The sequence below is a fragment of the Schaalia odontolytica genome (assembly GCF_002847525.1).
Lineage (GTDB): Bacteria > Actinomycetota > Actinomycetes > Actinomycetales > Actinomycetaceae > Pauljensenia > Pauljensenia odontolytica_B.
In genome coordinates this window covers 57,672-115,342 of sequence record NZ_PKKM01000001.1, presented here as the reverse complement: position 1 = coordinate 115,342, position 57,671 = coordinate 57,672, and the positions used below count along the sequence as shown (strand labels likewise).

At 64.7% G+C, this 57,671-nt stretch carries 50 protein-coding genes and 1 tRNA gene (2 of these 51 cut by a window edge); 5 read left to right on the top strand and 46 right to left on the bottom strand.

The features are described 5' to 3' along the window. A protein-coding gene (gene coaE, locus CYJ22_RS00510; protein WP_370865995.1) for a dephospho-CoA kinase crosses the window boundary here: on the bottom strand, positions 1-137 show its 5' portion. It extends 556 nt beyond the left edge of the window; only the first 137 of its 693 coding nucleotides appear in the window; its start codon is at positions 135-137; its stop codon lies off the left edge, out of view. 91 nt (positions 138-228) lie between these two features. Here coaE and brnQ point away from each other — a divergent pair, with 91 nt between their 5' ends. Continuing rightward, on the top strand, positions 229-1,581 hold the full coding sequence (brnQ, locus tag CYJ22_RS00505) for a branched-chain amino acid transport system II carrier protein (RefSeq protein WP_101600274.1): 1,353 nt from the start codon (positions 229-231) through the stop codon (positions 1,579-1,581). Between the two features lie 396 nt (positions 1,582-1,977). On the opposite strand, the gene rpsA is transcribed toward brnQ, so the two are convergent. Together rpsA and polA are read right to left on the bottom strand one after the other, a co-directional pair. After that, positions 1,978-3,414, bottom strand: a complete 1,437-nt coding sequence (rpsA, locus tag CYJ22_RS00500) for a 30S ribosomal protein S1 (protein ID WP_003792472.1) — start codon at positions 3,412-3,414, stop codon at positions 1,978-1,980. Between the two features lie 171 nt (positions 3,415-3,585). Further along, a complete protein-coding gene (gene polA, locus CYJ22_RS00495; protein ID WP_207760483.1) occupies positions 3,586-6,312 on the bottom strand; it encodes a DNA polymerase I in 2,727 nt (908 codons plus the stop codon). Between polA and CYJ22_RS00490 the strand changes: the two genes are divergently transcribed. Then, positions 6,311-6,787 carry a PaaI family thioesterase gene (locus CYJ22_RS00490; protein WP_101600270.1) on the top strand — a complete coding sequence of 159 codons (477 nt, stop codon included), beginning with the start codon at positions 6,311-6,313 and terminating at the stop codon, positions 6,785-6,787. The genes polA and CYJ22_RS00490 overlap by 2 nt on opposite strands. 59 nt (positions 6,788-6,846) lie before the next feature. Here the strand turns inward: CYJ22_RS00490 and CYJ22_RS00485 are convergent, their stop codons facing one another. After that, the gene (locus CYJ22_RS00485) at positions 6,847-7,437 is read right to left on the bottom strand and encodes an ANTAR domain-containing response regulator (protein WP_007588074.1); all 591 of its coding nucleotides are present in this window, start codon (positions 7,435-7,437) and stop codon (positions 6,847-6,849) included. Between the two features lie 63 nt (positions 7,438-7,500). Here CYJ22_RS00485 and CYJ22_RS00480 point away from each other — a divergent pair. Beyond that, a tRNA-Leu gene (locus tag CYJ22_RS00480) sits at positions 7,501-7,574 on the top strand. A gap of 136 nt (positions 7,575-7,710) precedes the next feature. Here CYJ22_RS00480 and CYJ22_RS00475 read toward each other — a convergent pair. From CYJ22_RS00475 to aspS, 23 genes are all read right to left on the bottom strand, one after another. Then, complete coding sequence (locus CYJ22_RS00475) at positions 7,711-7,926, bottom strand: hypothetical protein (RefSeq protein ID WP_007588076.1); 216 nt, start codon at positions 7,924-7,926, stop codon at positions 7,711-7,713. A 234-nt stretch (positions 7,927-8,160) separates the two neighbouring features. Continuing rightward, positions 8,161-9,606, bottom strand: a complete 1,446-nt coding sequence (gene pyk / locus CYJ22_RS00470) for a pyruvate kinase (protein ID WP_101600268.1) — start codon at positions 9,604-9,606, stop codon at positions 8,161-8,163. Between the two features lie 125 nt (positions 9,607-9,731). After that, positions 9,732-10,691 carry a prolipoprotein diacylglyceryl transferase gene (gene lgt / locus CYJ22_RS00465; protein WP_101600266.1) on the bottom strand — a complete coding sequence of 320 codons (960 nt, stop codon included), beginning with the start codon at positions 10,689-10,691 and terminating at the stop codon, positions 9,732-9,734. Further along, a complete protein-coding gene (gene trpA, locus CYJ22_RS00460; protein ID WP_101600264.1) occupies positions 10,688-11,497 on the bottom strand; it encodes a tryptophan synthase subunit alpha in 810 nt (269 codons plus the stop codon). Before trpA ends, lgt begins: the two co-directional genes overlap by 4 nt. Before the next feature lies 1 nt (position 11,498). Next, positions 11,499-12,794 carry a tryptophan synthase subunit beta gene (trpB, locus tag CYJ22_RS00455; protein WP_101600262.1) on the bottom strand — a complete coding sequence of 432 codons (1,296 nt, stop codon included), beginning with the start codon at positions 12,792-12,794 and terminating at the stop codon, positions 11,499-11,501. Next, positions 12,794-13,642 carry an indole-3-glycerol phosphate synthase TrpC gene (trpC, locus tag CYJ22_RS00450; RefSeq protein WP_101600260.1) on the bottom strand — a complete coding sequence of 283 codons (849 nt, stop codon included), beginning with the start codon at positions 13,640-13,642 and terminating at the stop codon, positions 12,794-12,796. The genes trpB and trpC overlap by 1 nt, the downstream gene beginning before the upstream one ends. An 88-nt stretch (positions 13,643-13,730) precedes the next feature. Next, positions 13,731-15,260 (bottom strand): chorismate-binding protein, encoded by a 1,530-nt coding sequence (locus CYJ22_RS00445; protein ID WP_101600258.1) that lies wholly within the window; start codon positions 15,258-15,260, stop codon positions 13,731-13,733. Positions 15,261-15,362: 102 nt separating this feature from the next. Beyond that, a complete protein-coding gene (locus CYJ22_RS00440; protein ID WP_101600255.1) occupies positions 15,363-16,055 on the bottom strand; it encodes a prepilin peptidase in 693 nt (230 codons plus the stop codon). Then, positions 16,052-16,912, bottom strand: coding sequence for a shikimate dehydrogenase (locus CYJ22_RS00435; protein ID WP_101600253.1), 861 nt, complete (start codon positions 16,910-16,912; stop codon positions 16,052-16,054). The genes CYJ22_RS00440 and CYJ22_RS00435 overlap by 4 nt, the downstream gene beginning before the upstream one ends. Continuing rightward, positions 16,909-18,357: an endolytic transglycosylase MltG gene (mltG, locus tag CYJ22_RS00430; protein WP_207760482.1), complete on the bottom strand. Its 1,449-nt coding sequence runs from the start codon at positions 18,355-18,357 to the stop codon at positions 16,909-16,911. The genes CYJ22_RS00435 and mltG overlap by 4 nt, the downstream gene beginning before the upstream one ends. Then, positions 18,354-18,842 (bottom strand): Holliday junction resolvase RuvX, encoded by a 489-nt coding sequence (gene ruvX, locus CYJ22_RS00425; protein WP_082144971.1) that lies wholly within the window; start codon positions 18,840-18,842, stop codon positions 18,354-18,356. Before ruvX ends, mltG begins: the two co-directional genes overlap by 4 nt. Next, positions 18,839-21,547, bottom strand: coding sequence for an alanine--tRNA ligase (alaS, locus tag CYJ22_RS00420; protein WP_101600251.1), 2,709 nt, complete (start codon positions 21,545-21,547; stop codon positions 18,839-18,841). Before alaS ends, ruvX begins: the two co-directional genes overlap by 4 nt. A 120-nt stretch (positions 21,548-21,667) precedes the next feature. Next, positions 21,668-22,291 (bottom strand): 30S ribosomal protein S4, encoded by a 624-nt coding sequence (gene rpsD / locus CYJ22_RS00415; protein ID WP_007590432.1) that lies wholly within the window; start codon positions 22,289-22,291, stop codon positions 21,668-21,670. 119 nt (positions 22,292-22,410) lie between these two features. Then, positions 22,411-23,754, bottom strand: coding sequence for a replication-associated recombination protein A (locus tag CYJ22_RS00410; protein ID WP_101600249.1), 1,344 nt, complete (start codon positions 23,752-23,754; stop codon positions 22,411-22,413). Between the two features lie 10 nt (positions 23,755-23,764). Beyond that, complete coding sequence (locus tag CYJ22_RS00405; RefSeq protein ID WP_101600444.1) at positions 23,765-25,057, bottom strand: type IV secretion protein Rhs; 1,293 nt, start codon at positions 25,055-25,057, stop codon at positions 23,765-23,767. 205 nt (positions 25,058-25,262) lie between these two features. After that, positions 25,263-26,318: a hypothetical protein gene (locus tag CYJ22_RS00400; protein ID WP_243390417.1), complete on the bottom strand. Its 1,056-nt coding sequence runs from the start codon at positions 26,316-26,318 to the stop codon at positions 25,263-25,265. Between the two features lie 327 nt (positions 26,319-26,645). Then, positions 26,646-27,440, bottom strand: coding sequence for an ABC transporter ATP-binding protein (locus tag CYJ22_RS00395; protein ID WP_007590446.1), 795 nt, complete (start codon positions 27,438-27,440; stop codon positions 26,646-26,648). Further along, positions 27,437-28,486, bottom strand: coding sequence for a FecCD family ABC transporter permease (locus tag CYJ22_RS00390; protein ID WP_101600244.1), 1,050 nt, complete (start codon positions 28,484-28,486; stop codon positions 27,437-27,439). Before CYJ22_RS00390 ends, CYJ22_RS00395 begins: the two co-directional genes overlap by 4 nt. Then, a complete protein-coding gene (locus CYJ22_RS00385; protein ID WP_101600242.1) occupies positions 28,483-29,478 on the bottom strand; it encodes a FecCD family ABC transporter permease in 996 nt (331 codons plus the stop codon). Before CYJ22_RS00385 ends, CYJ22_RS00390 begins: the two co-directional genes overlap by 4 nt. Positions 29,479-29,514: 36 nt before the next feature. After that, entirely contained in the window at positions 29,515-30,552 is a 1,038-nt protein-coding gene (locus tag CYJ22_RS00380) for an ABC transporter substrate-binding protein (protein ID WP_101600240.1), read from the bottom strand. 87 nt (positions 30,553-30,639) lie between these two features. Further along, positions 30,640-31,683, bottom strand: a complete 1,044-nt coding sequence (locus CYJ22_RS00375) for an alpha/beta hydrolase-fold protein (protein ID WP_243390416.1) — start codon at positions 31,681-31,683, stop codon at positions 30,640-30,642. Between the two features lie 145 nt (positions 31,684-31,828). Next, entirely contained in the window at positions 31,829-32,446 is a 618-nt protein-coding gene (locus CYJ22_RS00370) for an L-threonylcarbamoyladenylate synthase (RefSeq protein WP_101600235.1), read from the bottom strand. 74 nt (positions 32,447-32,520) lie between these two features. Then, on the bottom strand, positions 32,521-34,326 hold the full coding sequence (gene aspS / locus CYJ22_RS00365) for an aspartate--tRNA ligase (protein ID WP_007590527.1): 1,806 nt from the start codon (positions 34,324-34,326) through the stop codon (positions 32,521-32,523). A gap of 102 nt (positions 34,327-34,428) precedes the next feature. Between aspS and CYJ22_RS00360 the strand changes: the two genes are divergently transcribed. Then, the gene (locus CYJ22_RS00360) at positions 34,429-35,841 is read left to right on the top strand and encodes an MFS transporter (RefSeq protein WP_196792976.1); all 1,413 of its coding nucleotides are present in this window, start codon (positions 34,429-34,431) and stop codon (positions 35,839-35,841) included. On the opposite strand, the gene CYJ22_RS00355 is transcribed toward CYJ22_RS00360, so the two are convergent. From CYJ22_RS00355 to CYJ22_RS00270, 18 genes are all read right to left on the bottom strand, one after another. Next, positions 35,829-37,988, bottom strand: a complete 2,160-nt coding sequence (locus CYJ22_RS00355) for a DEAD/DEAH box helicase (RefSeq protein ID WP_007590514.1) — start codon at positions 37,986-37,988, stop codon at positions 35,829-35,831. The genes CYJ22_RS00360 and CYJ22_RS00355 overlap by 13 nt on opposite strands. A 228-nt stretch (positions 37,989-38,216) precedes the next feature. After that, entirely contained in the window at positions 38,217-39,806 is a 1,590-nt protein-coding gene (locus tag CYJ22_RS00350) for a GTPase (RefSeq protein WP_101600232.1), read from the bottom strand. Beyond that, positions 39,803-41,458: a dynamin family protein gene (locus CYJ22_RS00345; protein ID WP_101600230.1), complete on the bottom strand. Its 1,656-nt coding sequence runs from the start codon at positions 41,456-41,458 to the stop codon at positions 39,803-39,805. Before CYJ22_RS00345 ends, CYJ22_RS00350 begins: the two co-directional genes overlap by 4 nt. Beyond that, positions 41,459-42,811 (bottom strand): histidine--tRNA ligase, encoded by a 1,353-nt coding sequence (gene hisS / locus CYJ22_RS00340; RefSeq protein ID WP_101600228.1) that lies wholly within the window; start codon positions 42,809-42,811, stop codon positions 41,459-41,461. A gap of 31 nt (positions 42,812-42,842) precedes the next feature. Further along, the gene (locus CYJ22_RS00335; RefSeq protein ID WP_007590489.1) at positions 42,843-43,562 is read right to left on the bottom strand and encodes an MBL fold metallo-hydrolase; all 720 of its coding nucleotides are present in this window, start codon (positions 43,560-43,562) and stop codon (positions 42,843-42,845) included. Between the two features lies 1 nt (position 43,563). Continuing rightward, a complete protein-coding gene (locus CYJ22_RS00330) occupies positions 43,564-44,898 on the bottom strand; it encodes a DUF349 domain-containing protein (protein WP_101600226.1) in 1,335 nt (444 codons plus the stop codon). A gap of 165 nt (positions 44,899-45,063) precedes the next feature. After that, positions 45,064-47,364 carry a RelA/SpoT family protein gene (locus CYJ22_RS00325; protein ID WP_207760481.1) on the bottom strand — a complete coding sequence of 767 codons (2,301 nt, stop codon included), beginning with the start codon at positions 47,362-47,364 and terminating at the stop codon, positions 45,064-45,066. A 78-nt stretch (positions 47,365-47,442) separates the two neighbouring features. After that, complete coding sequence (locus CYJ22_RS00320) at positions 47,443-47,982, bottom strand: adenine phosphoribosyltransferase (protein WP_007590389.1); 540 nt, start codon at positions 47,980-47,982, stop codon at positions 47,443-47,445. After that, positions 47,979-49,067 (bottom strand): protein translocase subunit SecF, encoded by a 1,089-nt coding sequence (secF, locus tag CYJ22_RS00315; protein ID WP_007590406.1) that lies wholly within the window; start codon positions 49,065-49,067, stop codon positions 47,979-47,981. Before secF ends, CYJ22_RS00320 begins: the two co-directional genes overlap by 4 nt. Before the next feature lies 1 nt (position 49,068). Next, entirely contained in the window at positions 49,069-51,000 is a 1,932-nt protein-coding gene (gene secD, locus CYJ22_RS00310; protein WP_101600224.1) for a protein translocase subunit SecD, read from the bottom strand. Between the two features lie 26 nt (positions 51,001-51,026). Beyond that, on the bottom strand, positions 51,027-51,440 hold the full coding sequence (locus tag CYJ22_RS00305) for a preprotein translocase subunit YajC (RefSeq protein ID WP_034497297.1): 414 nt from the start codon (positions 51,438-51,440) through the stop codon (positions 51,027-51,029). A gap of 180 nt (positions 51,441-51,620) precedes the next feature. Further along, a complete protein-coding gene (ruvB, locus tag CYJ22_RS00300) occupies positions 51,621-52,661 on the bottom strand; it encodes a Holliday junction branch migration DNA helicase RuvB (RefSeq protein ID WP_207760489.1) in 1,041 nt (346 codons plus the stop codon). Positions 52,662-52,665: 4 nt separating this feature from the next. Then, positions 52,666-53,271 (bottom strand): Holliday junction branch migration protein RuvA, encoded by a 606-nt coding sequence (gene ruvA / locus CYJ22_RS00295; RefSeq protein ID WP_007590501.1) that lies wholly within the window; start codon positions 53,269-53,271, stop codon positions 52,666-52,668. 55 nt (positions 53,272-53,326) lie between these two features. After that, the gene (gene ruvC, locus CYJ22_RS00290) at positions 53,327-53,956 is read right to left on the bottom strand and encodes a crossover junction endodeoxyribonuclease RuvC (protein ID WP_007590391.1); all 630 of its coding nucleotides are present in this window, start codon (positions 53,954-53,956) and stop codon (positions 53,327-53,329) included. Then, positions 53,956-54,549 carry a pyridoxal 5'-phosphate synthase glutaminase subunit PdxT gene (gene pdxT / locus CYJ22_RS00285; RefSeq protein WP_007590471.1) on the bottom strand — a complete coding sequence of 198 codons (594 nt, stop codon included), beginning with the start codon at positions 54,547-54,549 and terminating at the stop codon, positions 53,956-53,958. Before pdxT ends, ruvC begins: the two co-directional genes overlap by 1 nt. After that, the gene (gene pdxS, locus CYJ22_RS00280) at positions 54,543-55,445 is read right to left on the bottom strand and encodes a pyridoxal 5'-phosphate synthase lyase subunit PdxS (protein ID WP_101600220.1); all 903 of its coding nucleotides are present in this window, start codon (positions 55,443-55,445) and stop codon (positions 54,543-54,545) included. Before pdxS ends, pdxT begins: the two co-directional genes overlap by 7 nt. Before the next feature lie 2 nt (positions 55,446-55,447). Then, entirely contained in the window at positions 55,448-56,209 is a 762-nt protein-coding gene (locus tag CYJ22_RS00275) for a YebC/PmpR family DNA-binding transcriptional regulator (RefSeq protein ID WP_101600219.1), read from the bottom strand. 148 nt (positions 56,210-56,357) lie between these two features. After that, positions 56,358-56,840, bottom strand: coding sequence for a SixA phosphatase family protein (locus CYJ22_RS00270; protein ID WP_101600217.1), 483 nt, complete (start codon positions 56,838-56,840; stop codon positions 56,358-56,360). A 32-nt stretch (positions 56,841-56,872) separates the two neighbouring features. On the opposite strand from CYJ22_RS00270, the gene CYJ22_RS00265 reads away from it, so the two are divergent. Then, positions 56,873-57,118 carry a hypothetical protein gene (locus tag CYJ22_RS00265; protein ID WP_101600215.1) on the top strand — a complete coding sequence of 82 codons (246 nt, stop codon included), beginning with the start codon at positions 56,873-56,875 and terminating at the stop codon, positions 57,116-57,118. Here CYJ22_RS00265 and CYJ22_RS00260 read toward each other — a convergent pair. Further along, positions 57,106-57,671 carry the 3' portion of a histidine phosphatase family protein gene (locus CYJ22_RS00260; protein WP_101600213.1) on the bottom strand. It continues 106 nt past the right edge of the window, so 566 of the gene's 672 nt are visible here — the last part of the coding sequence; its start codon lies off the right edge, out of view; it ends in the stop codon at positions 57,106-57,108. The two genes, CYJ22_RS00265 and CYJ22_RS00260, sit on opposite strands and share 13 nt — an antisense overlap.

Below are 57,671 nucleotides of genomic sequence, written 5' to 3'. Positions count from 1 at the left end.
ACGCGCGTCACCGAGGACTTACCGGAGCCGATACCTCCGCTGACCGCAACGATGCGGCGCGGCCCCTGCGAATGAGGCGCGTCAATCGGACGAATGAGGGTGGCCGTGCAAGCCCCGCAGCTCAGAGTCGTGTTCACACCCACAGGGTAGCCCGCCAATTGTTGCCTTACGTGGTCGTCGTGCAAGAATTGGGGCTGTTATAGAACCCACACCATCAAGTGAGTAGCAGTGACGCAGACAGTCAATGACGATTCCACTGGACGCTCGAGCAGCACCGCCGTCCTCATCGCAACCTCCCTGACGCTTTTCTCTATGTTTTTTGGCGCAGGTAACCTGATTTTCCCACCGATCATGGGCGCGTCCGCGGGTACCAACTTCGCTCCCGCGATGATCGGTTTCCTGATCGGCGGCGTGGCACTGCCCGTCATCTCCATCATTACGATCGCCCTGTCGGGCACCGACCTGCGCGACCTCGTGAGCCGCGCCGGCAAGTCTTTCGGCATCGTCTTTTCCGTCATGGTCTACCTGTCGATCGGCGCCTTCTACGCCCTCCCGCGTACGGGAGCTGTGTCTTTCTCGACTGCCGTCGCACCTCTCATCGGCACGAAGTCCTTGACCGCGTCGATCATCTTCAGCTTTGTTTTCTTCGGCATCGCGTTCTATCTGTGCTGGAATCCCGGTAAAATCATCGACAACCTCGGCAAGATCCTCACCCCGATCCTGCTCGGGCTTCTCGTCCTCCTCGTCTTCCTGTGCCTGGCGTCACTGCCGGCTTCGCATGACGCTCCGACCGGCGAGTACGCAGCCACGCCCCTGGCTGCGGGCCTCCTCGAGGGTTACATGACGATGGACTCGATCGCGGCTCTGGCATTCGGCATCATCGTCGTCACGTCGCTCGGACACACCGGGGGCGGCATCGGGGCAAAGGTCGTGCGCCGAACCTCGACGGCGGCCGTTATCGCGGGTTCGCTGCTTGCCGTCGTCTACGTGGGCCTGGGACTCATCGGTCACGTGATCCCTAATGCTCAGAGCTACAGCGACGGTGCGACCCTGCTGGCGGATGCCGCCCAGATGACGATGGGCTGGCCCGGACAAATCGTCTTTGGCCTGATCGTGCTCACGGCCTGCATGACGACGGCGGTCGGCTTGATCGCAGCGACCTCTGAGTTCTTCCACCGCCTACTCCCAGCCATTTCGTACCGCGCATGGATGATTGTCTTCACGATCATCTCCTTCGTGCTGGCTTCGGCGGGATTGAGCTCGGTGCTCGCCATCGCGGTACCGATTATCACGTTCCTCTACCCCATCGCGATCACCATCGTCTTCCTGACAATCGCGACCCACCCGCTGCGCCTAGCCACCCCGGCGCTGTGGACGTTCCGCCTGGGCTCGTGGATGGCGGCGGCGTGGTCGGCAGCGACGACGCTGGCTCATGTCGGCGTTTACCCCGAGCACATCAATTCTGTGCTCATGTGGAGCCCGCTCCAGGCGAACCAGCTTGGCTGGATCCTCCCCACGGTGATCGCGGCGTTGATCGGCACGTGCATCGACCTCGCAGTCGTAAAGCATTCGGCTACATAAGCACAACGTGTGCAGGGCCCACGGGCCGCTAGAGCCTGGCTGCGGTGCCCGTGGGCGGTGGCGGGGCCTGGGCCCACAGGTGTGGAGGGCGCCGGAGGGACCGGAGGGCACGGGCGGGCTTCGAGGCGCGGCTCCGAACGAAGTGAGGACGCCTAGCCTCGCGGGCGGCCGGGGCCTCCGGCGCCCGGAACACCCGTGGGGCCACAAGCAGCCCCGCACCCAGCGGGAGAGCCTCGCGGCGGCCGGAGAGCTGGCGACAGCCGGAGAGCTGGCGGCAACGCAATCAGACAAATGCAATCAGACAAAAAGTGGTGGCCCCCAGGAAAACCTGGGGACCACCACTCATGCGTTCACTGACGTGAACTGACGAGTCGAAGCTCAGTCAGAAAGACTGGTTCAGTTGTTCGTCAGCTTCTCACGCAGCGCGGCCAGGGCCTCGTCGGAAGCAAGGGTGCCCTCGTTGTCGACCGGGGTCGAGTAGGAGGCCTGCTCCTCGATGGAGGGAGCCGCTTCGGCGTCCTCTTCGAGGGCCTTGCGGACCTGAGCCTTGTGGGCCTCCCAGCGGGCCTGAGCCTCTGCGTACTGGGCTTCCCAAGCCTCGCGCTGAGCGTCGAAGCCTTCCATCCACTCCTGGGTCTCCGGATCGAAGCCCTCCGGGTACTTGTAGTTGCCGTTCTCGTCGTACTCGGCGGCCATGCCGTAGAGCGAGGGATCGAACTCTTCGGAGGTCGGATCCACGCCCTCGTTGGCCTGCTTGAGGGACAGGGAGATGCGGCGACGCTCGAGGTCGATGTCGATGACCTTGACGAAGACCTCTTCGCCGACCTTGACGACCTGGTCCGGCAGCTCGACGTGACGCTGAGCCAGCTCGGAGATGTGGACGAGGCCCTCGATGCCGTCCTCGACGCGGACGAACGCGCCGAAGGGGACCAGCTTGGTGACCTTGCCGGGCACAACCTGGCCGATGGCGTGGGTGCGGGCGAATGCCTGCCACGGATCTTCCTGGGTGGCCTTGAGCGACAGGGAGACGCGCTCGCGATCCATGTCGACGTCGAGAACCTCGACGGTGACTTCCTGGCCAACCTCGACGACCTCGGACGGGTGGTCGATGTGCTTCCAGGACAGCTCGGAGACGTGAACCAGGCCGTCGACACCACCGAGATCGACGAACGCGCCGAAGTTGACGATGGAGGAAACGACGCCGGAGCGCACCTGGCCCTTCTGCAGGGTGTGCAGGAAGTTCGTGCGGACCTCGGACTGGGTCTGCTCGAGCCATGCGCGGCGGGACAGGACCACGTTGTTGCGGTTCTTGTCGAGCTCGATGATCTTCGCTTCGATCTCGCGACCGATGTAGGGGGCGAGGTCGCGGACGCGACGCATCTCGACGAGGGAGGCGGGCAGGAAGCCACGCAGGCCGATGTCGAGGATCAGGCCGCCCTTGACGACCTCGATGACGGTACCGGTAACGACGCCGTCCTCTTCCTTGACCTTCTCGATCTGGCCCCACGCGCGCTCGTACTGCGCACGCTTCTTCGACAGGAGGAGGCGGCCTTCCTTGTCTTCCTTCTGGAGGACGAGCGCCTCAATCTGGTCGCCCACGGCGACAACGTCGTCGGGGTTGACGTCGTGCTTGATGGAGAGCTCGCGAGAGAGGATGACACCCTCGGTCTTGTAGCCGATGTCAAGGAGGACCTCGTCGTGGTCGACCTTGACGACAGTGCCCTCGACGATGTCGCCATCGTTGAAGTACTTGATGGTCTCGTCGATGGCTGCGATCAGGTCTGCTTCCGAACCAATGTCGTTGATAGCGACCTGCGGCGTGTTGGTGGTCATGTAGTAGTTTCTCCGAAACGGACTGGATAGTAGATGGACAGTTCCGGCGTCTTGAGGCTGATGCAGATGCACCTGTCCCCAGACACCGTGAACCAGTCTATCAGTCTTTGCCCTGCAAATGTGACGAATTTGGCGGCACTTTCCGTGGCGTGCGTCGCGTCGTCACGCCCGTTAGTGGGCCGCGAGCTGCCACGAAGCACCGATTCCGACGGCGACATCGAGCGGGACGGAGAGCTCCACGGGGGTCGCCATCTTGTCTCGGACGATCGCTTCGAGCGCCGTGGCCTCTCCCGGGGCAACCTCGAGGAGCAGTTCGTCGTGGATCTGCACGAGGAGGCGTGACTTCAGGCCGGCCTCGGAGAGGGCATCGACGACGTTCATCATGGCGATCTTGACGATGTCTGCGGCGCTGCCCTGGATGGGCGCGTTGAGAGCGGCGCGCTCGGCCATCTCGCGGCGCTGGCGGTTCGAGGAGCGCAGGTCGGGCAGGTAGCGGCGGCGCCCGAACATCGTCTGGGTGTAGCCGTCGGCACGCGCCTGAGCGACGAGGCCCTCGAGGTAGTCGCGGACCTTCCCGAAGCGTTCGAAGTAGCGGTCGCGCAGGGCAGCTGCCTCAGGCACAGGAATGCCGAGCTGAGCAGCGAGGCCATACGACGACAGGCCGTACGCGAGGCCGTAGGAGGTTGCCTTGATTCGCGACCGTTCCTCACCGCTCACCTCGGCGACCGGGGTTCCGAAGACCATGGACGCCATCGTGCGGTGCAGATCCTCGCCCGAGTTGAACGCTTCGATGAGCGCCTCGTCACCGGACAGGTGCGCCATGAGGCGCATCTCGATCTGTGAATAATCGGCGCTCATGAGCGACTCGAATCCCTCACCGGCGACGAAGGCGCCGCGGATGCGCATACCGTCGGCGCTGCGCGCGGGGATGTTCTGCAGGTTCGGATCGGAAGACGCGAGGCGACCCGTGGCCGCGGCGACCTGGGAGAAGGTCGTGTGGATGCGTCCGTCGGAGGCGACGGTCGCGGACAGGGAGTCGACCATCTGCTTGAGCTTGATGCGGTCGCGGTGGGTGAGCAGGAACCCGAGGAAGTCGTGCCCCGCTCCCCCTTCGTCCGCGGTCTTCGCGTGCAGGTCCGCCAGGGCCTCGGCATTCGTCGTGTACCCGGTCTTCGTCTTCTTCGTCTTAGGCAAGCCGAAGTGATCGAAGAGCAGCTCCTGGAGCTGCTTGGGGCTCGACAGGTTAACCTCGCGTCCCGCCGCAGCCCATGCTCCCTCACGCGCAGCATCGACGGCCTTGCCGAGTTCATCAGAGAGTCCATCGAGCACGGCCGTGTCTGCGGCGATGCCGATGTCTTCCATCTGACCGAGCAGGACCGACAAAGGCATCTCCATGTCGGTGAGCAGCGCGGCCTCGGAGCTTTCTTCGAGGCGCGACCTCAGCGTGTACGCGAGCGGGTGCAGGTGGGCGGCCAACTTCCCGGCGCGCACCTGGGCCGCGCTCGGGCCCGCTCCCATGTCGCCGAGATCGAAGAGAGCCTCAGAGTCACCCTCCTCTTCCTCGATCACGACGCCAAGCACACGCGAGAGCACATCCTCCAGCTTGTGGGAGCGCTGATCGGGATGCGCGAGGTACGCCGCCAGCATCGTGTCGCACTCGACGGTGCCGAGGGTCCAGCCGCGCGACGCAAGCGCATGGCGCGCCCCCTTCGCGTCGTGCACGATAAGGGACGAGGCCGTGGCGAGGACCTCGCCGAGTGCTTCCTCCTGCTTGGGGCTCAGTTCGACGGGGTCGATCACGAGCGCCTCGTTGTCAGAGGCGAGGACAAGGCGGGTAACGTTGCCACGAGTCGGCCGCATGTCGCCCTCAACGAGCACAGCGAGCGTCGAGTGGGCACGAGCCCACTGGGCGATGTCGCAGGAAGCATCCGCGAGGGACACCGAAATCTTGACCTCGGCCACGGGCTCTGGGGCCTCTTCAACGTGCCCCTCCCCCATGCCGATGCCGGCAACCTCGCGCACCTTCTGACGCAGGCGCCCGAACTCAAGAGAGTCAAAGAGACGATCAATGGCGGCGACATCCGTGGGGCGGCGCGCCAGATCGCTCGGCGTCACCTCGAGGTCCATGTCGGTGAGCAGACGATTGAGACGGCGGTTGCGCACGACGTCGTCCCTGTGTTCACGCAGGGCAGCTCCGCGCTTTCCACCGATCTCGTCGGCCCGCGCCAGCAGGTTGTCCAGGCCGTCGTACTTATTGATCCACTGGGCGGCGGTCTTCGGGCCAACGCCGGGAACGCCGGGCAGGTTATCCGAGGTCTCACCCACGATTGCGGCAATCTCGGGATAGCGATGCGGCGGCACGCCGTACTTGTCCTCCACCGCCTGCGGAGTCATACGGCGCAGATCGCCGGGACCCGTGCCCGGGTACAGCACGGTCACATTGTCAGTCACCGTCTGGAAGGAGTCACGGTCACCGGACACGACGAGGACGGTCGCGCCATCATTACCGGCTCGGTACGCGAGCGTCGCGAGAATGTCGTCCGCCTCGAAGCCCTCGCGCGAGAGCGACACGATCCCCATCGCATCGAGCACCTCACGAATCAGCTCCACCTGGCCCTTGAACTCCTCGGGCGTGGCGTCGCGCGTCCCCTTGTACTCCGGGTACTCCTCGGTGCGGAATGAGTGCCTGGACACATCGAAAGCAACGGCGATATGCGTCGGCTTCTCTGTCTCCAGCAAACGCGTCAACATTGAGACAAAGCCGTAAACGGCGTTCGTGTGCTGGCCCGTGGCCGTCACGAAGTTATCCGGCGGAAGCGCGTAGAACGCACGAAACGCCATCGAATGGCCATCAATAATCAGCACAGTATCACTCACACATGCCACCCTAGATGCCATGACACACGATCACCAGACGAAACACACGCATTCTTCCTCACCCGATCCGCTCGCACGCGGCGGCTGGGTCGGCGCCCACTGGCCCGGCACTCTGATGGAGGCCACCGGCATGGAAGTGCTGGAGCACAGCGCGTCACGAACCGTGATCTCCATGCCCATCGACGGAAACCGCCAGAGCGCCGGAATCCTCCACGGTGGCGCATCCGCTGCCCTCGCGGAAACCGCGGCTTCTTTCGCCGCCCAGATCCACGCGCGTGAAGCTAACCCGGGCAAGCAGGCCTACGCCGTCGGGACTGAACTCAACGCCTCCCATATCAGTGCAGGACGCGAGGGCATTATCACCGCGACCGCGACCGCCGTTCACCTCGGCCGCAGCTCGACCGTCCACACCGTGGAGATTCGCGACGAGGCCGACCGACTGATCTCCATCGCACGCGTGACGAACCGCATCCTGGTGCGTTCAAGCCACGACTGAGTACGAGTGCACAGCAATGGGGAGGGTCAAATGACCCTCCCCATTCGCGCATCTATGACTCAGTCGTCAACCTGGTTGATCACCGCGTCGGCAACCTCGCGCATGGACAGACGACGATCCATCGACGTCTTCTGAATCCAGCGGAATGCCTCGGGTTCGCTCATGCCCATGTTCTTCATGAGCAGGCCCTTCGCACGGTCCACGCGCTTGCGGGTCTCGAAGCGATCCGACAGATCGGCGATCTGGTCCTCGAGCGACTCGATCTCTGCGTGACGCGACAGAGCGATCTCAACGGCAGGGATCAGGTCAGCAGGGCTGAAAGGCTTCACGACGTATGCCATCGCGCCGGCGTCGCGTGCACGCTCAACGAGCTCCGTCTGCGAGAAAGCCGTGAGCATGACGACAGCGCAGGACAGCTCCTGCAGGATCTTCTCCGCAGCGGTGATGCCGTCCATCTTCGGCATCTTGACATCCATCACGCACAGATCGGGTTCGAGCTCGAGTGCCAGCTCGACAGCTTCCTCACCGTCGGCAGCCTCGCCAACGACCTCGAACCCCGCCTGGGTGAGCGTCTCAACGATATCGAGACGAATCAACCCCTCGTCTTCTGCGACGAGGACGCGACGCGGTTCAGCCTGCTCTTCACTCATTGTCATATTCCTCAGTTTGATCGGTTTGCTCAGCTGCTCTATTGTGGGACACGCACACGCGAAGCCCCGATAGCCCAACTGGCAGAGGCGGTCGGCTCAAACCCGGCTTGTTGTGGGTTCGAATCCCACTCGGGGTACCGCCAGTGGAGTACGTGCTCCTAATGGTACCGGCAATTCAGCACGTGTGCGACGTGCGTAGCACAAATTGATATAGCAAAATCGCAGACGAACAAGGGGCCGACAAGCAATGCTTGTCGGCCCCTTTGTCACGGCTCAGGCCACGACGCTCAGTTCGAGACCGAGGTACTCGGCAGCCGCGCCCCGGCGGGCCGGCTCGTCAAGGTCGGCAATCGCCTGCTTGACCCTCGAGTCGTGGAAGTCGGCGAACCACGGCTCAACGGCACGTGAGAGCTGGCCGACCTCCAGGTTGTTGGCCACGCGGCCAAACAGAGTGTCGTGGACCGACACGGTCCGGATCTTCGTATTCATTTCTCTTTCTCCTCTTCAATTCGGGCGCGCCAGAAAACGTGCTTTGTTCGCACAGGCATTCCTGATCGCGCCGAGCAGCGATCTGCTGCACTGCCGCGCCGTCGTTGGTGCGGCGTCCACGTGTCTCAACGTGTATCCGAGTACTTTATTCCACGGATTTTATTTTGTCCACGTGAACAAACAAAAAGTGCGGGGGCGCCGGCTTGATGCCGGCGCCCCCGCTACTCACGTATCTCACGCGTGGCGGGTTCCGCCAATCGCGTAGTCGGCCTCATCTCCGACCTCATGGATACGCAGCATGTTCGAGGATCCGGCGATGCCCGGGGGCATACCAGCAACGATGATCAGCTGATCACCGATGTCCGCCAGGTGCGCAGACTGAACCACCTGATCGAGCTGCCACACCATGTCGTCGGTGTGCTGCACCTCGGGAACGCGGTACGTCTGGATACCCCACGAGAGGGCCAGGCGGCGACGCGTCGACTCGAGCGGCGTGAAGGCCAGCATCGGGATCGGGCGGCGCATGCGCGACAGCAGACGAGCGGAGGTGCCGGACTGACTGAAGGTCACCAGGTAGCGAGCGTCCATGTGCTCGGCGATACGCGCCGCAGCCTCACAGATGACGCCGGCACGGTCAGCGTAGAAGCCGGGGATCGACGCGATGCGCTCGCCGCCGTTCTCTTCCGTCGACTCGATGATCGCGGCCATCGTACGCACCGTCTCGATCGGGAACGCGCCGACCGAAGTCTCTCCCGAGAGCATGACCGCATCGGCACCGTCGAGGATCGCGTTGGCGCAGTCGGAGGCCTCGGCGCGCGTCGGGCGCGGGTTCTTGATCATGGAATCCATGACCTGCGTCGCGACGATGACGGGCTTGGCGGCAATGCGGGCGAGTTCAATCGCGCGCTTCTGGACCAGCGGAACGGCCTCGAGGGGCATCTCGACACCGAGGTCACCGCGGGCAACCATGATGCCGTCGAAAGCCTCGATAATGTCTTCCAGCGCCTCGACAGCCTGGGGCTTCTCGATCTTGGCGATGACCGGGATGCGCTTGCCCATCTCGTCCATGATCTCGTGGACATCCTTGATGTCCTCGGCAGAACGCACGAAGGACAGGGCGATGAAGTCGGCATCCTGCTCGATACCCCAGCGCAGATCCTCCTTGTCCTTCTCGGACAGGGCGGGGACGGAGACGGCGACGCCAGGTAGGTTAAGGCCCTTGTGGTCCGACACCATGCCGGGAACCTCGACGCGTGTAACAACGTCAGTGTCGGTGACCTCGACGACACGGACCGCGACGTTACCGTCGTCGATCAGCAGGCGGTCGCCGGGGGCGCAGTCACCGGGCAGGCCCTTGAAAGTCGTACCGACGAGTTCCTTGGTGCCGGGAACGTCGCGAGTCGTGATGGTGAAGGTGTCACCGATCTTCAGCTCCTGGGGGCCGTCCTGGAACGTCTCCAGGCGGATCTTGGGGCCCTGGAGGTCGACGAGTACCGCGATCGCGCGGCCGGACGTCGCAGACGCCTTTCGCACGCGCGCAATGACGGCCTCGTGTTCCTCAGCCTTTCCATGCGACCGGTTGATACGCGCGACATCCATGCCGGCGTCCACCAGTGCCTGGAGCTGCTCAGGGGATTCAGTGGCAGGTCCAATAGTGCAGACAATCTTAGCTCGACGCATAAGTAAAAGTTTACCTTCCAACCCCTGTTCTGACGAGGAAGATCAGCAGCGGCGCGACGTGATCATTCCCATGAATCCACCTGTGGTGGGACCTCTGGCACACGGATTGCGCGCACGGAGCGAGTCTAAAACTGCTCGAGAGTGCTCTCTTCAGCAGTTTCATCCTCACTCACGCTGGTCCCCACAACATCGTCAGCATCGGATTCACTGGCGCAAGTGTGCAGGTCTTGGCCTTCTCCGTCCGCGTTATCCGCAGTCGTCTCAGCGACAACCCGTGTCGGGCGCCCGAGCCGGCCGGCGATGACGAACACGAGTACTCCCAGTGCGAACACGAGCACGGACGTCCATACATTGAGGCGCAGGCCCAAGACTCTGTGCGCATCGTCGATGCGCAGCATCTCAATCCAGCACCGGCCGGCGGTGTAAGCCATCAGGTACAGACCGAACACCTGTCCCCCGGCGAAGCGGTGACGCCGGTCGAGCCACACGATGAGCGCGGCAGCAGCGAGGTTCCACAGGCACTCGTAGAGGAACGTCGGATGGAACAGCGTCCCCGCAGGGTATCCGGCCGGCATGTGCGCAGCGTCGATCTGGAGACCCCACGGCATGGTCGTCGGAGCGCCGAAAAGCTCCTGGTTGAACCAGTTTCCCCAACGGCCGATCGCTTGGGCAATCAGCAGAGCCGGAGCCAGGGAGTCGGCGATTGGACCGAGGCGAACACCCGCACGTTTGACGGCGATATACACGCCAAGCGCTCCGAAGGCGACACCGCCCCAAATACCCAGGCCTCCACGCCAAATCTGGAAAGCGAGCATCGGGTCACCGCCCGGACCGAAGTAAGCATCCGGGGACGTGATGACGTGGTAGATCCGCGCGCCGACGACGCCGAGCGGAATCGCCCACAGCGCGGCGTCATACAGCGTGTCCGGGTTTCCACCGCGGTCACGATAGCGGCGTGCCGTCCACCAGACGCCAATGATCATGCCTGCGGCGATGATAATTCCGTAGGCCCGCAGCGGAATCGGCCCAAGGTACCAGACGCCCTGCGAGGGCGACGGGATACCGGCCGCGACGAGGGCCCTCATGCGCGTGCCCCGCTCACGCCGAACTTCAGCTCGGTGGCGAGCTCAGCCAGGGCCTTCAGGCCACGGTCGATGTTCTCATCGAACAGAGTTTTCACAAGGGCGGATCCGACAATGACGCCGTCCGCGTAGGCGCCGATTTCACGGGCCTGAGCACCGTTTGAGACACCGAGGCCCACGCACACGCGCTGAGCACCGGCGGCGCGGGTGCGCTCCACGACGTCGGCGACGTGAGCGCCGACGGCAGCACGCGCGCCCGTCACGCCCATCGACGAGGCCGCATACACCCAGCCACGCGAGTGCTCCGCGATGAGCTTGAGGCGATGCTCGGGGGACGAGGGAGCACTCAGATAGATGCGTTCGAGGTCGTACTTGTCCGACGCCACCTCCCACTGCGCGCCCTCCTCGGGCGGCAGGTCCGGCGTGATGAGGCCGGAGCCGCCCACGGCGGCGAAGTCCTTGGCGAAGCGCTCGACGCCCCACCACTCGACGGGGTTCCAGTAGGTCATCGAGCAGGTCGAAATGCCGTACGAGGTCAGCTCGTCCACCGCGTGGAAGAGATCCTCGAGGTGCGTGCCTCGTTCGAGAGCGGCGACGGTCGCACGCTGGATGGTCGGGCCGTCCATGCCCGGATCCGAGTACGGGAAGCCGAGCTCGATGACGTCGACGCCGCAGTCCGCCAGGACCTTACCCGCGCGGATCGAATCCTCGACCGACGGGAATCCAACGGGCAGGTATGCGATGAGCGCAGCATCGCCGCGCTGGAGGGCGGCGTCAATCGCGACGGCTGAATGGGGTGCACGCGTCATGTCACTTCTCCTCGTTCTCGTCCAGGACAGCAACGCCCGACGGGCCGGCGCTGGGGTCGATGACCTGCAGCTTCGCGTGTCCGTAGCCAAACCACCGCGACGCCGTATCCACGTCCTTGTCGCCGCGACCCGACACGGTCACGATCACGATGGGCTCCTCACCCGGCGCAAACAGGCCCTCGGCCTCGGCCTTCGCGCGGGCCCAGGCGCGTACTCCGGCGAGGGCGTGCGAGGACTCGATGGCGGGAATAATGCCCTCCGTGCGCGACAGATGGAGGAATGCCTCCATGGCCTCGGCATCCGAAATCGGTATGTACGAAGCCCGACCCGAACGAGCCAGCCACGCGTGCTGCGGGCCGACGCCCGGATAGTCCAGACCGGCGGAAATCGAGTGGGAGGCCTTCGTCTGGCCGTCGCGTTCCTGCAGCACGAACGTGCGTGCACCGTGGAGCACGCCCACCTCGTCGGCGGTAATAGAGGCTGCGTGTCGCCCGGTGTCGAAGCCATCGCCAGCTGCCTCGCACCCGAGCAGCTCGACGCTGGGATCATCGATGAACGCCGTGAAGGAACCAATCGCATTGGAGCCGCCGCCGACGCAGGCGACGACGACGTCAGGCAGACGTCCCTCGGCGGCGAGCAGCTGCGCGCGCGCCTCGTCGCCGATGACACGCTGAAGGTCGCGCACCAGCTCCGGGAACGGGTGCGGGCCGGCGGCCGTACCGAAGATGTAGTTGGTCGTCTCCACGTTGGTCACCCAGTCGCGGAAGGCCTCGTTGATCGCGTCCTTGAGGGTCGCCGATCCAGCCGTCACGGCGATAACCTCGGCGCCGAGCATCTGCATGCGCGCGACGTTCAGCGCCTGGCGCTCGGTGTCCTCACGTCCCATGTAGATCGTGCAGTCGAGTCCAAGGAGAGCAGCTGCGGTCGCGGTGGCCACGCCGTGCTGACCCGCACCGGTCTCAGCAATAACACGCGTCTTGCCCAGTTCCTTGGTGAGCAGCGCCTGCCCAAGCACGTTGTTGATCTTGTGTGAACCCGTGTGGTTGAGGTCCTCACGCTTGAGAAACACGCGCACGCCGCCAAGGTCCGCAGCGAAGCGAGGCGCCTCCGTCAACAGAGACGGACGTCCCGCGTAGTTCAGGAAAAGATCGCGCAGGCGGTGCTGGAACGACTTATCGCGCCACAGGCGCTTCCACGCTGCCTCAACCTCTTCGAGGGGGCCCATGAGGGACTCGGCGACGAAGCGTCCACCAAAATCACCGAAGTACGGTCCTTGAGCAAAGTTCTCAGCGTCCATCACTGTCCTTCCTGACGCGCCGCTGCGACGCGAGCCTTGCGATCCGTGCGCAGCGCGGGATGCTGGCCCGCGCTCACCATGTCCTGAATGCTCGCACGGGGATCACCCGAGGTGACGAGCGCTTCGCCGACGAGCACGGCATCCGCTCCCCACTTGGCGTATTCAAAAACATCGTGTGCATTCGCGACGCCGGATTCGGCGACCGCAACAACGTCCTGGGGGATCACGTCGATGACCTGCTCGACGGTCGAGCGGTCCACTTCCAGGGTCTTCAGATTGCGCGCATTCACGCCAATGATCGAGGCACCAGCCTCCATGGCGCGCAGGGCTTCGAGTCGCGAGTGCGTCTCCACCAGCGCCTCCATGCCGAGCGAACGGGTCCGCTCCAGCAGGGACACGAGTACGTTCTGTTCGAGCGCGGCGACGATCAAGAGCACGAGGTCAGCGCCGTGAGCACGCGCCTCGTGAATCTGATACGGCGTCACGATAAAGTCCTTGCGCAGAATCGGGATATCGACCGCAGCGCGCACCGCGTCAAGGTCCGCAAGCGAACCATTGAAACGACGCTGCTCCGTGAGCACCGAAATGACGGACGCTCCCCCGGCCTCGTACGTCGATGCGAGGGCTGCGGGATCCGGAATGGATGCGAGCGCACCCTTGGACGGCGAGGAACGCTTCACCTCGGAAATGATCTTGACGGCACCATCGCGGCCCCGCAGGGCGCCGAGCGCATCCTTCGCCTCCGGGACCTGGGTCTCCATCTCCTTGATGCGAGCCAGAGGGACGCGGTCTTCACGCTCTTTCAGGTCCTCGCGGACCCCGGCGATAATGTCATCGAGAACGCTCACGACGCTCCCCTTTCAGGCAGAAACGATCAATCCTCATCAAGGCTAGCGAAAAATAGCCCACAGCGGGCAAGCCATCCCGCACTCCGGGTTAGGACAGCGGAACGAGAGTCGACGCCCGCACGACGGACTCGACCGCTGCGGCGGCCTTATTGCGTGACTCCTCGTACTCGAGGGCGGGAACCGAATCGGCAACGAGTCCCGCACCCGCTTGCACCGAGGCAACGCCGTCCTTCAGGGAGGCCGTGCGAATAGCGATCGCCAGATCCGCGTCACCGGACAGGTCGAAGTAGCCGACCACGCCGCCGTACACTCCGCGCGCCGCGGGCTCGAAGTCGTCAATGAGCTGGATGGCACGAGGCTTGGGCGCGCCCGAGAGGGTGCCCGCCGGGAAGGTCGCAACCAGCGCATCGAGGGCGTCAGCGTCAGGGCGCAGGACACCCGTCACCGTGGAGGAAATGTGCTGAATGTGCGAAAAGCGCTTAAGTTCCATGAGCGTCGAGACCTCAACCGAAGCCGGATCGCAGACCTTCGAGAGGTCGTTGCGGGCCAGATCAACGAGCATGACGTGCTCGGACAGTTCCTTCGGATCCTCGAGCAGTTCGGCCGCCAGTCGGTGGTCTTCGGCCGAATCGGCACCGCGCGGGCGCGAGCCGGCAATCGGGTAGGTCCACACGCGGCGTCGTTCGGTCTTCACCAGTGTCTCCGGGGAAGAACCAACAACCTCGAAGTGGCCGCCCAACTCATCCGGCAGGTCGAGGAAGTACATGTAGGGCGAGGGATTGACCGTGCGCAGCACACGGTACACATCGATGCCGCTCGCCGCCGTCGACACGTCAAGGCGCTGGGAAACGACGATCTGGAACGCGTCGCCGTCTTCAATCGCACGCTTGGCCGCGTTGACGGAAGACTCGAAATCTGCGCGCGCCGTGCGCTCGCGCACCTGGGGCGGCGTGGCACCGCTGCTGCCCAGAACCGCGGGGGCGATTGGGGTCGCAAGCTGTGCGGTCATCGCGTCGAGGCGCTCAATCGCGCGGTCGTACGCCCCGTCCACGCCGTCGGCCGAGCCGTTAAGGTTCCAGGCGATCGCCATCAGATACACCGAACCAGTCGCATGGTCGAGCGCGGCGACCTCAGTCGCGAGCACGAGCGTTGCATCCGGAATGTCGGATTCCTTCGGCGCGGTCGCTGCGAGCGTCGGCTCCCACTCGGGGATGATTCCCCAGCCCAGGGATCCGACGAGTGCGCCCGTCAGAGGGGGCATTCCTTCAATCGCGGGCGCGGCAAGCTCCTCCAGGGCAGAGTGCACAACCTCAAGGAAGCTCCCCTCCTTCAGGGCACCCTCGGGGTGCGAACCGATCCACTGGGCGTGGCCATCGCGTGCGACGATAGCGCCAGCGCTTGATGCGCCCACAAACGACCAGCGTCCCCACGAACCACCATGTTCTGCGGACTCCAGGATGAAGCTGCCATAGTTGCCGTGCGCGAGCTGTCGATACACGCCTACCGCACTCAGCTCGTCAGCGAGCACACGCCGGACAACCGGGATCACTCGGCGGTCCTGTGCAAGATCGACAAAAACATCGCGGGGAGGCCAGGTCTGGCCCCAATCGAGGCTCACAGGCTCGCACTGGAATGAAGGCGTCTCGTTACTCACCGTGCCATTGTCCCATTCCCGACCGGCCTCGGCCCGTCGGGTCCACGATGAGGCCACGCGAGTACCCTACAGCCAGTCCGGAACGACACCCCAGGCAATCGCTGCGAAGAGGGCCGAACCGATCATCCAGGGGCCCATCGGCACGCGCGACTTGGTGCCAGCCGAACCGATCACGATCTTCCACAGAGCGGCGAGCCCCGCCAGCACGAAAGACAGCAGGAGAGAGAAAACCGCCGCGTGCAAGCCGACGGAACCGGCCATGGCGCCCAAGACGGGTGCGAGTTTCACGTCTCCCCCACCCATGCCGCCGGGCAGACGGTTCAGCAGAGCGATGGGAATCGTCCAGATCAGAGCGCCGACAAGACACCCGATGAGGCGCTGCTGCCACGCTGGAGAAATCACCACTCCTACGGCCACACCAGCCGCGACGCCAATAGCCATCGCCGCAGTGTATGCATTCGGGAGACGGTGCGTGTGGGCGTCGACGTATGCGCTCAGCGCTCCGATCATCGCAACGGCCATGACGGAAGGCATGCCGGGGCGCATCTGCGCCGCGACGAAAAAGACTGCGCCCACGATAGCGGCACTCCAGACAATCGCATTGCGCGTCAATGGCGTGCGTGTCGATTCAATAAAGTACCTGCGCTGGATCTTCCAGCCGGATCTCCACAGCCATGCCAGGACAATAATCCACGTGAGGAAGCCCGACACGAGGGAAAGATCCGCGCCGATTCGCGGAGGAAGCCAGCCGACGATCACGGCGCCGATCCTTCCCGTGATCGGCGTTCCAGTTCATCCTCGAGGGCCTCGCGCATAACATCGGTGTCGGGGCTGCGCCCAGTCATGAGTTGAACCTGTGCGGCGGCCTGGAAGACGAGCATGTCCGTGCCCTCGGCGACGACACCCGCGGCGCTCTCAAAGGCGCTGCGCAATGCGGTGTCGCGCGGAGAGTACACAACGTCCAACAGGATCTGTCCCTCCCGAACCCGCAGGCGCTCGGCGAGTGGATCGGCGGCTGAGGCAGGAAGCGTGGAAATGACAAGGTCCACGCTGGAAGCCGCACGATCCACCGCCTCGGAATCCGACCATAGAATCTGTTCGATAGTGACTCCAAGCCGCGAGGCCGCCGCCACAACAGAGCCTGGACCGCCAAAACGGCGCGCGGCGACGGTCGACGACGTAATCCCCAGCTCGCCCAACGCTGCAAGCGCGGACGATGCGGTAGCGCGAGCACCGAGAACGAGAGCACTCGATGGCGCGGAGCACCCCGCCAACGAACAGGCACGCCTCACGGCCGACGCGATGCCTGTGACATCGGTGTTGAAACCAGCAAGGACCCCCGAAGACGGAACGACCGTATTGACGGCGCCCACCGCGCTTGCCAGCGGATCGATCGCATCGAGCAGCGGCATGACGGCCTGTTTGCAGGGCATCGTCACGGACAGGCCCACGCAGTCGCCACCGAGACCGGCAACGAAACCGGGCAGTGAGTCTGTGTCTTGCTCGAGACGGCGATACTCCCAGCCATCGATGCCGAGCTGGGCCCATGCCGCGCGATGAATCACGGGCGACAGGGAGTGTTCAATCGGCGACCCGATGACCGCGGCCCAGGTCATGATGACGTACAAACCTTCGGGTTCGCCGTGCAGTACGCCTTGAACTTCTCACGATTCTTCTCCTGTTCCTCCAGCGTCGAAGCGAACAGAGTCTCACCCGTGTCCAGGTTGACCGTCACGAAGTACAGCCACGTGCCCTCGGCCGGGTTCAGCACGGCCTTGATGGCCTTCTCACTCGGCTGACCGATCGGAGTGGGCGGCAGGCCGGCATGCAGTCGCGTGTTGTACGGATTGTCGTTGTCGAGGTCTGCCTGATCGGGAACGCCGCTGGTCTTACCAACGCCGTAGAGCACCGTCGAATCCATGCCGAGCATGCCCTTCGTCTCGCCGTTCGTGTCCGCGAGGCGATTCTCGATGACGCGGGCGACCATCGGCATGTACTTGTCGATGTTCATTTCACCGTCGACGATGGAAGCCTTGATAAGGACGGTCTCCCGGTCGGCAGGAGCGACACCAAGACGATCAAGCTCATCGATGGTGCCCTTCACCATGCGCGCGATCACGGTTGTCGGCGTATCTGTCTCGCCGACTTCGTAGGAGCCGGGCAGAAGCCAGCCTTCCGCGTTTCCCCCAGCCTCGGAGGGAAGTCCAATTGCCTCTGTATCGGCAAACGCCGCATCGACCTCAGCCTCGGACACGCCCATGATATCGACAATGCGCTGCTTGACTTCCGACAGCTTCTGACCGGACCCAACCGTCACCGTCGAGTCAACGCGGTTCGTTTCATCCAGCAGCGCGGCGAGTGCACCGGAAGCGCTCATCTGCAGCTTCAGTCGGTACGTACCGGGACGAATCGACATTGCCGCACGGTTCGTTTCAAACTGGCGAACGAAAGCACCCACGGACTTGACGACCCCGGCATCCACGAGAGTCTGGCCAATCGCGCGACCCGACGATTCCTCATCGATCGTGACCTCGACGGAGCCGGAACCGGGACCCGGGAAGTCGTCCGATGCGGTCGTCGAGGAATTAAAGAGCTGGTCGTAGGCGACGTAGCTGGCACCCGCGAGCAATCCGAGAACCAGAACGATGATGAAGAATGAACGCACGCGACGACGGCGCTTCCGCTTGCGCGCCGCTCGACGCTCGCTCGCAAGCCTGCGCGAACGCATGCCGGTCGTCTCAGACGGCGTCTCGACGGCCTGTGCTCCACCGCGAGCACGGGTACCAGAGACAGACACGCGAGAAGTCGCTCCGGTATCGGTCACTTCGTCGAAAGAGGGAAGCGACGCCGAGCGCTGGCGAACACCGGTGCCGCGCGCAGGCGCGGCGGCGCTATCGGACGAGGACGCAGCCGCCGCAGGCATGCCCTGCGCCGGAGTAGGCGCAGCATCTGGCGTGGCCTCGACGCTGGCGTTCTCATGCGGAGCGTCGGAGTAGACCTTAGGCTCGCCGGAGTGAATCTCGCGACGAGAACGGAAGGGGTAACGGGGAGGCGTACTCATGCGTGCGCTCCTTCGCTTGGTTCGAGGATGATTTCCTCACCGGGAGCTCGACCGCCCATCCGTTCGAGCTCGAGTGCCTGTTCCAAAATGATCTGCGCCGCGACCTGGTCGATGACGCTGCGATGCTCGATCTCAGGAATCCCAGATGCACGAAGACGCGCATGCGCCTGATTGGACGTCATGCGTTCGTCGACCATCGCCACGCGGACATCGGGAACAAGCTTCTTAATGCGGCGCGCATACTTACGCGCACCCTTCGCGGAGATCCCCTCTCCCCCACGTAAGTGCCGAGGAAGTCCAACGATCACCTCGATTGCGTCGTGGCTACGCACAATGTCGGCTAAGCGATCAAGATCGGACAGATCGGGAGCCCTGTGAAGGGTTTCGACGGGCATCGTGAGAATACCGTCGGGGTCGCACCGGCTGACGCCGACACGCACGGTGCCGACGTCCACGCCGATACGAATACCCCGACGAATACTCACAGAGCCTCGATTTCCTTACGGATCGCGTCGATCGCGTCGGCAATACCCTCGGGCTTGGTGCCGCCGCCCTGGGCGATGTCGTCACGGCCACCGCCGCCACCGCCCATGTACTTGCCGACGGCGCGAACCAGCGCACCGGCCTTCACCGACGCCTCACGCGCTGCCTCGTTCGTCGCGACGACCAGCGAAGGCTTGCCACCGACGACGCCACCGAGGGCAACGACGGTCCCGCGCTCATTGCCGAGGCGGTCACGCACATCGAGCGCAAGGGTACGCAGAGCGTCCGCGGAGGGCATCTCACCGACCGAGGAGGCGACGACGGTCACGGGACCGATAGCCTTCGCGGAAGCCGCCAGATCGGCACCCTGGCTCAGAGCCTGTGCTGTGCGGATCTTCTCGAGCTCCTTCTCAGACTCGCGCAGCTTGGTCAGCAGCGACTCAATGCGCTCGGGCAGTTCGTCGGCGCGGCCGCCCACGAGCTGGGAGAGCTGGTTGACGAGCGCATGTTCCTTGGCCTGGAACTCGTATGCGCCGTCGCCCACCAGGGCGTCGATACGACGCACGCCTGAGCCGACGGATCCCTCGGAGAGCACCGTGATGCGGCCGATGTGACCGGTCGTCGGCACGTGGGTGCCACCGCACAGCTCACGGTCAAAGCCATCACCGATGGTGACGACGCGAACCTCGGAACCATACTTCTCACCAAACAGCGCGATCGCACCAGCTTCACGCGCGGCATCGATGCTCATGACCTCCGTGGTCACGGCCAGATCCTCGGCAAGCTTCTCGTTGACGAGAGCCTCGATGTCGCTCAGCTGCGAGCCCTCAAGAGCGGACCCGTGGCGGAAGTCGAAGCGCAGGCGCGACGGCGAGTTCTCCGAACCCGCCTGGGTGGCGTCCTCCGACACGACGTTACGCAGGCCCGCGTACACCATGTGGGTCGCGGTGTGAGCACGCGCAATGGCGAGACGACGCTGGCCGTCAATCTCGGCGTAGGCCTTCTCCCCCACCGTCATGCCGCCCTCGGTCAGGGTGCCACGGTGAACGCTCAGGCCACGGATAGGAGCCTGCACGTCGTGAACCTCAACGACGCCACCGCCAGCGAGACGGATCGTGCCGTGGTCGGCGAGCTGGCCACCCATTTCCGCGTAGAACGGAGTGCGATCGAGAATGACCTCAACCTCGGCGGGCGCGCTCGCAGCGGGAGCCGCCACACCATCAACGAGCAGAGCCTCCACGGTCGCCTCGGCGGCCTGCTCCGTGTAGCCCAGGAACGTTGAGCCGCCACCCATCGCCTTCTCGATGTCGTGGAAGACGCGAACATCCGTGTGTCCGGTCTTCTTCGAGCGAGCGTCGGCGCGTGCACGTTCCTTCTGCTCGGCCATCAGAGTGCGGAAGCCCTCCTCGTCGACCGACACGCCCTGCTCGGCGGCCATCTCGAGGGTCAGGTCAATCGGGAAGCCGTAGGTGTCGTGCAGCGAGAACGCCGACGCACCAGAAATCACGGGGGCGCCCTTCGATTCCTTCGCCGTTGCAACCGCCGCATCCAGGATCGTCGTACCGGCGCTGAGGGTGCGACGGAATGCATCTTCCTCCGCGTACGCGACTTCGGAGATCGTCTTCCAGTTGGTCTCCAGCTCGGGGTAGGACGCCTTCATCGCATCCTTCGAGGCCGTCAGCAGAGTCGGCATGGTTGCCTCGTCGACACCCAGCAGACGCATCGAGCGAACGGCGCGGCGGATCAGGCGACGCAGCACGTAGCCGCGGCCATCGTTACCGGGACGCACCCCGTCGCCAATCAGCATGAGCGAGGAACGCACGTGGTCGGCCACGACACGCATGCGCACGTCGTCGTCATAGGCAGCGCCAGCCTCAGGGCCAGCGGCGCCCAGACCGTAGCGCTTACCGCTCATCTGCATGGCGGCCTCGATGACGGGGAAGACCTCGTCGATCTCGTACATGTTGGGCTTGTCCTGCATGACGAAAGCCAGACGCTCCAGGCCAGCGCCCGTATCGATCGCCTTCTTGTCCAGCTCACCCAGCAGCGGGTAGTCCTTGCCGGAACCCTCACCACGCATGTACTGGTCGAACACCAGGTTCCACACCTCGAGGTAACGGTCGCCACCCGGGTCGACGGTACCGCCCACGGCCTCGGGGCCGTACTCGGGGCCGCGGTCGTAGTGCCACTCGGCGCACGGACCCGCGGGGCCGGGCTGGCCCGTGTCCCAGAAGTTCTCCTCGCGCGGCAGTCGCACGATGTGCTTGGGGTCCATGCCGATCTGCTTCGTCAGCACGTCGAAAGCCTCGTCGTCCTGGTCCCACAAGGTCACCCAGAAGCGATCGCCATCCAGGCCGTACTTGCCCTCGTCGCGCGAGCCGGTCAGCAGCTCCCACGCGTAGTTGATCGCACCTTCCTTGAAGTAATCGCCGAAGGAAAAGTTGCCGTTCATCTGGAAGAACGTGCCGTGACGGGTCGTCTTGCCGACGTTGTCGATGTCGTTCGTGCGGATGCACTTCTGGACCGACGCGGCGCGCGGCCACGGCGCGGGCTCAACGCCCGTGATGTAGGGGATGAACGGAACCATGCCCGCGATCGTGAACAGAATCGAGGGCTCCGGAGAGACGAGAGAAACGGAAGGACGAATCTCATGACCCTGCTTCTCGAAGTAGTCGAGCCAGCGGGTGCGGATTTCAGACGTACGCATAGTCCCCCATGTTAGACGGTTGGCGCCGCTCACGACACATCGGCGCGCGCAATCGGACAGTGGAATGAAAGAAAAAACCGCGCCCCCGAGCGTCGCTCGGGGGCGCGGAGTTGACTAGTGTCAGCGCGAGTAGTGCTCGACGACCATCTGGACGTCGACGGTCACGGGGACCTCAGCGCGCTTGGGGCGACGCACCAGGGTCGCCTTGAGGCGGGACAGCTCGACATCGAGGTACTCGGGGACGGCGGGCAGCACGTCGCGGTGAATACCCTCAGCGGCGATCTCGAAGGGAACCGTGGTCTGCGACTTCGGCTTGACCTGCAGAGTCTGGCCGGGCTTCACGCGGAACGACGGACGGTCGACGATCTTGCCGTCAACGAGGATGTGACGGTGCACGACGAACTGGCGGGCCTGCTGGATGGTGCGGGCGAAGCCAGCGCGCAGGACGAGGGCGTCGAGACGCATCTCGAGCAGCTCGACCAGGTTCTCACCGGTCAGGCCGGCGGTGCGACGGGCCTCTTCGAAGGCGCGGCGCAGCTGCGACTCACGGATGCCGTACTGAGCGCGCAGACGCTGCTTTTCCTTCAGACGAACGGCGTAGTCGGAGTCCTGGCGGCGGCGGGTACGGCCGTGCTCACCGGGGCCGTAGGGGCGCTTCTCGAAGTAGCGGACGGCCTTGGGGGTCAGAGCCAGACCGAGGGCGCGGGACTCGCGCACCTGCTTGCGGGAACGATTCGTTGCCATGTTTCTTCTTCCTGTTTCTCATGTCATGCCGGGAATCCCGGCATGGGGCCAACTCCAGGATCGCGTCGATCCGTCGGCTAAGGCCCCAGGTGCCCGCTGGTGCGGACAACTGTTCCATCCTAGCGTCTTTTTAGCAGATTGCGAATCACACCGAGCCGCTTCGTGAGCATCGCCTCATGTCCGTTTTCGGTTGGCTCGTAGTAACGGGTGCCTTCCAGATCGTCCGGAAGGTACTGTTGCGCGGCGACATGGTGCGGTTGATCGTGGGCGTAGAGGTATCCGTCGCCGTGGCCGAGAGACTTAGCACCGGCATAGTGCGCGTCACGCAGATGCTCCGGTACCGCTCCCCCACGTCCGGCACGCACGTCGGCGATCGCGCGGTCAATCGCCAAATAGGTCGCATTCGACTTCGGGGCCGTCGCTACGGCGACGACAGCCTGCGCAAGGAGCAGGCGCGCCTCGGGCATACCGATGAGAGCAACGCCCTGCGCGACACTCACACACGTCGTAAGAACCTCGGGAGCAGCCATGCCAATTTCTTCGGACGCTGCGATCATGATGCGCCGCGCGATGAAGCGCGGGTCTTCCCCGGCCTCGATCATACGGGCGAGATAGTGCAGCGAGGCGTCCACATCGGACCCGCGCATCGACTTAATGAACGCGCTTGCTACGTCGTAATGCTGATCCCTGCTCCACCGGACGAGAGCTTGGTTGGCTGCCGCTTCGACGCTCGCAACCGTAATCTCTCCCGATCCGTCGTCGCTGGCGACGCCCGCGGCGGCCTCGAGGAGGGTCAAAGACTTACGCGCATCCGAGCCCGCCAGGCGCACAAGGCCAGCCACTGCCTCGTCGGTGATAGCGAAGCGGCCGCCAAGGCCACGCTCATCTGCCAGCGCGCGGCGTATTAGTCCTTCGATCACATCTGCATCCAGGGGGCGCAGCGTCAACAAAAGCGAGCGCGACAGCAGCGGCGAAATAACCGAGAAGGACGGATTCTCCGTCGTCGCCGCGACGAGAACGACCCACCGATTCTCAACCGCCGGAAGCAGCGAATCCTGCTGCGACTTGGAGAAGCGATGCACCTCGTCAACGAACAGAATCGTTTCCTCACCCCCACTGGCGAGGGTGCGACGCGCATCGTCCACGACACGCCGGACGTCGCCCACGCCGGAGGACACCGCGGACAGCTCAATGAAACGTCGCCCAGACGCACGCGCGATCAAATAAGCGAGAGTCGTCTTACCCGTCCCCGGCGGCCCCCACAGCACGACCGAGGAAACAGCAACGCCATCACCCGAACCGGGTGAGAGCAGGCGGCGGAGCGGTGCCCCATCACCGAGTAAGTGAGACTGCCCAACCACCTCGTCGAGAGTCGTCGGGCGCATACGAACGGCGAGGGGCACGCCTGCATTGAAAGCAGGCACGCCCGACTCGTCGACAGATTCAGAATCAAACAGATCCATGAAACCTAGCTTAGGACAGAGTGACCCCACTCGAGGAAGAGCCAATCTTAGGACCGGAGAGAACCTGGACAACCACGAGGCCGCCGAGGATCAGCATGCAGGCACCCGCACCCAAAAGGTAACCGTTGAGACCTTCAGATTCATTACCCGCCAGCGAGGAGGAGAGCATCTCCGCATGGAGCTTCACACCACCCGACGCATCCACGGACGAACCGGTACCGGCGGCGGCCACGGTCGAGGCGACCTTGAACTCAGCCCAGCCGACCAGCTCATGCTGGCGGTTAGCCACGACGACCTTGTAATCACCCATCGGCAGGCCCGTCACGTCCATGGACACCTGGTTGGAGTCTTCGACCTGGAGCCAGCGAGCCTCACCGGTCTGCATGATGTTTGCGCTGACCCAGTCACCAGCGACGGCCTTATCCGAAGGAACGTTGATCGTCAGCTGTCCACCGGTGAAGGCCGCACTGACGCCACCCTTGTTCGCGTCAGTCAGCTGCGACACGTCCGTAATGGGTGACACCGGGGTGTCGGAAGGCTGCGAAGCTGCAGCGGACGCGCTTGCCGACGGGGTGGGGGTCGGCGTTGCAGAGGGAGTCGGGGTCGGACGCACAGCGGGCAGCTGCGGATCGTCGGGCTGGGGAGCCGGAGGCTGCTCCGTGGTGGGCGCGGGCGCAGGATCGGAGCTGGGCTCCGTCGTTGGTTCAGGCGCAGGTGCAGGATCAGCGGTCGGCTCCGTCGTCGGCGCGGGGGCAGGCTCGGCGGTCGGAAGCGGATCGTCGATATTGTCGTGCGTCGGATCCGCGCTCGGAAGTGGAGCGTCGGTATGAGCCGGGTGCGCAGTGTCACTAGCGGGCTGGTAGACGCGCACGTGATACGTGACCGGATCGCCATCGACGAGCGAGCGGCCTTCCTTGAACATGAGGACGGTAACGGTGTGGCTCGTACCGGGTTCCCAGGTGATGCCCTCAACATTGTTCTTGCCGTTGGGAACCGGGACGGTCAGCGTGTAGTTGTCCGGACTGGTGGCAACCCACACATCATCGGCCGTGACGGTCACCGTCTCGCCATTACGGGTGTAGGTCGGTTTCTCAACCGGCGTGACGCGGCCCGAATCGAGCATGACACCCCAGTAGCCGGTTTCTCCGTAGGTCGACTCGAATGACGAGCCATGCTCGATCGTGACAGTAAACGTCGTGTTCGGAACGGGAATCGAATCGTTATTACCGTCCGCTCGAGCAGCAAATCCGGGTATCGCGAGCGCAATGGCAGCGAACAGGCTCAGGCCCATCAGGAGGCTCATCAAGCGACTGCGCCCCGCAAGCCCGCGCGCTGCAAGGCCGGAAGTAGCCCGTGCGTGCTGCATACCGTTCTCCTTAGTGACTTAATCCTCAGAAGCACATGTTCCGAAACTAGAGTAACAGGCGTGACGCATGAATGCTAAATTCCAACGCGCACCAATCGGTTAATGCACATATTCTCGCCGCAATGCGCCAGGTGAGACGTCGTTAGCGCAGCAGACCGTGCGGACGTCGAACAATACTGACCGTCACGATTGCGCCAAGGAGCGCAATCAGGCCACCCCCCGCGAGGATCCAGCCATTCAGACGCGATTCCTGCTCGCGGGCGGCCTGATTAGACGCCTGTTGCTCAGAATGCGCCTTGGGGCCAATCTGCGATGCGGACACACTCTGCTGCTCAGAAGAAGTGGAAGGCTCGGGCGTCGGGTCAGTGCCGGTAGCGGCTCCACCGGAGGAAGATGTCGAGGCCTGGGCAGAGGACGCGCCCCCCGCCGACGACGGAGTAGACGAAGGCGCAGGAGAGGACGCAGACGAAGTAGCGTCGCCCACGCGCGAAGCCGTAGACGTCTGCGTCTGCGCACCCACCGGGGCAATCGATGACGATGCAGAAGCCGTCGTCTCACCATTAGTCGTCGAGCCAGTATCGTCACCAGCAGGATCGAAAGGATCTGCGGGCGCATTCACGGCCGCATCGTCAGGCGTCGGTGCCGCAGTATCATCGGTGCTCGGCTCCACGACGTCGGCGGTCGCCGACTGAGTCGGATCCAGTGAACAGGAAGGCGCCTCGGCCGAAGATTCGACGACCGTCACCTCAATCTGGACGTAGTTACCCGTGACTCCATCACCGATCATCACCTGGTGAGAGGAGCCAACCGTCCATGATGCAGGCAGGTCAAGATCAACGGAAAAAGCTCCATCAGCGTCGACCTTTGCCACCGACCACGCAGCCTTATTACGCGCCACCGACACGGGAGCCCAGGACGGAAGCACAACATCGTCGGGACGCCGCTCTTGCCCATCATCGAGCGTCACGATAACGAAACCCAGAGTGTCATCCGACGAGGGTCCCCAACCGGCGCCTTCCACATGCAGCTGCGAACCACTGGCAACGACCGACGATGCAATGATCGACGCCCCTTCTTCAGACGCGGTCACACACTGCGCGGCACCATCGCCGATTCCATCAACACTATAGGCAGGGGCAACGGAGACAAACATTCCGCCGACAACAGAAGCAGAGGCGGTCAGTGCAAGCAGGGACATGCGAAGCCCCCGGCTTTGTGAGCGCACCTGTGTCGTCATGCGTATTCGTTTCCTTCTGTCTGGGATAGTCTCAACCGATCGGCACAGTCACGCGCGGAACGATCATGTCAGTGTCCGAGTAACCACTCGCTACAAGCACCATACTATTGCGTCGTCCCCACAATGTAATTGCGAGCAACAAGCAAATTCATGGCACACCTGCTCAACACCTGATTTTACCTGATTTTATGCGACTTTACCTCTATGACTGTGAGCAATATTATCGAACAATCATGCTCACTGATGACCCGCTGGTCAACATTTGAGATTTTTAGACACACACGCACCTCAACGACGAGGAATCACCAGTGGAGCACCCGTCTCAGGATCATCGATGATGCGGCACGCGACCCCAAAAACCCGCTCCACAAGCTCTGGAGTCACCACACTCGTGGGCGCGCCCTGCGCAACGATCTGTCCGTCTTTCATAAAAACGAGGTGAGTGGCATATCGGAACGCCAGATGCAGATCATGCAAAACGGCAACAACCGTCGTGCCCGCACGCTGCATGCGCTCCGCCAGGCGCAATACCTCGAGCTGATGATTCAGGTCGAGATACGTCGTCGGCTCGTCGAGGAGAAGAATGTCCGTCTCCTGAGCAAGCGACATCGCGATCCAGACGCGCTGACGTTGGCCGCCCGACAGCTCGCCAACCCGGCGCCCCACCAGGTCGCGAACCCCAGCGTCCCGCATCGCGCGAGCCACGGCCTCGTCGTCCCGTGAACTCCACTGGTGGACCAGGGACTGATAGGGATAGCGGCCACGCGCAACCAAATCCTCGACGAGCATGTCGCCGGGAGCGACCGACGACTGCGCAAGTAACCCGAGTCGACGCGCGAGGGCCTTCTGATTCATATCGCCCACGCTTTGCCCATCCAGCTCGACCACACCACTGCGAACACCAAGCACGCGGGCCAGCGAACGCAGCAGAGTCGACTTTCCGCACGCGTTTGGACCCACTATGACGGTCAACTCCCCCGGTAGCACGTCCAGGGTAAGACCCTCGAGAATCGGAGCGTTCTTCCCGTAGCCGACGACGATATCCCGGGCGCTCAGGCCCCGGTTCACGACAGACTTCGTCACGATTTCACCTCACGAATCAACAACCACAGAAGGTACAGGCCTCCGACGACGCCGGTCACGACGCCGACAGGGAGCTCAGCGGGAGCCACAAGCCTTTGAGCGCAGATATCAGAGACCAGCACGAGCACAGCGCCAACGAGGGCGGAGGAGGCAAATCCGACTCCCCCAGCCGCACACAGCCGATGCGCGACGTGCGGAGCCGCCAGAGCAACGAAGGCGACTGGCCCAGCGACCGCAGTCGCGGACGCAACAAGCAAAATGGCGACGATAATGAGGAGCACGCGGGTCTGACGTACTCTGACGCCAAGCCCTGTCGCGATGTCATCGCCCATCGCGACAAGTCCGAGGGGAACCGCACAGACGGCACACACCGCAACGACACCGGCGATCACGATCAGCAGAGGCGTCAGACGCGCGATGGTAACGCCCGAGAATGAGCCAGCGCTCCACAGCTGCGCGCGCTGGGCCGCCTCCAGAGGCGCCTTGACGATGAGCAGCGAATTGACCGCCCGCAAGGCCGCCGAACATCCGATTCCCACGAGAACGACGCGGATTCCCGTCACTCGCATGCCTCCCGCGCACGCGAGGATGAACGCGCCCGAGGCGAGTCCACCGAGCAAGGCGCCGATTCCTGTGACGGCGGGGCTCGAACCCATCATAATGATGGCAATCAGAGCGCCGGTCGCGCACCCCGTGGACAGGCCCACGATGTCGGGGCTACCGAGCGGATTGCCCGAGATTGTCTGGAAGATGCGCCCCGCGATTCCGAGTGCCGCACCAACAGCCACCGCCGCGAGCATACGCGGCAGGCGCACGGACTGGACGAAGTAGACGCCCAAAAAGTCATCCCGAGGCCCACCGTCTCCGAGGAGACGACGGAATGAATCGGCGGCGCTGAGCCCGTAGTCACCAAGAGTGAGCGAATAGACCGCCAATGCACACAGAAGAGCGAACCCGATGAGCACGACGGCGGCGCTGCGCCGGTGCACGCGCACCGACACGCGACGCAGCGAGATAACTGTGTAGCGCGAAGGAGCTGGCCTCATGACATGCCCTTTCCGCGCGACCCTATGATAAAGAACGGCGCACCGATCAAAGCGACGATAACGCCAACGGGAACCTCGGAAGGCGCCAGCACGAGGCGCGAGACAACATCGGCAGCGCACACCCACGCGGCACCGACGATCAGCGACCACAGCGCAATCGTCCCCTGCCGAGCACCCACAACGCGTCGCACCAAGAGCGGAACCGCGAGACCCACAAAGGTTAGCGGCCCACCAAGCGCCGTCGCCCCGCCAGCCAGGGCCGTGACGGCCACGACGCCAAGACTGCGAATGAGGCGCACACGCACACCGAGGCTCACCGCGGTGTCCTCACCGATAGCGAGGACCCCAAGAGCCGAGGAGATCAGGGCAGCAACCACGCCGCCGCACGCGATGACTGCCCCGGCGGCAACCACGGAGCCCATGTCGACGCCCTCTAATGATCCCGACGCCCAATATCGGAATTCGTTAAACGCAAACTGATTCGCGGCGAGAACGGCCTGGGTCAGCGATGCGAGCGCAGCCGATACGGCAATACCCGCGAGGGCGAGGCGTGATCGAGAGCCTCCCCCGCTCCCCGACATAGCGAAGACGAGACCGGCGGCAACACCCGCGCCGACGAGGGAAGCGCCCAGCGTCGATGTGCGAGTGGCGACGCCGCTCGCAGCGGTGACGGTCACGACGAGAAAGGCCGCCCCTGCGTTGATGCCGAGTACACCGGGATCGGCGAGGGGATTACGAGTCATCGCCTGCATGATAGAACCCGCCAATCCGAGCGCCGCACCGATCACCAGCGCCGCGATCGTACGGGGGACGCGCAGCTGCGTGACAACTTGGGCATCCTGACTGACGCCCCCGTTGACCAGGGCATCCCACACGACGGTGGGAGCGATCTGGCGCGAGCCCAGAGCGAGAGACGCGAGCGTCACGAGGACAAGCACCAGCGTCGCCACTGCACAAGCAATGGCGACGCTGGCGGCACGACGAGTAGTCATGTCAGGTCATCGACCCGGGTAGTTCGTTCACCCCGCTCAGGATGCGGGGACGAACTGCGCTTCGATGCTGGAAATAATGCCGTCCATGAGGAGGTACCCACCGGTGGAGGTCCACAGGGAGCCATCAACGGGGATGACGTGGTTCGCCTTGACGGCGCCGAGCGAGTCGAATCCGACGGTGTTCTTCGCCTCTTCGAGGGCAGCGGCCGAGGCCTCGACACCCGTGTTGCCACCGGCGGAGGGGTTGTTCACCGAGGCCTTACCGAGCGTGCCGAAGAAGATCCAGTCCGCGTCGATCTGGTCGATGTTCTCGAGGGAGACCGGCTCCGAGTGGCCTTCGCCGTCACGGTCTTGGTTGGCGGGGCGCTTCATACCGAGCGCACTCAGGGCCTGGCCGGCGGGCAGCTCCTTCAGGATGAGGCCGGCGCTGTCGCCCTGCCAGCGTACGACCGAGTAGGTCTGATCGAGGTAGCCGGCGTCCTTCAGGCGGGCGCTCACGGAGGAAACGTGCTGATCGAACTCCGCGAGCTTGGTCTCAGCCTGGTCGGCAAGGCCGAGCGCGTCGGCCGTCAGGGTGAAGGTCTCGCGCCAGTCGCCGCCCTTTTGCGTGGTGAAGAAGACGGGGGCGATCTGACTCAGCGCGTTCAGCGTCTCAGAGTCGTTGTTCTTCACCGACGTGCCGTCGACGAGGATCAGGTCAGGGTGCGCCGCACCAATGGCTTCGAGGTTGGGAGTGCCGATGGAGCCCAGAATCGGGATGTCACCCGCGCGATCGACAAGGTAGTTGGCGACCGTCTGCTGGCCGCGGCCCGAGACGACACCAATCGGAGTCACGCCCAGAGCGAGCGCATTGTCGGTCGTCGGCTCAGAGAGCGTGACAACACGGCTGGGGTGCGACGGCAGGGTAACCTCCTGGCCGGACGCGTCGGTGACGGTGCGCGTCGCAGAGCTCTCGGACGTCGCGGAGGCCTCGGGGGACGAGGCCGGAGCGGGCTGGTTGGACGAGCAAGCTCCCAGAGCGAGAGCGGTCAGAGCGACGCCAACGATGGCGCGAATTCGCGTCGACAGGTGCACAAGTGCCTCAATTCAGTCGATCTTGTTAGGTGCATAGGTAAGCCTAACCTACAGACTGCCCATTGACCTAGGCTATCTCAATCCTGGTCAGTATGAAAAAGCGCACCACCAATCGAGGCTACGCACAATGCCCTCGCGCCACCAGGCGACGTCGTGCCCGCTGCGGTAGTGGTCCACGTCGACGGGCACCCCCAGGCCTCGCACAAGCTCAGCGCACGAATCGACCACGGGGCGCATCGTCTGTTCCAGCGTGCCCACCTGCAGGCGCAGCTGCACATCCCTACGCGGCCTGACGCTCCCGGCGCGAAGGTCGCCCATCAGCGTCCCTTCGCCAACTCCTCGTTGCTCTCCTCCCCACCACAGGGACGGAGACTGGGCGACCGCACAATCAAGGGGAAGATCACTGCGCAGCGCCGCTTCCAACACAGCCAGACCGCCGTAGGACTGGCCGGCGACCATCACAGGCCCCGCCCCAGCCTCGTCGCACACTGCCCGTAGCAGCGCCACGACACTGTCCACGTCGGTCAGCTCCGCCTCGCGCGCGCCCAAATCTCCGGCGTCGATCGTCACGACGCGCAGGCCCCGATAGCGCCGCGTCAACCAGCCGACGCCGTTGCCCCGCCAGATCTCGCCGTCGAAGAGGATGAGCGTGCACGTCGGATCCGCCTCGCCGTCATGAACGATCACATCATGCTGGCGCGCGACAGAGAGACGCGCGCTCACATCCGCGGCGATGTTCCGTTCGCGCGCCGCACGCATCTCGGGAGCAGACAGATCCTGCGACGGCCACACCACCCGCGCGTCGGGCCCGACAAAGAGTGAGGCTGCGGCACCGCGCCCATTCACGACCCTGAGCGGATTCGACGAATCGGGAGACGCATCCTCAACGAATCTTATCCACTCCCCCATGTCCGTACGCACCGCGGGTTCAAGGCCCCACGGCCCCACGATCACCGTTTGATAGCTGAGGATCGCGTCCGCAGGAAGCGCGCACACGAGCGCCCGAGCATCGGGGTGGCCCGGCCCTATCGACATGCAAAACTCGTCAAGGTGCTCGCGCGCCCGATCCGTGATCGTGTTCAGGACGACGTAGCAGTCAGCCGCGGCCTGGGCGCCCCATTGAAAGGTCACGCGAACGGCGTCGACCCCATCAACGACAAGGCGCGGTCCGACGATCGGGAGCCCGTCGGCATAACGATAAATTCCGTCTGACGCCTCCCAGTGCAGCCGGCAAAAACCAGTGCGCGAAAAAGACGTCTGCTCGAAGGCCACGCGCTCAGTCGAAGAGCGAGACGTCGCCGGCGCCCACGCGCGCAACAACGGCGTCCCCACCGGCGAAGTCGATGACCGTGGTCGGCTCGGCGACACCCACGGGACCCACGACCACCAGGTCGACCTGGTGTCCGATGCGATCATCCACGTCGAAACCGTCGGTCAGCGGCTCGTCCTCACCCGGCATAATGAGCGTCGAACAGGCCAGGGGTTCACCCAGCGCCTCGACAATCGCCTGCGTGATGACGTGATCGGGGATGCGCACGCCCACCGTGTGCTTCTTCTTATTGAGCATGATGCGCGGAACCTCCTTGGTCCCCCGCAGGATGAACGTGTAGGGTCCGGGAGTGAGCGCCTTCATGGTGCGGAACTCGTGATTGTCAATGATGACGAGCTCGCCGAGCTGCGCGAACGAGTGGCACAGCAGCGAGAAGTTGTGCTTGTCGTCGAGCTTACGAATCGAGCGGATCGTGTCCATACCCGCCTTGTTACCGGCCTTCGTGGCGATCGCATAGCCTGAGTCGGTAGGAAGCGCGATCGTGCCGCCGCGTTCCAGCAGGTCAACGACCGTGTTGACCAAACGTGCCTGCGGATTCTCGGGGTGCATCTCGACGTACGACATGTACCCATTGTGCACGAAACCCCCACCGGTCGGTAACCGATGGGGGTTCCGTGGACAAAGTCACGGACGAGGAATCACTTCTCGGATTCCTCGGATGCTTCCTCGCCGCGCTTCTTCGGCTTCGCGTCGACGCCGGCTTCCTTACGCTGCGCGGGCGTAATCGGGGCCGGGGCCTCGGTCAGCGGGTCGAAACCGCCGCCGGACTTCGGGAAGGCGATGACGTCGCGGATGGAGTCGGACTTCGTCAGCAGGGAGACGATGCGGTCCCAGCCGAAAGCGACACCACCGTGCGGCGGGGCGCCGTACTTGAAGGCGTCCAGCAGGAAGCCGAACTGCGTCTGCGCTTCCTCCTCGCCGATGCCCATCACGTTGAACACACGGTTCTGGATGTCGCGGCGGTGGATACGGATGGAGCCGCCGCCGATCTCGTTGCCGTTGCAGACGATGTCGTAGGCGTAAGCCAGCGCGTTGCCCGGGTCCTTGTCGAAGGAGTCGACCCATTCGGGCTTGGGCGAGGTGAACGCGTGGTGGACGGCAGTCCAGGCGCTGTGGCCCAGTGCGACGTCGCCCTCGGCCTCGGCGTCGCCGGTGGGCTTGAAGAGAGGAGCGTCGACGACCCAGGTGAAGGCCCAGGCGTCGGGATCGATGAGGTCGCAGCGCTTACCGATCTCGAGGCGGGCGGCGCCGAGCAGCTCACGCGAGGGGGTGGGCTTGCCGGCAGCGAAGAAGATGCAGTCACCGGGGTTGGCGCCGGTCGCGGCAGCCAGGCCCTCGCGCTCGGCCTCGGTGATGTTCTTGGCGACGGGGCCACCCAGCGTGCCGTCCTCGGCGATCGTGACGTAAGCAAGACCCTTGGCGCCGCGCGCCTTGGCCCACTCCTGCCACTTGTCGAAAGTACGACGCGGCTGCGAGCCACCACCGGGCATGACGACGGCGCCCACGTAGGGGGCCTGGAACACGCGGAATGTCGTGTCCTTGAAGTACTCGGTGAGCTCGGTGAGCTCGAGGCCGAAGCGCAGGTCGGGCTTATCAGAACCGTAGCGCTCCATCGCGTCCTTGTAGGTCATGCGCGGGATAGGCGTGGACAGGTCGTAGCCGATGAGCGCCCACACGTTCTTCAGGACGTCCTCGGCGACCTCGATGACGTCATCCTGGTCCACGAAGCTCATCTCGATGTCGAGCTGGGTGAACTCGGGCTGACGGTCGGCGCGGAAGTCCTCGTCGCGGTAGCAGCGCGCAATCTGGAAGTAGCGCTCCATGCCAGCCACCATGAGCAGCTGCTTGAAGAGCTGCGGCGACTGCGGCAGGGCGTACCAGGAGCCGGGCGACAGACGTGCGGGGACGATGAAGTCGCGGGCGCCCTCGGGGGTCGAGCGGGTCAGAGTCGGGGTCTCGATCTCGACGAAGTCGCGGGCGTAGAGCGCCTCACGGGCAGCGCGAGAGACCTTCGAGCGCAGACGGATCGCGTACTGCTCGGGCTCACGACGCAGGTCGAGGTAGCGGTACTTCAGGCGGGTTTCCTCGCCCACGTTGCCGGAATCTTCAGCATTGGAGGACACCTGGAACGGCAGAGGCGCGCTGGTGTTCAGGATTTCGATGTCGTCACCCATGACTTCGATGGCGCCGGTGGCCAGGTGCGGGTTTTCGTTGCCCTCGGGGCGAGCGCAGACCTCGCCGGTGACCTTCAGGACGAACTCGGAGCGCAGCTCGTGGGCGACGCGCTCGTCGCGGACGACAACCTGGGCGATGCCGGACGCGTCGCGCAGGTCGATGAACGCCACGCCACCGTGGTCACGACGACGATCCACCCAACCGGTGAGCGTCACGGTCTGGCCGACCAGATCGGTGCCGAGGGTTCCAATGTTGTGAGTGCGAAGCACTGTGATTCCTTTCGTAGTTACCATCCGCGAGACAGGCGGCGGCAGTGTCATTGTACGCCTGCCTTCCGAAGAGTCGCGCGTGCCGCGAGTACGATAGTGAACATGCCAACCGCCGATCCCTCCTCCCCCGCCCACTCATCCTGGACGCCGTCCGAAATTGGCTTGGCCATCGGCTCAGTTCTCCTCATTACGCTCGTGGCCTTCGAGGAGCTCGCCGCCACGACGATCATGCCTGCGGTCGTCGAATCGTTCGACGCCGCCGCGTGGTACCCAATCGCCTCGGGCGCGGCGTTGGCGACACAGCTGAGCGCCACCGTGGTAGCGGGCGCGCTGGCGGAGTGGAAGGGACCCCGTTTTGTCCTGCTCGCGGGCCTGGTTCTGTTTGCCGTCGGCCTGGTCGTGTGCGCTGCCGGTTCAAACATCGTCATTTTCGTGGTCGGGCGTGCGCTTCAAGGCCTCGGGGGCGGCCTCCTCATCGTGCCGCTCTACGTCCTCGTGGGTTCGGTCGCCTCCCCGCGACACCGCCCCACATTCTTCGCATCTTTCTCGTTGGCGTGGGTCCTGCCCTCGCTAGTCGGCCCCGCGATCGCAGGCCACGTGACCCAGGAGTGGGGATGGCGCTACGTCTTCGGCGTCGTTCCGCTCTTCGTTGCGGTCGCGGCGCTCCCTATCGCCTACGTCCTGCGCTCGATCCCGACTGCACAGGGCCAGCGCTCCCCCATGCTCGCGTCCCTCTCGCGAGACGCCGGGCTTGTCGGAATTGGCGTCATGCTGCTCCAGCTTGCGGGCGCCCTGTCCTCGCCCGCCGCGCAGTTCGGGGTCTTCGCCCTCGGCGCGTGCATCACTGCCTGGGCGCTGCCCCGGCTCCTGCCTCGCGGAACGTTCATGTCCCGCCGCGGCATGCCCTCGGCGATTCTCGCAAGGCTGAGCGCGATGGCCTCACAGGTCGGTCTCGCCGTCATGATTCCGCTCATCCTCCAGCGCGTGCACGGATGGTCCGAGGCCTCCTCCGCCTGGTGGGTCACCCTCGGGTCGATCACATGGGCTATCGGGGCAGTCGGCCAGGCGCGCATTCATGATCCGCATCTGCGACGTCGGCTCCCGGTCATCGGCGGCGCGCTGATGGCCATCGGCGCGATCCCCGTCGGAGCCATCCTGTTCCCCACGATACCGGTCTGGGTCGCCCTCATCGGCTGGCTCTTCGTCGGCCTCGGCGTCGGCCTCGTCCACGCGCCTCTGTCCGTTATGGCACTCGAGGTGACCCCCGAGGCCAAGCACGGGCGCGTCGCCTCGTGGCTGCAGGTCGCAGATTCGGCAGGACCAGCCCTCGAACTCGCCCTCGTGTCCGTCGCCATGAGCGCGTGGGCCGCCACCGCCGCGGTGGGCGGGGCGGCCTACGCTCCCTATTGGGTGATTGCTGCTGCGCTTGCGATCCTCACCGTGGTCGCGGTGACGCGGCTGCGTCCCTCATCTGAACGCGCCACGGGTGAGGCAGCTAGCGCTCAGTCGTCGTAACGGCGCTTGCCGAAGTGGCGGCGTCCGCCGTCGCGGCCTCCGTCGCGGTCCCAACCGCCGTCGCGGCCACCCTCGCGTTCGCGGCGGGCGCGCTTGATGTCCTTCTCCCAGCGCTCGGTGCGAACGCTGCGGCGCGGACGGGATCCGTCGCCCTTTTCGAAGCGATGCGGACGCTTCTCATCACGGTCCCCGAAGCGGCCCTCGCGATCACCGTAGCCACCGCGGCCTCGGTTATCTCGGTCGAAGTCGCGGCGCTCACGGCGCTCGAAACCGTCGCGGTCGCCGTGAGAGCGGCCACCGGGGCCCTCGTCCACACGGATGCGTAGCTGTCGGCCCGACACGTATCCCTTGGAGATACGGGACAGCTGCTCGCCGGACAGGTCCGCGGTGATGTCGACCAGTGAGAAGGTCGGGTAGATTTCGATGTTGCCGATGTCGCGGCCGTCGATGCCGCCCTCGCCCGCAATGGCGCCAACGATCGAACCGGGCTTCACGCGGTCCTTCTTGCCCACCTCGATGCGGTAGCGGGTACCGGAGCCGGGTGCCGGGCGGCCGCCCGCTCGGCGACGGGCACCATTCGCACCGCCCTTGAGCGGGCGATCCTTATCGCGACCGGCCTCGAAGGTGGCGCCGACGAACTCGCCGGACTCGTCCAGCTGTTCCTCACGGCGGATCTTGCCGTTGCCACGGCGGTCCTTCTCGCGGCGCGGGGCGGGGCCTTCGTCGCCGACGGCCGTCGCCATGAGGGCGGCGGCGATGTCCTCGACGGAGATCTCATCACCAAGGTCGGCGAGCAGGCGCTTGTACATGTCGAGGCGGCCGCGCTCGATACGAGCGGACAGGCCCTCGAGCAGGCGGCTGGCGCGGAATTCGGAGACTGCTGCGGGCGAGGGAATCTCGACCTCTTCCATCTCGGTGCCCGTGAGCTTCTCGATGCGGCGCAGACGGCCGTGCTCGCGCGGGGTGAAGAAGGTCAGCGCGCGACCCTCGCGGCCCGCGCGGCCGGTGCGCCCGATGCGGTGCACGTAGGCCTCGGGCTCACGCGGAACATCGAAGTTGACGACGAGGGAGATACGCTCGACGTCGAGGCCTCGGGCGGCCACGTCGGTCGCGACCAGCACGTCGAGCGAGCCGTTCTTGAGGCGCTCGACCATGCGCTCGCGCTCGGTCTGAGCGACGTCACCGGAAATACCGGCGGCACGGAATCCGCGGCCCGAGAGCTCCAGCGACACCTCTTCGACATCGGCGCGGGTACGCACGAAGACGATGGCGGCGTCAGCCTCTTCCTGGCCTTCCTTGATGTGCTGGGCGCGGGTAGCCAGCACGCGGGACAGCGCACCGATCTTGTGCTTGTAGGGCACCACCGCGTAGGTCTGGTGGATGGTGTCGACCGTCGAGGACTCGGTGGAAACCGCGACCTTGACCGGATCCTTCAGGTGCTCGCGGGCGACCTTCTCAATGGCCGCGGGCATCGTCGCGCTGAACAGCGCGGTCAGTCGATCATCGGGGGCACTCGAGGCGATCGTCTCGACGTCCTCCGCGAAGCCCATACGCAGCATCTCGTCGGCCTCATCGAGGACCAGCATGCGCACGTTCGACAGATCGAGGGCACCCTTCTCGATGAGGTCGATGACGCGACCCGGGGTGCCGACGACGACCTGAGCGCCGCGCTTGAGCGCACCGATCTGCGGGCCGTAGGGCGAGCCACCGTAGACGGGGACGACGTCGAGGCGGGCCGTACGTGCGGCGAAATCCTCGATCGCCTGGGCACTCTGCATCGCGAGCTCGCGCGTGGGCGCCAGCACGAGGGCCTGGACGTCGCGCTCGTCCGCGTCAACAATTGCCAGCAGCGGCAGGCCGAAGGCAGCGGTCTTTCCGGTACCCGTCTGGGCGATGCCGACGACGTCGCGCAGCTCCAGCAGCGGCGGGATGGCAGCGGCCTGAATCGGGGTCGGGACGCGGAATCCCATGTCGGTCACTGCCGCGAGAATCTCCTCGGGCAGTCCGAGGCTCGCGAAGGTGACGGTCTCGTCGGCGGATTCGTCGCTGTCCGTGTCCGTCTCGTCGACGAGGTCGAGGTCCTCGTCTGCGTCACAAATGTCATCGCGCTCGTCGCGAGCGTCTTCCATGTAGTCCTCAGAGGGCATAGTTGTTCCTTGCCTGTTGCATGTGGGTAGCAAAACCATCGGGGCGGGCCTTCACGGCTCCTCGGCGCGGCCTCACCCATAACAACAAACCCCGCATCCCGCGGGCACCATAACAAGGGGCAGCGCCTCATCGCTACGTTCAGCTTACTCGCCATACAGGCGCAGCGGGGCGCGTGGTCGGCGAACTCACTGTTCGCCATGGTCACAGCGATACGACAATCACGCCGATCACAGGCGCAGGCGCGCGATGAATGACGCGATCGTCACCTGTCGATTGTCTTCAGCTCGCACCGGTGCCACGACCAGCCGCTCGACTTCATCTCGGCACAGTCCGCGCAGGTCGCGCATAACAGCACGGCGGCGACGCCCAGCCGCCCATCGACACACCAAGCGATTCAACCCGGCCAGCAAGGCGGTCACAACAAGTGAGACACCGACGAGCGCAGTCGGAGCGGGAACCGGTCCAATCGCCGGAACATCCCAGTCGATGAGCACGGCTCGCCCCAGGTGAACGAGGCCGATCCACGCGGCTCCCACCAGGCAGACAACCCACGCGAGGAGCTGCACTCCTCCGAGGAAACGACTCATCGACGGCGCTCCCGTAGCCACCTGCACGTTGCCGGCAACCTCACGGTGAGCGGCAGCCGGAACGCCCCGTGCGCCTTCGAGGGCACGCTCCACCAATCGACCGCGCCATACCGACGGGCGCCCCTGGGAGCGCTCCCCCACTTCCCGACGCACGGCGTTGACGAAAGCAGCCTCGTCCGACGAGGACCGCGTCGGTAGCGTCGGCGTCGTCGCGCCCTCGGAGCGAGACTCGTCGTCCAGATGAAGGCGACGCAACGGGTCCACGCCCATCCGCGCGATCCATCGCAGCGGGAGCCAGCCACCCGCCCGCCGCCCCGTGCGCATCGTGGAACCTGCCACGGCCTCGCCAATAATGGGCGCACCCGCCAAGTCGGCCGCAGCGGCGCACAGATTGGACGCCATACCATCCGTTTCGATCCCGCGGACGGTGCCTTCCAGCCCGACCGCGTCACGGATCAACACCGCCGCCTCATGCAGGGCTTGACGAGCCCTCGACGCCTGCCGCGACACACGTTCCGCCTCTGTGCCAAGATGTTTGACGAGCGCGGATATTCCTTCGCCGGTCGTCGAAGACACCGCGAGCACCGCCGCAGTGGCCATTCCACGCTCGGACAGGAGACGCCGCAAGTCGCGTTCAATTGCTTCCCGCTCAGCAGCAGCGACAGTGTCGATATGCGTCAGGACAACAGTCACCGACGCATGGGAGGAGCGAAGACGCGCCAGCCACTCGTCATGCAGCCGAGCGTCCGCGTATTTCTGCGGGTTGACGACCACCACGAGAGCGTCGACACGGGACGCGAGGCGATCGGCAATCTCAGCGTGGCTTGCATCAATGGAATCAATATCAGGAAGGTCGATAACGACAGTGTCACCGGGCAATGCAGTCAGCGCTTCCACCCGCCGCGCAACTCCCATCCAGCCGAGGAGTTCACGGGGTGCACGCCCCGCAGGAAGAACAGCACAGGCCTCGCTCGTCGTCGGACGACGAACGCCAGCAGCAACCACCTCGGCCCCGCTCAGCGCGTTCACCAGCGAGGACTTGCCAGCACCCGTCCCACCGAGCATTCCGATCACGCACCACGTCGGATCAATCTCACTACGCTCGGAGGTAATGTCGATCAGCTGACGAATCCGGGACAGCGTCGCCTCATCGATGTCGGGGGCCGCCAGCGTGCAGATTTGGTCGAGCTCTGCGGCTGCCGACGCGACCGTGCCCTTCGCGCGCCTCATGCGAGGACCTCCCGAGCGTTCGCCAACGCCTGATCGAGCGCATCCAGGCGTGCGCCTGCATCGGAGCGGTCCAACAGAGCCAACACGGGTGCGACGACATCGGTCACGGACGACACCGCGAGCCTTTCCAACGCGTCGCGCGCCTGCTGCGCGAGAGAACGAACGGTGCGCTCGCCGAAGAAGGACTCCAGAACAGTCTGCGACAGCGCTGCTGATGCTCCCGCAACGCCGACTTCGAGACCCGTCAGCCCGCCTGTCATCGCAAACACGCTGACCATCAGAGAGACCGTCACAACGTTGATACCACCGGCGAGAAGACGACCGCTGATGTGCGAGGACTCGGCCTGGGCACGAATGATCTCAGTGACCTCGGCAGTCCACTCCTGAGCGGTGCGGCGCGCACGCTCCGAGGACTCGTCCGCATCAAGGAGAGGATCGGGCAGCTGATCGGCGCCAAGAACGGGACGAGCGGCGCGCAGAGCGTCGCTCCACGCCTGGTGATACTGATCGGCCAGACGAGCGGCTAAGCCTCCCGTCAGGTCTCGCTGCACCTGGATGTCCGGGGCGGCCTCGCCGCGCAGAGCACCCATGACGCGAGCGCCCAGCCCCGACATAAAACGAGAGATCGTACGCGTCATGTCCCAGGAACCGAGTACCTCGGCAATACGGGCGCTTACTTCCCCGCGCAAGACGTCGTCGCTCGACGAGGAGGCGACCTCACGCGCGCACGACGCGACAGCCTGTTCGATCCTTTCGACTGCCTGTTCGTATGCGCGATTGTGCTCACGAGCGCCATCGAGAGCACTGAGGGACTCCGCCAAAGACGCAGACACAGCCCCGGCTAGAGAACGGCGAACAATCGCAGCCCGCTCCGCGGCATCCCGACCAATTGTTTCCAAGAAAGAGCCAATGGGGGCCACCACGTTGACCGGCAAACGACCATCCGTCAGCGGCTGCTCGTCGATCGTCATGATCGGAACATCTCCCAGGCCTCGGCGCTGCGCGAGCGCTCCAAGGTCGGCGCGAATTTCGTCGGCTGCGCCCGCGGGCACACGGTTCAGCACGATTGCGACACGCAGGCCGCGGCTTGCGGCATCCTCGAGGTGCTTCCATGCGACGGCATCGGCATAGCGCGCTGCACTCGTCACGAACACCCACAGGTCCGCACCATCGAGAAGTTCCGCAGCGAGACGACGGTTGCCGTCCTCCACCGAATCAATGTCGGGGGCGTCCAGGATGCCGAGACCCGACCACAGCGTGTCATCGACAGCAATAGTGATGGCGTCGAGGCTTTCTCCCCCGTCACCGGCATGCTTGGCAAGACGAGGCAGCACCCGATCGGACATGAACCACGCCCGAGACTCCGGTGAGCACACGAGGACAGGGCGACGCGTCGTCGGACGCACGGCACCGGCACGACTGACGTTGCGCCCCAGCAGTGAGTTCACGAGCGTCGATTTACCCGACCCCGTCGAACCACCAACGACGACCAGCAGCGGCGCGTCAGCGTCCTCAAGCCGCGGGAGAACCACATCTTGCAGACGACGGAGCGCACGTTGCGCATCACGATCACTTCCCTGAGGCATCGCCTCCAGGGACTGCTCGAGGGCTCCCGCCAGTGCGCGAGCCGCCTCAACCGACGTCAGCGGCACTCAGTCCGTCACCTTCTCAATCGAGGGCACAGCATCAGCCGCGGGAATCATCCACGTCGCAGGATCTGCCTCCACCTGCTCACCGCTGCGAATGTCCTTGACAGTGTCCGCAGCACCCTCATCTCCGGGGAACCACACAAAGGGAATACCGCGCTTGTCAGCGAACTTGATCTGCTTACCGAACTTGGCAGCGCTCGGTGCCACATCCGTAGAAATGCCACGCGCGCGCAGCGCCGCAGCAATCGCCTCGGAACGCTCACGCTGATCCTCGGTGATGACCGCAACAACGACCGCAGTGGGCACCTTGCGAGACGCCGTCACCATCGGCGCGGAAATCATGCGGGACACGAGACGCGAGACGCCGATCGACAGGCCCACACCCGGGTAGGTGCGCTTACCGTCCTTTGCGAGCGAATCGTAGCGACCGCCCGAGCAGATCGAACCGAGATCCTCGTGGCCTTCGATCTCCGACTCATAGACGCTGCCCGTGTAGTAGTCGAGGCCGCGGGCGATCTTGAGGTCCGCGACGACGGCGCCCGGCATCCGCTTGTTCGCAGTATCGAGGAGCTCGGTCAGCTCCTTCAGACCCTCCTCGAGCAGCTCGCCGCTCACACCGAGGCCAGCCAAGCGATCTCGGATCTCAGCCGAATCGGACGTGCGGATCTGAGCCATCTGCAGCAGCACGGAGGCCTGATCGCCGTCGATGCCGGACTGGGCGAGCTCGGCAGCCACACCCTCCGCACCGATCTTGTCAATCTTGTCGAGGCCGCGCAGCGCCGCCTCAACGTCGGTGACGCCCAGCGACTCGCACACGCCCTGGACAACCTTGCGATTGTTGACGAGCACGCGCACGGGTGGGATCGGTAGGTTGTTGAGGGCCTCGGCCATGACCAGCGGCAGGTCGACCTCGAAGTGGAACGGCAGCTCACCGTTACCCACAACATCGATATCCGCCTGCGTGAACTCGCGGAAGCGACCATCCTGGGGGCGCTCACCGCGCCAGACCTTCTGGATCTGGTAGCGCTTGAACGGAAAGTCCAGCTCGTTGGCGTTCTCAACGACATAGCGCGCGAAAGGCACCGTCAGGTCAAAGTGCAGGCCCATGCCCTTGTCCTTGGGAGCGCGAGCACCCGACGCCGCAGCCTTGAGAGCCTGCAGGCGATCCAGCACGTAGATCTCCTTCGACGTCTCGCCCTTAGCCTCGAGCTGTTCCAGTGTTTCGACCGCTCGGGTTTCGATGCCCGCGAAGCCATGCAATTCGAACACGCGCCGCAGCTCGTCAAGGACGTGCATCTCGATGATGCGCCCCTCGGGGAGCCATTCGGGGAAACCGGACAGGGACGTGCGAGCCATAAAGCGTTCTTTCTGTGAGGAATGTCGGGCGTCAGCCGACACGACGTGCGCGGATCAGATACTGGTTCGAGGTTATCTCATCAGCCAGCGTCGTGGCCGGACCGTGACCGGGAACGAGGACCGTTCGTGGGTCAAGGGCGTTGGAAATTGTGCGCAGGGAGTGACGCATTTGCGTTTCATCACCACCGGGCAGGTCGGTGCGCCCGACGCTGTCCTTGAAGAGGACGTCCGCGCTCATCGCCCACGGCACGGGCTCGCTCGAGGAGTAGAAGGATTGGTTGTTCACGCGGATATCCAGAGGGCTCTCGCCCAGGAAGACCGCGGAACCCTCCGTGTGTCCGGGGGCCGGGACCATGCGCAGCCACACACCCGGGGTCACCTCGAAGGAATCGGTGGGCGCCTCGCGCAGGTCAGCGGGCTTCACCCACTCGCCGACGAAGTCCGGCAGCGGCATCGGAAGGAACGAGGCCGGGTCATCCATGCGGTACATGTCGGGGCCGGGCACGTACACCGGAACGGTGGTGCCATCGGGGCCCCACGTGGAGACCTCGGCGGCATCCCACACATGATCGGGGTGCCCATGAGTGAGCAGAACAGCACCGACGCTCACACCCTCGAGATCGAGAACCTCGCGGATCAAGTGTTGGATGCCGGCGGAAGGATCGACAACAAGGGCTGTGCCCGCCCCGGCAGGGACGAGCACAAGCCCATTCGCCGCGTAGAAAGGCGACGGAATCACGTGAAGACGCATGTCACTCCATGGACGAGGAGATCTGCGCAAGCCAGGCGCGCTTGGTCTCGAGGGCCTCGCGCACGTTCCTGGCGGCCTTGTCGTCACCCTTGGACTCGGCCTCGGCGAGGGAGCGCTCGAGCTGAGCAATCTGTTCCTCAAGCTGGCCAACCATACCGGCCGCGCGGGCGCGGGTCTCCGGGTTGGTGCGACGCCATTCCTTCTCTTCCGCTTCGCGGACCGCAGCCTCGACGGCGCGCAGGCGGCCCTCGATGCGGTGCAGGTCGGAGGAAGGCACACGGCCAACCTCTTCCCAGCGGTCCTGAATCTGGCGCAGCTGAGCCTTGGCGCGGTCGATATCGGTGACCGGCAGGATCGCCTCAGCGTCCGCAAGGATGGCTTCCTTAGCCACGAGGTTCTCACGGTATTCCGCGTCGGTGGCCTCATCCTTGGCGCGGCGGGCATCGAAGAACACCTGCTGGGCGGCACGGAAGCGCGCCCACAGCGCGTCGTCTTCCTTGCGGGAGGCACGAGGGGCAGCCTTCCAGCGGTTCATGAGCTCACGGTATGCGCCGGAGGTACGCGACCAATCCTCGGACGAGGACAGAGCTTCAGCCTCGGCGATCAGGGCTTCCTTCACGCGCTTAGCCTCGGACTGAGCCTGATCAAGCTGCGAGAAGAACTGGCGGCGGTGACGATCAAACTGCGTGCGCGCGGACGAGAAGCGCTTCCACAGCTCGTCTTCCACGGCCTTCTCCAGGCGCGGGCCGCGACGCTGGAGATTCTTCCATTCCTCAAGCAGATCACGCAGCGTCTGGCCCGACTGCTTCCAGTGGGTCTTCGCGGGATCCTGCGCAACGATCTGCTCGGCACGCTCAACGACGGACGTACGCTCGGCGAGAGCGGCAGCCTTCGCGGCTTTGCGCTCCTCGCGGGCGATTTCCTTGCGCTCCTCGGCGGCCTTTTCGACGGCCGCGACACGCTCGCGCAGTGCCGGGATGTCGCCAATCACGTTCGGCGAGGCAACCTGCTCGCGCAGCGTCGCGAGAGTCTGATCGATGTCGCGCGGGCTCAGGGTCGCCAGGCGATCCTCAAACAGCTTGATCGTCGCCTCAAGATCGGCGTAACGACGCTCGTAGAGAGCGTACGGAGAAGCGGGAATACCCTCGGGGAAGCCGCCAATGACGCGCTCCTCGTCTCCATCCTTGACATAGACAGTCCCGTCCTCGCCGATACGGGCGAAGGGGTGCTCCGGAACCTCGGATGCTGCGATCGTCGCCTGGGCAACGACCTCCTCAGTCGTCGAGGGGGCAGCTTCGGGAGCGTTTTCGTTATTCGGAATCGGCGTCGTGGTCACGATATTCCTTCTGAGACGAGGGCTTACGCCCGGCGCGGGTGCGTGCCGATGTGACACACACAGCTAGTGTGTCACATCTAACGAGGAGGGGAAAGCTCATCCCACAAAAGGGGACGGATGTAACACGCTTTTCCCGCTGATCGGCGCAGTCAACCCCGACCTCGTCTACGAGTCGGCACCGATGCGCACCGCCTCGAAGACACCGTCGACCCGACGCAGGGCCGACAAAACCGCGTTGAGGTGACCGAGGTCAGCCAGCTCAAAGGAGAAATTACCCGAGGCGACCTGGTCCCCGTCAGTCTTCAGGGCAGCAGCAAGGATATTGACGCGGTAGTCGGACAGGACGCGGGTAAGGTCGGAGAGCAGTCCGCCGCGGTCGAGAGCTCTGACCTCGATCTGCACGCGGAAAGGAGCACCCAGGCCCTTCTCATTCCACGAGACATCGACGAAACGCTCGGGCTGCAGCTGCCCGAGGCGCACCGCGTTCGCGCACGTGCTGCGATGCACCGAAACTCCCTGGCCTCGCGTGATGAAACCGACAATGTCGTCACCGGGAACAGGAGTACAGCACTTGGCGAGCTTCACCCAGATCTCGTTCGGGCTCAGACCCGCAACCGTAATCGCAGCATCGCCGGTGGCCTCCGAGCGAGGCTTCTGCGAGCCGGGTGTGACGCCCTCGGACAGCGTCTCCTCGGTGCCGTCTCCCCCACCCAGGTTGTCGACGAGTCGGGTCACGACGTTCTGCGCAGAGATATGTCCCTCGCCAACGGCTGCGTACAGGCCGGACACATCCGGGTACCCAAACGACGTCGCCACCGACAGGATCGACTCGTGGTTCATGAGGCGCTGCAGAGGCAGATTCTGCTTGCGCATCGTACGAGCGAGCGCTTCCTTACCCGCCTCAATGGCTTCCTCACGACGTTCCTTGGAGAACCACGCCTTGATCTTGGAACGCGCACGCGGGGAAGCCACGAAGGCGAGCCAGTCGCGAGACGGGCCTGACTTATCCGACTTCGACGTGACGACCTCGACCGTCTCGCCCGATTCCAGGCGCGTATCGAGGGAGACGAGACGCCCATTCACCTTCGCACCAACGGTACGGTGTCCGACCTCCGTGTGGACTGCGTAGGCGAAGTCAACGGGTGTCGAGCGTGCCGGCAGCACGATAACCTGCCCCTTGGGCGTGAACACGTAGACCTCATCGCCGGCGATCTCGTAACGCAGCGAATCCAGGAACTCTTCGGGATCGCCCGTCTCTCGTTCCATTTCGACGAGGGCGCGCAGCCAATTCGCCTGCTCATCCGAGCTCATGCGATCCGCATCGCCACTCGAAGCGTTAGGGTTCTGCTTGTACTTCCAGTGCGCCGCCACGCCATGCTCGGCGCGCTCGTGCATGTCGAAGGTACGGATCTGGATCTCCACAGGCTTACCGCCGGGACCGATGACCGTCGTGTGCAGCGACTGGTACAGGTTAAACTTCGGCATCGCGATGTAGTCTTTGAAGCGACCCGGAATCGGATTCCAACGCCCATGCAGCGAGCCCAGGACGCCGTAGCAGTCCTTGATCGACTCCACGAGGACGCGCACGGCGACCAGGTCGAACACCTCGTCGAACGCTTTGCCGCGCACGATCATCTTCTGGTAGATCGAGTAGTGACTCTTCGGACGCCCGCTCACCGTTCCCTTCGTCCCCGAGCGACGCAGATCCTCCTCGATTTGACCAATAACGTCGCGCAGATATTCCTCGCGCTGAGGGGCGCGCTCCGTGACGAGGCGGTCGATCTCCTCGTAAATCTCCGGGTACAGCGTCTTGAACGAGAGCTCCTCAAGCTCCCACTTGACCATGTTCATGCCGAGGCGGTGGGCCAGCGGCGCGTAAATCTCAAGCGTCTCCTGGGCCTTCTTCGCGGCCGACTTGGCAGGCACGAAACGCCACGTGCGGGCGTTGTGCAGGCGGTCGCCCAGTTTGATGAGCAGGACGCGGATATCGCGGCTCATCGCGACGAGCATCTTGCGCAGCGTTTCAGATTGGGCGGCGGCACCGTAGTGCACCTTGTCCAACTTGGTGACACCGTCAACGAGGTTGGCGATTGCCTCACCGTACTCGGCGGCGAGCTGCTCGAGCGTGTAATCCGTATCCTCGACGGTGTCGTGCAGCAGCGCGGCGACGAGCGTCGGGGTCGTCATGCCCATCTCGGCCAGGATCGTCGCGACGGCCACCGGATGGGTGATATACGGTTCACCGGACTTGCGCATTTGCCCGCGGTGATGTTCCTCAGCGGTGCGATATGCGCGCTCGACGACGCTGATATCCGCCTTCGGGTGGTTCGCACGCAGCGCACGCACAAGCGGCTCAATCTCGGGGATCGTGGCCCGCCCACGCGAGCCGAACCACACGAGGCCGGAGCGCACCCGGGAACCCGCCGCGGGAAGCGCAGAACCTGATGTCATGTCGTCGCTGCTCATGGCCCCATGATAGCGAGGAACGTGCGGGGCCGGGGATCATGACGATCCCCGGCCCCGCTCGTTGTCAAGAAGCACCACTCAGAGGTGAAGCGCGCTCTCCACCGTCACATCCGAGAGCACCGAGCGACCGCCCAGCGCATCGAGTTCCAGCAGAACGGCCACGGCCTCGACGGACGCGCCGCACTGGCGTAGCAGCTTCACCGCCGCGTTCGCGGTCCCGCCCGTTGCGAGCACGTCGTCGATGATGAGGACGCGCTGCCCCTCGTGGACCGACTCGGGGTGTATTTCCATGCGTGCGGTGCCGTACTCAAGTTCGTAGTCGACGCCGATCACGTGGCCGGGCAGCTTGCCAGCCTTGCGGATCGTCAGCATGCCGAGGCCAAGCTCAGCAGCGACGGGCGCACCGAGAATGAAACCGCGAGACTCGAGACCTGCGACGGCATCGATTCGACCCGCGTAACGAGCGCCGATCAGCTCAACCAGTTCCTTGAACGCCGGGCCGTTGGCAAACAGCTCAGTGATGTCACGAAACAGGACGCCGGGCTCCGGAAAGTCCGGAATCTCCAGCATGTTTTGCTGAACCAGAGTGGCGACGCGGTCGCCAAGCTCACCGATCATCGATGATTCTTCTTCCTGTGGGGCTGGTTCTCATTACCCAGACGCTGTCCGGGCTTGATCGGAGCCACCTTGACGGACTTCGGAGTGGAAGCCTCGCCGGCGGCGTTGCGGTGCTCGCGCTCGTGCTCGACCGCCGCGTTGTGCTCGCGGGTCTTGTTCGACAGCTCCTGGAAGGTGACCAGCAGCGGGGAGGCGATGAAGATCGACGAGTAGGTACCGGCGATCATACCGACGAACAGGGCCAGCGAGATATCCACCAGGGTACCCGGCCCCAGGGCCACAGAACCGATGATCAGGATCGCACCGACGGGGAGAAGCGCCACAACCGAGGTGTTGATCGAACGAACCATCGTCTGGTTGACCGCGAGGTTCACGTACTCAGCGAAGGTGTAGTGCTTCTGCTCGTAGACGTCCGAGGTCAGCTCGCGCACCTTGTCGAAGACGACGACGGTGTCATAGAGCGAGTAACCCAGAATCGTCAGGAAGCCGATGACGGTCGCAGGAGAGACCTCGACCTGCAAAATTGCGAATACACCGACAGTGACGGCGATGTCGTGCAGAAGGGCGAGGAGCGCCGAGGCAGCCATGCGCCACGAACGGAAGTACACGGTCATCAGCAGTGCGACGAGCGCCATGAAGATAACGAGCGACTGCGCGGCCTTCGTGGTAACCGACGAACCCCAGGAGGGGCCAATCGACGAGGACTGAACCTCGGTGGCCTCGACACCGTAGGCGCTCGCCAGCGCGTCACGCATCTGCGCGGTCTGCGCAGAGTCGAGGGACGTGGTCTGAATGCGCACGGAATCGGAACCCACGCGCGTGACCTTGGGGGCGCCCTCAACGAGGCCAGTCGAGGCGACAGCGCGCGACGCGAAGGACTCGCTCTGGTCGCTCACGTGAGCGACGTCGAACTGCGAACCGCCCGTGAACTCAATCGAACGATTGAGACCCAGGATTGCGACGAGCGCAAAGCCGAGGACGAGGACACCAGCCGCGAGGCCGACAAAGATCTTGCGCTTGGGGACGACGGCGTAGGACTTGTCGCCCGAGTACAGGGCGTTACCCCACTGAGCAAAACTCATCATGTCAGTTCTCCTCTTCCTCGGTAGCAACCGTCACGTCATCCGTCGACTCAGCCGACGAGGCCTCTTCCTCCGCCTTCTGGGCGGCCAGGCGTGCAGCGCGACGACGTTCGGCGATCGACAGACCGTCTCCGGCCTCGTCATTCTTGTCCTTGGACGCGGATTCGCCACGCACGACCACGCGGCCGCGGCCCGCGTACACGAGGGAGTTCTTCGCACCCAGGTGCTCGGGATCGAGGCCGGACAGCTTGTGGCCTTCACCGAAGAAGCGGGTGCGGATGAGCAGCTCCATCATCGGGTGCGTGAACAGGAAGATCACCGCGATGTCGATGACGGTCGTGACACCGAGGGTGAAGGCGAAGCCCTGAACGCCACCGACGGCGAGCAGGTAGAGAACCACGGCGGCCACCAGGTTGACGGCATCGGAGACCAGAATCGTGCGCTTGGCGCGGTCCCAGCCCTCTTCCACGGCAGCCTGCAGGGGACGGCCATCGCGCACTTCGTCGCGCACACGCTCGAAGTACACGATGAAGGAGTCTGTCGTGACGCCGATGGCCATGATCAGACCGGCAACACCCGCCAGCGAGAGGCGGTAGCCCATCCACCACGACAGGAGCGCGATCACCAGGTAGGTGATGATCGAGGCGACGACGAGCGAGCCCGCCGAGATAATCGCCAGACCACGGTACTGCCAGATGAGGTAGACGATGACGAGCAGGAAGCCGATCAGTGCGGCCCACAGGCCGACTGTCAGGTGATCGGTACCGATCGTCGCGGAAATCTGCTGCTCGGACTCGACCTCGAAGTTCAGCGGCAGCGAACCGAAGCTGAGCTGGTTGGCCAGCGCGGACGCCGACTGAGCGGTGAAGTTACCGGTGATCTCAGCCTGGCCGTTGGGGATGATCGCGTTCATCGACGGCGCGGTGATAACCGTGCCGTCGAGGACGACCGCGAAGGAGTTACGGTCGGGGCGCCCCTGGTAGAACGACGAACCCTGGGGATCCGAGGTGTGGTAGCCGTAGAGGATCGTGGACGTGTCCTTGAACTTCTCCGTACCCGCGTCGTTGAACTGCAGGGACACGGCCCACTGGCCGGTCGTCTGACCGTTGTTGTTGCGTGCGAGACCGGCGGTTGCGGTCTTCAGATCCGAACCGGGCACGGCCACGGGACCGAGGATGTACTTGATCTGACCGGACTCGTCACATGCGGCGTAGGGCTTGTCGGAGGAACCCTCAACGTGCTTGACGTCGGCGGCAGCCGAGCAGTCGAGCGTCAGGAAATCGTAGACAACCTGCTCGGTGATCCACGCGAGATCCGAAGCGTTCTCGGGCGTGGTTGCGGGAGTGTCGGACAGGACGCCGTCCTGATTCGCGTCAGCGATACCCTTCGCGGTCGCCTCATCCAGTGCGGTGGACTGAACGCCCGACTGGGCTGCCTCGGTGGTCGCAGCGCCCGACTGCTCGCCCGACTGGGCACCGGACTGGGCCCCCGACTGCGCCGTATCCGTCTGGGCGGGCTGCTGGTTCTGGATGACGCCCTGAGCTGCGCCGATACGCAGGACGGGGCGGAAGTTCATCTGCGAGGACGAACGAATAAGATCCAGCTGCTCCTGAGAGGGTGTGCCGGGGATCGACACCATGATGTTCGAGCTGCCCATCGAGGAGATCTCAGACTCGGACACGCCGGAGGCGTCGATTCGGTTGCGGATAATCGAGATCGCCTGGGTGATGTCCTCTTCGGTGATCTCACGCTGTCCATCGCCCGTCACGGTCGGCGTCAGGATGAGCTGAGTGCCGCCCTTCAGGTCAAGGGCCAGGTCGGGATACGGGGACACGCCCTTCATGAAGTGCCCGATCGCAAGTGCCGCGCACGCCGCCACGATGGCGACGGTCAGGGTCACGAGCGCGCGCACGGGGCGTCGCTTGTGTGATGCCACGGTTCTACTTTCCGTTCAGCCTTGACTTACTTCTGCTGCTCGTCGGCGTTGTTGTTGAAGACCTCACCGTCGGTCGGCTCGTCGAGTCCAAGGACCTTCTCGTCCTCGTCCGTCGTCTCGTCGACCCCAGCGAACTCGGATGCGTTCACCTGCTCCGCATCAGCGAGAGGCGGCTGACCACCGATTTCCGCGATCATTTCTCGCTCCCAATACATCTCGTGCCCATCGGTGGTCTCCAGGACGACGATGTCGCCGTCGAGGTCAACAAAGCGACCCCAGAATCCAACGCGGGTACGGACCCATTCTCCGGGCTTGACGGCAGCGAGCTGGTCACGCTTTTCCTGCTCCATCTTCGCCATCTGCTTCTTGCGGGAGGTCGAGCTCCACCACATAAAAGCGACCATGGCGACGATCAGGATCACGAGGGTTACGTTGTTCATAAAGGCTGATTCACTTTCGATGACGGTCGGGCGCTTCGAGCGCACCTTGCCAGTCTAATGCCCGGGGAGGGTTTTAGCCTAAGTGATCAAGGTGTGGCGCGGCGCAAGGCACCGTCGGCCCTTCTTTGACAGTGCCGCGCATGCCCGTGGCCAGCCAGGATGGCAACGAGGCCCACTCCCCTAGTCGAAGAGCGCTCCGTCGGGCGACGGCGGGGTCAGCCCGAGGTGTGCCCACGCCTTCGGGGTTGCCATGCGTCCGCGGTTGGTACGCACAAGGAAGCCTTCGCGGACGAGATAGGGCTCCGCGACAGTTTCGACGGTCTCCGCTTCCTCGCCGATTGTGACAGACAGGGTCGTCAGGCCCACCGGGCCACCCGCGAAACGACGGCAGATGGCCTCGAGGACCGCACGGTCGAGGCGGTCGAGGCCGGAGGGGTCGACCTCGAAGAGCTCGAGGGCTCCGCGGGCCGCATCGAGTGTCAACTGTCCGTCTCCGTGAACCTGGGCGTAGTCGACGACGCGGCGCAGGAGGCGGTTCGCGATACGCGGCGTACCGCGCGAGCGCGAGGCAATCTCGTGGGCGGCCTGCGCGTCGATGGGCGATCCGAGCAGCGAAGCAGAACGGGTGACAACGGACTGCAGTTCATCGGTCTCATAGAACTCAAGATGAGCCGTGAAACCGAAGCGGTCACGCAGCGGTGCGGGAAGCAGACCGGATCGCGTCGTCGCTCCGACGACGGTGAAGGGCGGGAGTGTCAGCGGGATCGACGTCGCGCCGGGGCCCTTTCCCACAACGACATCAACGCGGAAGTCTTCCATCGCCAGGTACAGCATTTCCTCGGCGGTGCGCGCGAGTCGGTGGATCTCGTCGATGAAGAGGATGTCGCCCTCTTGAAGGCCCGACAGAATCGCGGCGAGGTCGCCAGCGTGCTGGATCGCGGGGCCAGACGTCAGGCGCAGCGACGTTCCCATCTCGGCCGCGATGATCATCGCAAGCGTCGTCTTACCAAGTCCGGGAGGGCCTGCGAGGAGAACATGATCGGGGCTGGCCGAACGCATGCGCGCGGCATCGAGCACGAGCTGCAGCTGGCCTCGCACGACGCGCTGGCCGACGAACTCAGAGAGCTTCTTCGGGCGCAGTGCGGCCTCTGCGGCACGCTCGAGCTCCCCGGCATCGGGGGCGACGATGCGCATCGCATCGACGTCGAAACCGGAATCCATCTGATCAGCCACGTCCGCCTCCCAGCGTCACGAGGGCAGCACGCAGCATGTCGGAGGCGCCAAGCCCACTGCCCGCCAGCTTCTCGATGGCCTTGGCAGCCTGAGCCTCGGACCAGCCCAAACCGACCAGTGCGGCGCTGACTTCGGAGGCCACGGCGTCCTCGGTGGGCGCGGGAGCGGCGGCGGTTTCGCCGCTCGGCAGTGCTGCCGGGGTACCGAGCTTGTCTCCGATTTCGAGGGCCATGCGCTGCGCCGACTTCTTGCCCACGCCGGGGATCCGCTGGAGTGCCGCGAGGTCCTGGTCGCGCACCGCGCGGCGCAGGTCGTCGGGGCGCAGGACCGCCAGGGCTGCCAGCGCAATCTTCGGGCCGATACCCGAGACAGATAGGAGCTTCGTGAACACGTCGCGTTCATCCGCAGACCCGAAGCCGTAGAGCGTCATCGAGTCTTCGCGCACGATCATCGACGTGAACACAGTCATCTCCTGATCACGCGAGGCACCCTGCGCGAAGGCGGGCGTCACGTGCACGCGGAAGCCGATGCCTCCCACCACGATGTCGATGTGGTCGAGGCCGACGCTCGCGACTGTGCCGCGCAGAATGGAGATCACTGCGTTCCTTTCGTTCCCGGGTCACCCGCACACGCGGGCGAACATATGTACGATTCTAGCCGCGCCTGCGCCTCGGATCGACGGCACCCGTTCGGCGTTGCGCGGCCTGGGCCTCGGCCCACGCCTTTTGGGCGGGCGTCATGGATCCGCGCGCGGTTAGGCGACCCGAGATCGACACTGCGACCGACGAGTCCTCAGGAGCACCGAGCAAGCCAGTCCCCCGCCACGCATGCGTAATCGCAATAGCCAGAGCGTCCGCAGCGTCCGCTGGCTTGGGAGCCTTGGCGAGGCCGAGGATGCGCGCAACCATCGCCTGCACCTGAGCCTTATCCGCGTTGCCATTGCCGGAGACGGCGGACTTCACCTCGGAGGGCGTATGGACGGCCATCGGCAGGCCGGCACGACCGACGCACGTCATCGCCGCGCCCATGACCTGCATCGTGGTGGTCACCGACTGCAGGTTGTCCTGCGCGAAGACGCGTTCGATGGCGACGACCTCGGGCTCGTAGCGTTCGATGACGCTATCGATCGCGTCCGCGATCGTGCGCAGCCGGAAGTGCGTCGCCAGGTCCTTGTCGGTGCGGGCGACACCAACGTACACGAGCGAGGCGCGCCGCGACGCATCGACGTCGACGACGCCGAGGCCGCAGCGCGTCAGGCCCGGGTCGATGCCCATGACGCGCATCAGGCGCGCGCCACCATATCGACGAACATCGCGTGGATCCGATCATCTCCACCCACCTCGGGGTGGAAGGATGTCGCCATGACGTTGCCGCGGCGCACGCCGACGATCGGGCCGTCGGCGCTGTTGCCGGCGCGTGCGATCACCTCAACGCCCTCGCCCACGGACTCAACCCACGGGGCGCGGATGAACACTGCGTGGAAGGGGCCACCCTCAACGCCCTCGACGTCCAGGTCCTCCTCGTAGGAGTCGACCTGACGACCAAATGCGTTACGGCGCACCACCATGTCGAGCGCACCGAAAGAGCGCTGGTCCTCACGTCCATCCAGGATCGACGAGGCGAGCATGATCATGCCCGCGCACGTGCCGTAGACCGGCAGGCCGGATGCGATGCGGTCGTTGAGCGTGTCAAACAGTCCGAAGGAGAGCAGCAGGTTCGACATGGTGGTCGACTCGCCGCCCGGGATGACCAGGCCGTCGACCTGGTCGAGCTCAGAAACCCTGCGCACAAGCAGCGCGCGGGCGCCGGAGTTTTCCAGCGCCCGCACGTGCTCTGCGACGTCGCCCTGCAGGGCGAGAACGCCGATGGTCACCATCCGCGCTCCGCGAGGCGGTGATCGACCGGCAGGTCGTCGACGTTAATGCCGACCATGGCCTCGCCCAGGCCACGGGAGACCTCGGCGATGACGGACGGATCGTCGTAGAAGGTCGTTGCCTTGACGATGGCGGCCGCGCGCTTGGCGGGGTCGCCGGACTTGAAGATGCCCGAACCCACGAAGACGCCCTCGGCGCCCAGCTGTATCATCATGGCAGCGTCGGCGGGGGTGGCGATGCCACCGGCCGTGAAGAGCACGACGGGGAGGCGACCCTCGCGGGCGACCTCGGCGACGAGCTCGTAGGGGGCCTGGAGTTCCTTGGCCGCGACGTAGAGCTCGTCCTCGGGCAGGGAGGTCAGGTGGCGGATCTCGTCGCGGATCTTACGCATGTGCGTGGTCGCGTTGGAGACGTCGCCGGTGCCGGCCTCGCCCTTGGAGCGGATCATGGCCGCGCCCTCGTTGATGCGGCGCAGCGCCTCACCAAGGTTGGTCGCACCGCAGACGAAGGGAACGGTGAAGTTCCACTTGTCGATGTGGTGGGTGTAGTCGGCGGGGGTCAGGACCTCGGACTCGTCGATGTAGTCGACGCCAAGGGACTGCAGAACCTGCGCCTCGACGAAGTGGCCGATGCGGGCCTTGGCCATCACGGGGATGGACACGGCCTCGATGATGCCTTCGATCAGGTCGGGGTCGGACATGCGGGCCACGCCACCCTGGGCGCGAATGTCGGCGGGGACGCGCTCGAGGGCCATGACGGCCACGGCACCCGCGTCCTCGGCGATCTTCGCCTGCTCGGGGGTAACGACGTCCATGATGACGCCGCCCTTGAGCATCTGGGCCATGCCGCGCTTAACCTGCGGGGTACCGACCTCGCGCTTAGCGGTCGAATCGCTCATGTTCACTCCTGCTCTTCCAGCTGGGCACGAACCTCGTCCGACAGGGACATGTTCGTGTAGATGTTCTGCACGTCATCGGAGTCCTCGAGGGCGTCGATGAGCTTGTTGACCTTGAGGGCGCCCTCGAGATCGAGCTCAACCTCGGTGGAAGCGACGAACTGGACTTCGGCGGAGTCGTAGTCGATGCCAGCGTCCTGCAGAGCGGTACGCACGGCGACGACGTCCTTGGGGTCGGACTCGACGATGAAGAGCTCACCGGCGTCCTCGACCTCTTCGGCGCCTGCGTCCAGGACGGCCATCATGATGGATTCCTCGTCCACACCGTCGGAGGCGGGCACCTCAACGATGCCACGGCGCGAGAACAGGTAGGCCACCGAACCCGGGTCGGCCAGCGAACCGCCGTGGCGGGTGAAGCCCAGGCGAACGTCGGAGGCGGCGCGGTTGCGGTTATCCGTCAGACACTCCACCAGGAAGGCGACGCCATTGGGGCCGTAGCCCTCGTACATGATGGTCTCGTAGTTGGCGCCACCGGCCTCGGCACCGGAGCCACGCTTGACGGCGCGGTCGATGTTGTCGGCGGGGACGGAGTTCTTCTTCGCCTTCTGGATGGCGTCGTACAGGGTCGGGTTGCCGGCGGGGTCGCCGCCGCCCGTGCGAGCTGCAACCTCAATGTTCTTGATGAGGCGCGCGAAGAGCTTGCCGCGCTTGGCGTCAATAGCGGCCTTCTTGTGCTTGGTGGTCGCCCACTTAGAGTGTCCCGACATCACTTCTCCCTGTTGGGTGGATAGATACCGCCATATTCTAACGCGTCTGCGGCCCCCATCCGCATCCGGGCGGGCGTCACGTGGACAAACGTAAACACAGTCACAGGAACGATGGACGAGGCCGGGACCGCTTGCGGCGCTCCGTGACCTACCGGGTGGGCGGGGTGAGCAGGACGCGCAGGGTGCAGTTCGAAGGGGCCAGATCCTCCCAGGATCCGTCGAAGGACAGGATGAGGGCGGTTGCCGTGGGCACGCCGCGAGCGACCTCTGACCGATCGTCCTCGCAAGCCAGGACGTAGCCCGCGCCGGAGATGGTCGGCTCGTGACCGACGATGAGTGCACTGCTGCCCTCGAAAGTGCGCGCCAGGGTGAGGATGTCCTCCTCGTCGGCGTTATAAACGCCGCGGTCGAACCAGCTATCACGAATCGACACGCGCTGACTGATCTGAGCGAAGGTCTGCTGCGCGCGTGCCGCATCGGAACACACCGCGACATCGAAGCTCCCAATCTCCCGGGAGAGAACGCCGCCGAGGCGAGTGGCCTGGTCGACGCCCGCGCGCGTCAGGGGGCGAGCGTGATCGGGGTAGGAGTATGCGGCCTGCGCGTGGCGAACGAGAACGAGGGTTGGCATACTTCCAAGCGTAACCGCACGGGGAGGACACCATGGCACTGGGAGTCGAAGCCGCATCGGGCATCTGCTCGGCGCGTGAATGCACGAACGCTGCGATCTACCGGATCGACTGGCGCAATCCGGCAATCCACCGCGGGCGCACGAAGACGTGGCTCGCGTGCGAGGATCACCTGTCCTACCTGGAGAACTACTTTAAATACCGGTCGTTCCCCTACGAGGTGTCAGCCTTCGTTGCACCCGATAAGGACTCAGGCGGCGAATCGTCTCACGACCACTGATCGAGGGGACGGTCGTTCCAGGTCAGGGCGTGGAGCCCCTTCGCCAGTTCGTCGGCCGAGGAAGGGGCGAAGTCGGGCGCCCACTCGAAGGTGGACGTGCCCGTGTTGGACATGAAATGCTTGGAGACGAGCTCCTCGTCAATGTCGGTGGACAGCCACGTGGCCAGCAGGCGCGTGAGCGCACCGTGGATGACGAACACCGCAACGGCCTCGTCCCCCGCGTTCTCACGAGCGGTCAGTCCCACTCGGCGCACGGTCTCCAGCGAGCGGGCCAGGGCCTCGCGCCCGCTCTCACCGCCGGGCATGCGATTATCCAGATCCCCCGCGCACCACGACAGCGTCGTGCGTACATAGAGGGACTGCGAGCACGGGTCAGCTGCCATTTCGAGGTCGCCGGAGCGTAGCTCGCGGATGCCGGGGTACACCTGCGGGGTCAGCCCGTAGGCGCTCGCCAGCGGGGCCGCAGTCAGGCGCGTGCGATGCAGTCCGGATAGCGCAATGACGGTAGGAGGAGGCGCGACCTCGGACTCCCATCGATCCGCGAGGCGCTGGG

Bases quoted from the DNA above. Each gene is read 5' to 3' on its own strand.
- rpsA (WP_003792472.1), bottom strand. From the start codon at position 3,414: ATGACCACCAACACGCCGCAGGTCGCTATCAACGACATTGGTTCGGAA.
- CYJ22_RS00490 (WP_101600270.1), top strand. From the start codon at position 6,311: ATGACACACGATCACCAGACGAAACACACGCATTCTTCCTCACCCGAT.
- polA (WP_207760483.1), bottom strand. From the start codon at position 6,312: ATGGCATCTAGGGTGGCATGTGTGAGTGATACTGTGCTGATTATTGAT.
- CYJ22_RS00485 (WP_007588074.1), bottom strand. From the start codon at position 7,437: ATGAGTGAAGAGCAGGCTGAACCGCGTCGCGTCCTCGTCGCAGAAGAC.
- CYJ22_RS00475 (WP_007588076.1), bottom strand. From the start codon at position 7,926: ATGAATACGAAGATCCGGACCGTGTCGGTCCACGACACTCTGTTTGGC.
- pyk (WP_101600268.1), bottom strand. From the start codon at position 9,606: ATGCGTCGAGCTAAGATTGTCTGCACTATTGGACCTGCCACTGAATCC.
- lgt (WP_101600266.1), bottom strand. From the start codon at position 10,691: ATGAGGGCCCTCGTCGCGGCCGGTATCCCGTCGCCCTCGCAGGGCGTC.
- trpA (WP_101600264.1), bottom strand. From the start codon at position 11,497: ATGACGCGTGCACCCCATTCAGCCGTCGCGATTGACGCCGCCCTCCAG.
- trpB (WP_101600262.1), bottom strand. From the start codon at position 12,794: ATGGACGCTGAGAACTTTGCTCAAGGACCGTACTTCGGTGATTTTGGT.
- CYJ22_RS00435 (WP_101600253.1), bottom strand. From the start codon at position 16,912: ATGACCTGGGCCGCGGTCATCGGGTCGCCGATTGAACACTCCCTGTCG.
- mltG (WP_207760482.1), bottom strand. From the start codon at position 18,357: ATGAGTACGCCTCCCCGTTACCCCTTCCGTTCTCGTCGCGAGATTCAC.
- alaS (WP_101600251.1), bottom strand. From the start codon at position 21,547: ATGCGTACGTCTGAAATCCGCACCCGCTGGCTCGACTACTTCGAGAAG.
- rpsD (WP_007590432.1), bottom strand. From the start codon at position 22,291: ATGGCAACGAATCGTTCCCGCAAGCAGGTGCGCGAGTCCCGCGCCCTC.
- CYJ22_RS00410 (WP_101600249.1), bottom strand. From the start codon at position 23,754: ATGGATCTGTTTGATTCTGAATCTGTCGACGAGTCGGGCGTGCCTGCT.
- CYJ22_RS00405 (WP_101600444.1), bottom strand. From the start codon at position 25,057: ATGAGCCTCCTGATGGGCCTGAGCCTGTTCGCTGCCATTGCGCTCGCG.
- CYJ22_RS00400 (WP_243390417.1), bottom strand. From the start codon at position 26,318: ATGTCCCTGCTTGCACTGACCGCCTCTGCTTCTGTTGTCGGCGGAATG.
- CYJ22_RS00390 (WP_101600244.1), bottom strand. From the start codon at position 28,486: ATGAGGCCAGCTCCTTCGCGCTACACAGTTATCTCGCTGCGTCGCGTG.
- CYJ22_RS00385 (WP_101600242.1), bottom strand. From the start codon at position 29,478: ATGACTACTCGTCGTGCCGCCAGCGTCGCCATTGCTTGTGCAGTGGCG.
- CYJ22_RS00370 (WP_101600235.1), bottom strand. From the start codon at position 32,446: ATGTCGTACGTCGAGATGCACCCCGAGAATCCGCAGGCACGTTTGGTC.
- CYJ22_RS00360 (WP_196792976.1), top strand. From the start codon at position 34,429: ATGCCAACCGCCGATCCCTCCTCCCCCGCCCACTCATCCTGGACGCCG.
- CYJ22_RS00355 (WP_007590514.1), bottom strand. From the start codon at position 37,988: ATGCCCTCTGAGGACTACATGGAAGACGCTCGCGACGAGCGCGATGAC.
- CYJ22_RS00350 (WP_101600232.1), bottom strand. From the start codon at position 39,806: ATGAGGCGCGCGAAGGGCACGGTCGCGTCGGCAGCCGCAGAGCTCGAC.
- hisS (WP_101600228.1), bottom strand. From the start codon at position 42,811: ATGGCTCGCACGTCCCTGTCCGGTTTCCCCGAATGGCTCCCCGAGGGG.
- CYJ22_RS00335 (WP_007590489.1), bottom strand. From the start codon at position 43,562: ATGCGTCTTCACGTGATTCCGTCGCCTTTCTACGCGGCGAATGGGCTT.
- CYJ22_RS00325 (WP_207760481.1), bottom strand. From the start codon at position 47,364: ATGAGCAGCGACGACATGACATCAGGTTCTGCGCTTCCCGCGGCGGGT.
- CYJ22_RS00320 (WP_007590389.1), bottom strand. From the start codon at position 47,982: ATGATCGGTGAGCTTGGCGACCGCGTCGCCACTCTGGTTCAGCAAAAC.
- secF (WP_007590406.1), bottom strand. From the start codon at position 49,067: ATGATGAGTTTTGCTCAGTGGGGTAACGCCCTGTACTCGGGCGACAAG.
- CYJ22_RS00305 (WP_034497297.1), bottom strand. From the start codon at position 51,440: ATGAACAACGTAACCCTCGTGATCCTGATCGTCGCCATGGTCGCTTTT.
- ruvB (WP_207760489.1), bottom strand. From the start codon at position 52,661: ATGGATTCCGGTTTCGACGTCGATGCGATGCGCATCGTCGCCCCCGAT.
- ruvC (WP_007590391.1), bottom strand. From the start codon at position 53,956: ATGCGCGTCATGGGCATCGACCCGGGCCTGACGCGCTGCGGCCTCGGC.
- pdxT (WP_007590471.1), bottom strand. From the start codon at position 54,549: ATGGTGACCATCGGCGTTCTCGCCCTGCAGGGCGACGTCGCAGAGCAC.
- pdxS (WP_101600220.1), bottom strand. From the start codon at position 55,445: ATGAGCGATTCGACCGCTAAGCGCGAGGTCGGTACCCCGCAGGTTAAG.
- CYJ22_RS00275 (WP_101600219.1), bottom strand. From the start codon at position 56,209: ATGTCGGGACACTCTAAGTGGGCGACCACCAAGCACAAGAAGGCCGCT.
- CYJ22_RS00270 (WP_101600217.1), bottom strand. From the start codon at position 56,840: ATGCCAACCCTCGTTCTCGTTCGCCACGCGCAGGCCGCATACTCCTAC.
- CYJ22_RS00265 (WP_101600215.1), top strand. From the start codon at position 56,873: ATGGCACTGGGAGTCGAAGCCGCATCGGGCATCTGCTCGGCGCGTGAA.